Origin of the sequence: Acetobacter sp. DmW_043 (assembly GCF_002153485.1) — a bacterium.
GTDB classification, from domain to species: domain Bacteria; phylum Pseudomonadota; class Alphaproteobacteria; order Acetobacterales; family Acetobacteraceae; genus Acetobacter; species Acetobacter thailandicus.
On record NZ_JOMN01000008.1, the window covers coordinates 1 to 57120 of the forward strand.

A 57120-nucleotide genomic window follows, 5' to 3' on the forward strand; every position below is an offset into this window, starting at 1 on the left:
ACCCCGCCATAGGATTTTTTTCCTGTGGCGGGTTTATTATTGTAAAGTGGCTAGCCCAGCGTTGGCATCACAAATTCAGCCCCTGACCTTACCCCCGCAGGCCAGCGCTGCGTCACAGCTTTAAGCCGCGTAAAGAAACGCACACCCTCCGGACCGTGCATGTGGTGATCACCAAACAGAGAATCTTTCCAGCCGCCAAAAGAATGAAACGCCATAGGAACCGGAAGCGGAACATTCACACCCACCATTCCTACATTGACCCTCTGTGTAAATGTACGTGCGGCATCACCATCGCGGGTAAAAATAGCGGTGCCGTTACCAAACGGACTGTCATTTGTCAGCTTTAGTGCAGCCTCAAAATCTGGCACACGCACAACGCACAACACAGGCCCGAAGATTTCTTCTTTATAAATATCCATCTCAGGTGTCACGTGATCAAACAGCGTGCCACCGGTAAAGAAACCTTTTTCAAACCCTTTGACACTCACATTACGCCCGTCAACGACCAGCGTTGCCCCCTGATCAACACCTGAATTAATGAGCGTTTCGACCCGAGCCTTATGCTGCGCGGTAATAAGAGGCCCCATCTCAGTTCTGGTATTAGTACCCTCACCTATGACAATCGTTTTGACTTTTTTACTCAGCTCTTCAACAAGGCGATCTGCCACAGGCTCAACCGCCACAGCAACAGACACAGCCATACACCGCTCACCTGCCGAGCCATAAGCAGCACCAATCAAAGCATCGACTGTTTTCTCAAGGTCGCAGTCAGGCATAACAACAGCATGATTTTTTGCTCCGCCCAGAGCCTGCACCCGTTTGCCATGAGCGGTACCAGTTGCATAAATATATTTAGCCACCGGGGTCGAACCAACAAAGCTGACAGCGGCAATGCCAGGGTGTTTCAGAATAGCGTTCACCATATCCTTATCACCATGCACAACCTGAAACACACCATCAGGCAAGCCAGCCTCTTTAAAAAGATCAGCCAGAAAAACGGAAGCTGACGGGTCACGCTCTGAAGGTTTAAGAATAAAGCAGTTGCCCGTCGCAAGTGCGAGCGGGGCCATCCACAACGGCACCATAACCGGAAAATTGAAGGGAGTGATCCCTGCGGCAATCCCCAGAGGCTGACGCATGGTCCAGGCGTCAATGCCACGGCTGACCTGCCCGGTATACTCCCCTTTTAATAGCTCAGGCACGCCGGTTGCAAACTCTACAACCTCAAGCCCGCGCATGATCTCGCCTTTGGCATCTGAGAGCGTTTTGCCATGCTCAGCAGTGATAACAGCTGCAAATTTCTCAATATGTTTTTCAAGCAGGTCACGGGCTCTGAACAGAATACGCGCTCTTGTGAGCGGCGGTGTATCTGCCCAGGCCGGAAAAGCCGCCTGTGCAGCAGCTACAGCGACATCCAGATCATCGGCGGTGCCAAGCACAACTTTATTCAAACGCTCACCCGTTGCAGGGTTGATAATATCACTATGGTTTTTATTCTGTCCCGGCGTGTGCTGCCCGTTAATGACATGGGGTACAATATTCATTATTTTATGCCTTATTGTTGTTTTTATGAATTTCGAATGGATGCTCTTCAGCGCCATATGGCCTCATAAAGGCGCGATATCTCGCTGTGGTCCGGAACGCGCGGGTTATTAGCGGGAGAGCCTGAGGCCAGAGCCTGTTCAGCCATCTGAGGGATCAGAGCATACCAGCGTTCTTTATCAATGCCGCAGGCTGCTGGTGCAGGCACATCCAGCTCCTGGCTTATAGCTCGCAATGCGTTAACGAGCGCTGTGCAGGCCGCTGTCTCATCTGCAGAAGAAGATGCAATACCCATAATTTTCGCGCAGGCTGCATAACGCTCTGGTGCACCACTACATGACCAGGCTGTGATCTCTGGCAAAAGCATCGCATTGGAGAGACCATGCGCCACGTGAAAATGTGCACCTATGGGGCGGCTCATACCATGCACTAAAGCAACAGAGGCATTAGAAAACGCCATACCTGCCTCAAAAGCTCCCTGCATCATCTGCTCTCTGGCATGGTGATTGCCAGGATCAGAGCAGGCCACAGGCAGAGCGTGCCAGATACGTCTCATCGCCGAGAGAGCAAGACCATCTGTAAAGGCTGAGGCACGTTGTGAGACATAAGCCTCTATCGCATGTGTCAGAGCATCAAGCCCTGTATCTGCTGTCAGGCGGCGCGGCATTGTCAGCGTAAGTTCATAGTCAACGATGGCAATGCGCGGCAGATAGGCATAACCGGAGCAGAGCATTTTCTCGTCGGTTTTTTCGTCTGTTATCACCGTGACTTTTGTAGCCTCTGACCCTGTCCCTGCTGTAGTCGGAATGGCAATAACCGGTAAACCGGGTTCATTTTGAATATGTGGCACTTTGAGTGCCGCAGGTGAGCTACCGTGTCTGGCAAGTACAGCAACCATCTTGGCGGTATCAATCGGGCTGCCACCACCCAGGCCAATAACACAGTCATAATGACCTGATTTGAGTGCTTTAAGAGCATTATAAACCGAAGTGACTGTCGGGTCTGGCACAGCGTCACCAAATGAGCCGGCACAGATGCCCTGCTGCTCAAGGCAGGTCACCACACGCCCGAGCACCCCGGTTTTAACCATGAACTGGTCAGTAATAATAAAGGGGGCGTTCAGACCAGCCTGCTGCAGAGCGGCTGGCAACTCATTCAGAGCGCCTCCCCCGATACGCACGAGCGAAGGTAAAAAAAGAGCTGTCATACGTTTGCTCCTGGCGGAAAGGTTACACCCGGGGGTGTTCCTTTCTCTTTTTTGTTTTCTTATGCTGACTATCAGGGTGCAAAATAACTACGAAGAAAACCTGGTATTTTTCTGCATCCCCTGTGTGTTTTTGCACAGAGGCCATAAAACCAAAGGAGCAAAACGCTATGAAACGCGGCCTGGACTGGAGAAATCTGCAGTTTTTTCTTGCTGTCGCCCGCTCCGGGTCACTGTCAGAAGCAGGCCGTTTAATGGGCGTTGATCACGTAACTGTGGCCAGGCACATTACCTCACTTGAAGAATCTGTCGGGAAAATACTGTTCGAACGGCACCAGCGCGGTTACGCCCTGACACGATATGGCGAAGACCTGCTTGCTGTAGCAGAAGAAATTGACCAGAAAGCACTTCAGATTCCACAGGCTAACAGCCCTGCCAGCGGGCTTGCCGGTATAGTACGCATCAGCTCACTTGAGGGGTTCTCAAACTTCTTTCTTGCCCGGCGTATCGCAAGCCTGTTGAGCAGCCACCCGACATTAACTGTCGAACTTCTGACTATTCAACAGATTATTGCGCTCTCCCGCCGGCAGGCTGACATTGCTGTTACGGTCACTCCATCCTCTGACAACCGTTTTATCTGCGAGAAACTCACAGCCTATATCCTCGGCATTTATGCAACCAGAGATTATCTCTCACGTGAAAAACCTATCAGAAAGCCATCTGATATCTCTGACCATCTTTTTGCAGGCTATGTTGATGAGATGATTTTTATGCGTGAGCTTGACTACCTGGAGGAGCTGGGTGTTTCACGTCGCATGGTACGTATTCAGAACTCAAGCGTGCAGGCACAGATGGCCGCTGTACGCTCGGGCGTTTGCCTGTCTGCCCTGCCCGCCTTTGTGGCAGCAGGCTGCCCGGATCTGATAAGAGTTTTACCAGATGAGCTTAAAATACAGCGACATTACTGGCTTAATCTGCGGGCAGACGAACAAAGCGTGCCTCGTATAAAATATCTTTGTGATTTTATACGTCAGGAAGTTGAAAAAGAAAAAGAGTGCTTTCTTTCCTGATGAAAGAGAGAAACCACTTTATTTTCCTGATATGGTGGGCGCACAAGGGCTCGAACCTTGGACCCGCTGATTAAGAGTCAGCTGCTCTACCAACTGAGCTATGCGCCCTCACAGTATTTAACTGTAAGTGGAGAATTTTTTATCATTCTCCCCTGCCAAATACAAGACAGAAATTCAGGCCTTGAGCAACGCCAGAACAGCATCCAGCTGATCAAGACTTTTATAATGGATCTCCAGTGAGCCTTTTTTCTGACCGTCAAAATTGACCGTCACATTAAGGCCAAGACGATGAGCAAGATCGCGCTCAAGAGCTACAATCTCCGGATTTTTTTCTTTTTTTTCCGGCTTTTTCGCAGATGGCTTATCCCCCTGCTCAAGAACAGCCTGAACATAAGCCTCGGTCTGTCTTACTGAGAGCGCTTTTTCAAGCACATATTCCGCCCCGGCAGCTGGGTCAGGGTGTGTCAGCAAGGCCCTGGCATGACCAGCTGAAAGAACACCACCGCCAACCTTTTTTCTGACCAGTTCAGGTAAGCGCAGCAGGCGTAGTGTATTAGCAATATGAGGGCGAGATTTGCCAATAGCCAGCGCAAGTTCATCCTGCGTCAGACTATAATCCTCTATAAGGCGGCTAAAACCCTCAGCTTCTTCAATCGGGTTCAGATCTGCACGCTGCAGGTTTTCGACCAGAGCTGCAGCCATTGCGCTGACAGCATCAAGGTCGCGCACATGAACCGGTACGGTATGACATTGCGCCAGTTGTGCTGCACGCCAGCGACGCTCACCCGCGACAATCTGATAATAACCCTCTTTATCAGGGTTAGGCCTGACCAGAATGGGCTGAAGAATACCACGCAGACGAATAGATTCAGCAAGCTCCTGCAGGGCATCTGGATCGATATGCTGGCGTGGCTGAAAAGGGCCAGGCTCAAGCATTTCTACCGGCAACACACTTGCCGGGGCAGACACGACAGGAGCTGCGTTTTGTTGTGCCACTGCCTCGCCTTCAGAACGCGTCATAACCGGAGGGGCTGTATCACCTAAAAGAGCTGCAAGGCCACGCCCAAGTTTAGGACGCATCTGAGGTTTACGAGACATTATTATGCCGTCCTTTTACTAACTTCCGCAGCCAGAGCACGATAAGATGCTGCACCACTCGCTTTTGGGTCATAAATCATCACAGGCTGACCATAACTCTGCGCTTCTGAAATGCGAATGTTACGCGGAATTACAGTTTCAAGAACATCATCACCAAAGAAGCTACGGGCGTCAGCACCGACCAGCTCAGAGAGATTATTACGACGGTCATACATTGTCAGCACAATGCCGGTTATACGCAGGTCAGGATTCAGTTTTTTCTGAACACGATCAATCGTTTTAACCAGGTGCCCCAGCCCTTCGAGTGCGAAAAATTCACACTGCAATGGCGCCAGAACACCATTAGCGGCAACCAGAGCATTAAGTGTCAGCAGGCTGAGGCTCGGTGGGCAGTCAATAATAATATAGTCCATCTGCCCGGTCAGGGGCTGCACAGCAGACATCAGACGATTTTCACGCTCGTCCGCATCAACCAGTTCAATTTCAGCACCGACCAGCTCAGTGTTAGCTGCAATCACTGACAGACCTTCAATCTCTGTAGACTGTAGCAATTCTTCAGCGGGCTTTTCATGCATCAGCAGTGTGTAAGCTCCCCCCTGCCGGGCGTCATATCCAACACCCAGCCCCGTTGAAGCGTTACCCTGTGGGTCCATATCAATCAGAACGACTTTTTTGCCCGCCTCAGCCAGAGCTGCAGCCAGGTTAATGGCGGTTGTGGTTTTACCAACACCACCCTTCTGATTTGCAACGGCCAGAATGAAGCATTTGCCGTTTTTTTTGTTCATATCAGACACGTTTAAGATTGCTCACTTCCAAAATCAATCCGTCATGCCCTGTCATACCAGGGTGACAGCGAATAGTCATCTGCCAGAACGTCTCAGCATCTTTAATTTCATTGATAGCGTTCTGACCTTTAAGAAAAACTGCCCGGCCTTCTTTTTTTAAAAGTGGCGCTGTCCACTCAAGCAACTTTGGCAGTGCAGCAAGGGCGCGGGCTGTCACCACATCTGCCGGGGCAATATCCACTTTCTCAATACGTTCAGCCAGCACCGTAACCGGAGCTTCGGTCAGGCGGGCAGCTTCACGCAGGAAAACTGCTTTGCGCTGATCAGACTCAACAAGCGTTGCCGGAATACCGGTTGCAATCGCGGCAACGATACCCGGAAAGCCACCCCCTGAGCCCAGATCTGTAAAACTTTGCGCTCCGGCAAGCAGAGGCACAATCTGCAGACTATCCTGCACATGCCGCTCCCACACCTGATGGATATCTTTGGGTGAGACCAGGTTAATACGCGGGTTCCACTTCAGCAAAAGCTCGACAAAACACTTCAGGCGTTCTTCTGTTTCACGTGAAACAGAGATGCTGTTACCAGACTTCATGATGCTGCCACGCGCTGACGAACGTGAACAAGCAACGCCACAAGAGCGGAGGGTGTCATACCCGGGATTCTCTGAGCAGCACTAAAGCTCTCCGGGCGAGCCTGTTCAAGACGCTCTTTCATTTCTGCACTCAGGCCACCAATAGCACCAAAATCCATCTGTGCAGGAAAGCGTATTTCACCATCAGCTTCAAGCTGCTTAATTTCCCGCTTCTGCCTGACCAGATAACCTTTATAACGGGCTTCGGTACGAACATGCTGAAATGCTCTTGGCGGCACCGTCGCCAGCCAGGGCGCTAACTTTTCAACCACATCCTCATCCGTGCCGTAACCAAGAACATCCAGCAATGTTCTGCGCCGTCCATCCTGCGCCACTCTGACGCCTGACTGTGCAAGAATGTGAGCAGGCCAGCTTTCCTGCTCTGCACGCAGGGTCAGTTCATTAATGGCCTTACAGTCACTTTCAAACACAGCCTGACGTTCAGCACCAACACACCCCCACTCCACACCGGTGCGGGTCAGGCGCATGTCAGCATTATCTGCACGTAAGGTCAGACGATACTCAGCACGCGATGTAAACATACGATATGGCTCACTGACACCCTGTGTCGTCAGGTCATCAATCATCACACCAATATATGCTTTACCACGATCAAGCGTAACCGCAGCCTGCCCGCCAGCTTTGCGCGCCGCGTTTACTCCAGCCAGCAGACCCTGAGCACCGGCTTCTTCATAGCCTGTTGTTCCGTTGATCTGCCCGGCAAGGAACAGATTAGGGCATTTTCTCAACTCAAGAGAGGTCGTCAGCTCACGCGGGTCTACATAATCATACTCAACCGCATAACCAGGCTGTACGATCACCGCACGCTCAAGACCAGGAATTGTGTGAATCATCTCCTCCTGCACATCGGCAGGAAGACTGGTTGAAATACCATTAGGGTAAACAAGATGCCCGCCTTCATGATCGGGCAAGGCTTCCGGTTCAAGAAAAATCTGATGGCTGTTTTTTTCAGAAAATCTGACAACCTTATCCTCAATTGACGGACAGTAACGCGGCCCCTTACCTGAAATAGCACCACCATAAACGGCTGAAAGATGCAGATGTTTATTAATAATCGCGTGTGTTTTTTCAGTCGTAGCCGTGATCGCACAAACCATCTGAGGGTTTGTAATGGACTGCGTCAGACGACTGAAGCATTCTGGTGTTTCATCACCTTTATCTTCAGCCAGAGCCGCCCAGTCGATTGAACTCCGCAACAGGCGGGCCGGGGTACCTGTCTTGAGCCGGCTGATTGCCAACCCAAGGTTCCTCAGCCGTTCAGACAGAGCCACTGAAGGTTTTTCACCTGTACGGCCAGCAGGCTCTGAGTGATGACCAATATGAATAACACCACCAAGAAACGTGCCTGTAGTCAGCACGACAGCACCCGCATCATAACGTGTACCATCTTCACAGATCACACCTGTCACTTCACCCCGTTCATTGGTCAGGAGGTCGCCGGCGGCACCTTCTCTGCACTCAAGACCCGAAGTTTCAGCCAGAAGCTCCTGGATAGCCTGACGATATAAAAAACGATCAGCCTGAGCCCGCGGCCCCTGCACAGCAGGCCCCTTGGAGCGGTTAAGCAATTTGAAATGAATGCCCGCACGGTCAGCAGCACGTGCCATAATACCATCAAGCGCATCAATCTCACGCACCAGATGCCCTTTACCGATACCTCCGATAGCGGGGTTGCACGACATGGCACCAACCGTGCTTTTTTTATGGGTCAGCAACAGTGTATGCGCACCACACCGTGCAGCAGCCGCGGCAGCTTCACAGCCAGCATGCCCACCACCAACAACAATCACATCATAACGCTGAGTCACCACATCAGGCCTTTTTCACCGCAGTTATTTTCCAATACAAAACTGCCCAAATATCGCATCAAGCACATCTTCAACTCCAACCAGACCTGTAATACGGCCCAGAGCACGCATAGCAAGCCGAATTTCTTCACCCCGCAGCTCCGGCCACTGCTGCTCAAGCGCTGCAGCCAGACTCTGCTGTGCCTCCTGCACACCAGCACGATGCCGGGCACGCGTCAGCAACGGGGCACTCCCTGGCAGGCGGGCTGTCAGGCTTTCAACCTTACGCTCCAGAACATGCCGCAGGGCCTTCAACCCCTCTCCTGTTTTCAGACTGACGGGGATCACTTCATGCTCATGAACCTCTGAGGGAACCGGGCTCAGATCAGCTTTATTCCCTATCAGTATGGCATCAGGAAAAACCTCTTCCGGTATAGTCGCTCCGGGGAACATCTGCAAAACACAATCTGCATGTTTCACGTGAAACAGTGCCCGCCTGACCCCTTCAGCCTCAATAATATCCTCAGTTTCACGCAAACCAGCTGTATCGATAAAAGTCACGCGCACACCTGCCAGTGTGCCCCCGACCTCAATCGCGTCACGCGTTGTGCCCTCTACTGAAGAAACAATCGCTGCATCGCGTTCAGCCAGCCAGTTAAGCAGGCTGGATTTGCCTGCATTAGGTGGCCCGGCAATAGCAAACACGACACCCCGACGAATACGCTCCCCTTTTTCACCATCCTGCAAATGGCTTTGCATTTCTGCAATCAGGTTACTGATCTCATCTGTTAATTTCTGCTCTGTTTCCTGTGGCAGATTCTCATCAGGAAAATCAATAAGCGCTTCCTGATAAGCCAGGATGTATTTCAGACGTTCGCGCCAGTTCTGATACAATTTGCTCAAAGCGCCATCTGACTGCGCCAGAGCCAGTTTACGCTGACTTTCTGTTTCAGCGGCTATAAGGTCAGCAATCCCCTCCGCCTCGACCAGATCCATCCGTCCGTTAGTAAACGCTCTGCGTGTAAATTCACCCGGCTCGGCAGGTCTTGCACCACTCTGCACAAGGGCTTCAGCTACCGCACTGATAATAGCAGGCCCGGCATGAAGATGAAGCTCAAACCCATCCTCCCCGGTATAACTCTCCGGGCCAGGAAACCAGAGTACAACAGCTTCATCTAGCAGGTTATCCTTCACAGCGCTGTCACGCCAGACACGCCGCAACACAGCGCGCCTGGGTGCCGGCAACGTGCCGCATAACTGCTGAAGCAAAACAGCACTCCCTGCCCCGCTGACACGCATAACCGCTATAGCTGCACGCTCAAGCCCTGTAGACAGAGCAAAAATGGTTTCGTTATGCTGATAAGCCATATTTTGCTTCATCCTCTTCTACAGGCCCGTCACTGCACCGTTCATCTATTCCGGAAGCCAAAAAAGCAACATAAAATCTGACCAGACGGTATAAGATACCCAATAAATACTCTGCCTTACAGGCCTCGCTCCGTCTTACACAGGATATCTCTGATGCCTCAGCTCTCTCTTCACTCCCCCCTTGGGCCACTCACCCTCACTGAGGAGGATGGTAAGCTTATCTCTCTCGACTGGGGGTGGGGTCGTGACCAGACTGAAAACCCACAGCTCTGCGAAGCACGTGACTGGCTTGATCAGTGGTTTGATGACCCGAAAACAGCAAAGCCCTTCCCGTTGCCTCTGGAACCTTTTGGCACCGTATATCAGAAGAAAATATGGGCTGCGTTATGTGATATCCCGGTCGGAACAGTCATAACCTATAAAGAACTGGCAGAGCGTGCCGGTGGTAGCCCGCGCTCTGCCGGACAGGCTGTGGGGCGCAACCCCATTCCTATTCTTATTCCCTGCCATCGTATCGTTAGTTCAACGCATCCAGGAGGCTATTCAGGGGATGGTGGCATTGATGATAAACTCTGGCTCCTGGAACTTGAAGAGGCTACCCTCCCCTTTGCTAAAAAATAAAATCTCTCTTTAGCGTGGCACACAGCTCTCCGTCATTGAGTTGAAAACGCGCCCTGCACTGCACCTGACAACATCTGATGGGGCAGCATAAGCCGGAGGCGCATAGGTTGAGGCCGCGGGCGCAGGGCTGCCCGCATAATAATCCGGCGTCGCGTAGTAGCTCTGATCAGCATAATAAGAGCTGTCTGCCACCGGCATAGCAGATGCCGCGACCAGCCCTCCGGCAACCAGCCCTACAGCGGAACCGACAAGAAACGGCGTTTGCCAGCCCCAGCCCCAACCCCAGCCGGGGCCACCCCAGCCCCAGCCAGGACCAACCCAGCTCCAGCCATAACCACCACCCCAGCCAGGGCCTCCCCAGCCGGGACCACCCCATCGAGGACCACCCCAGCCAGGGCCGGGGCCTCCCCACCGGGGACCACCGCCGTGAAAACCTCCGCCTGGACCACCACCGTGAAAACCTCCACCAGGACCACCACCGTGAAAACCTCCACCAGGGCCACCACCATGAAAACCTCCGCCAGGGCCACCACCGTGAAAACCTCCACCAGGGCCACCACCGTGAAAACCTCCGCCAGGGCCACCACCGTGAAAGCCTCCGCCAGGGCCACCACCTGGATGTGCAGAAGCACAAACCAGCGGCATAGCAGACGATGTCAGCAACACCAGAGAGGCCATTATATTTTTAAAAATGACTTTTTTACCCATGTCCTGCTCCTGTTCGTCTGCCATGGAAAACCATATTTTTCAGAAATAAGAAGGCAATCTCATGGCGCTGATAAGGCGGGTTACCTTCACCCCGTTCCCCCGCAAAAACTCTAAAACGCATTGACAACATCATTTATTGCGTACTAGCCAGGAGGAGATGGACTCTGCGGGTCTTCTCCTGTGCAGACCATATTTCTGAGTGTCTGCTCTGCTCAGAAAAACGTCAATCCAAAGGCAACTGCTTCATGACGCACACCGCACCAGAGAAGATGCTGGCAGCCTGTTTTTCACGTAACGTCACAACAGCTGGCCGGCAGACTATTGTGCAGGGAGACTGCCTGAAACAGATTAAACGCCTGCCCGATGCCTGTGCTGATATCATCATTACCTCACCGCCTTATAATATTGGCCTGAGCTACAACTCATATGATGACACAATGCCCCGCCTTCAATACCTTAAATGGCTGGCACGACTGAGCGAGCAGCTTGATCGTATTTTAAAAGAAGATGGATCGTTTTTTCTCAATGTCGGCGGCACCGGTGCAGATCCGTGGCTTACCCACGAAATTGCCTCAGCTTTCAGGCATGAGTTTATTCTGCAAAATAACATTATATGGGTAAAGTCGATCAGCATTGATGAAGAAAGTTTTGGCCATTTTAAACCAATTAACAGCCCACGCTTTCTCAACAATAATTATGAGCATATTTTTCATTTTACAAAAACCGGCACAAATACAATAGACCGCCTGGCAGTTGGCGTGCCTTTTAAAGATAAATCTAACATTTCCCGCTGGGGTCATACGCGCGATAAACGCTGCGCAGGGAATGTGTGGCACATCCCTTACAAAACAGTCCTCTCAAAAACACAGAAATTTAATCACCCGGCAAGTTTCCCTGAAGAATTACCCATACGCTGCATGAAACTGCACGGAGGGGACAATCTTACCGTTATTGATCCCTTCCTGGGATCTGGCACGACACTTGCCGCAGCTGAACAGCTGGGCCACTACGGCACAGGTTTTGAGATTGATGCCGATTATATTGAAACCTGCGTTGCGCGCATAAACACAATAGCAGAGAGCCGGAGGGCTGGTATGCCGGTCAGAAAACTCAGCCGGCGCCAGCAAATCATACAAAAAAATAGCAGGGGATAATTTTACCCCCTGCTCTGCTGGCCACACACCTTTAATCAGGCAACTCTTACCTGAATATGATGCTTTTTGCCTGACGAGAGGCGAATTGCGCCATCAACTGTATCCTGATGCGTAATCAGCTGATTTTCATCTTTCACAGCAACCATGTTAACCCGTGCACCACCACCGCGAATTAAACGGCGGGCTTCACCGTTGGTTTTAACAAGACCAGATTCAGCAAGCAGGCGGAAAACAGGAATACCCTCTGTCAGATCAGCTTCAGAGACCGTGTAGACGGGCAGATCATCTGCAACAAGCTGACCCTCCTCAAAAGTCTTACGTGCAGCCTCAGCCGCAGCCTCGGCAGCCTCACGGCCATGACACAGTGCCGTTGCCTCTGTTGCCAGAATTTTCTTGGCTTCGTTAATGTCTGCGCCCTCAAACGCAGCCAGACGCTCACACTCATCCAGAGGCAGTTCGGTAAAGAGGCGCAGAAAGCGACCTGTGTCAGCATCTTCCACATTACGCCAGAACTGCCAGTAATCGAACACCGGTAAACGCGCCTCTGACAGCCAGACGGCACCGTTCGCTGTTTTACCCATTTTAGCACCGGAGGACGTGGTCAGCAGCGGTGTTGTCAGCCCCATGACCTGCGTCTGGTCTGTACGGCGCACCAGATCAACACCTGAGACAATATTACCCCACTGGTCTGATCCGCCAAGCTGCAGGGTCACACCATGACGACGGTTGAGTTCACGGAAATCATATGACTGAAGGATCGAGTAATTAAACTCAAGGAAAGTCAGCCCCTGATCGCGGTCGAGACGATTTTTAACTGAGTCAAATGCGAGCATACGATTAATCGAGAAATGCACTCCGACATCACGTAGCAGGTCGATATAAGCCAGCTTATCAAGCCAGTCTGCATTATTGACCAGCCTGACATCAGACGTATTTTCACCAAAGCGAAGAAACTGCCGCAGACACCCCTCAATACCGGCAAGATTGGACTGAATGATGTCCTCTGTCATCAGTCTGCGTGCTTCTTCACGGAAAGACGGATCACCAATACGGGCTGTACCACCACCCACCAGCGCCACAGGCCTGTGGCCATGTTTTTGCAGCAAACGCAGCATCATAATCTGAATAAGGCTGCCCACATGCAGGCTGTCAGCTGTGGGGTCAAACCCTATATACGCAGCCACAGGCCCCTTTGCCATGGCTTCATCAAGTGCCTGCGGGTCTGTGCACTGGAAAATAAAACCCCGAGCCGAAGCTTCCTGCATAAAAGAGCTGCTATAGCCGTTCTCAACCATTGTCTTACCTTATTCTGTCGCGCTGCATCATGCTGATATTAACAAACCATGCCCTGGCCAGGCCTATGGCTGTGTCAGTTATCAGGCTGTACCACCTACTGTAAGCCCCGTCATTTTCAGGGTTGGCTGCCCTACACCTACAGGAACCCCCTGCCCGGCTTTTCCACAGACACCAATGCCAGGATCAAGCGCCATATCACTGCCGATCATAGAAACCTGTCTCATAGCCTCAGCACCGCTGCCAATCAGTGTTGCCCCCTTAACGGGTGCAGTTACTTTACCATCTTCGATCAGATATGCCTCAGATGCTGAGAAAACAAATTTTCCTGACGTTATATCAACCTGCCCGCCACCAAAATGAACGGCATACAGACCACGCTTCACCGAACGGATCATGTCATCAACTGAAGCCTGGCCTGGCATCATAATCGTATTGGTCATACGTGGCAGAGGCACGTGTGCATAAGACTGACGACGACCATTACCCGTCGGAGCCATATTCATGAGACGAGCATTCTGACGGTCCTGGAGGTAGCCTGTGAGAATCCCATCCTCGATAAGCACCGTGCGGCCGGCTGGTGTGCCCTCATCGTCGATAGTCAGGCTGCCGCGCCGGTCAGGAAGTGAACCATCATCAATAACTGTAACACCGGGAGCTGCGATCTGCTTACCCATCATGCCGGCGAAAGCGGATGTACCTTTACGGTTAAAATCACCTTCAAGACCATGGCCCACAGCTTCATGCAGCAAAATGCCAGGCCAGCCAGCACCAAGAACAACCTCCATCTCTCCGGCCGGAGCCGGACGCGCATCAAGAGCGACCAGCGCCTGCCTCAGAGCTTCGTCAGCAGCAGACTGCCATGTTTCAGACTCCAGCAGGCGATTGATCTCATAACGCCCTCCCAGACCATGGCTACCACTTTCACGTTTGCCATTCTGCTCTGCGACAACAGAAACATTCAGCCGCACCAGCGGGCGTAAATCAGCCACACGTGAACCATCAGCACGTATAATCTGCACGGCCTGCCATTCACCTGACAATGAGGCCATAACCTGCACTACGCGGCTATCCTTACCACGGGCATAGGCATCAATCTGTGACAAAAGCCCTGAGCGGGCTGCAAAATCGCTCTCACCTAGCGGATTAGCGTCGGTATAGAGGCGTGTATTGGTTGAACGTGGAGGCAGGGCCATAACCCCTGACCGCCCTGCCCTGACCGCAGATACCGTTTCAGCTGCCCGTTTCAGTGCTGTCTTACTCAGGTCATCTGAGTGAGCAAAACCGGTTTCCTCCCCCAGAACAGAGCGCAAACCAAAGCCACAACTGGTATTAAAAGACGCTGAGCGGATCACTCCGTCATCAAGCGAAATGCTTTCACTTTCACGATACTCAAGAAACAATTCACCATCATCCATACCATCCAAGGCAGAATGAGTCAGACTTTCGGCCTCATTCTGTGCCAGAAGGGCCTCCGGACGCCTGAAAAACAGATCATCTGTAACAGCAAGAGCTCCGGGGCTTGAAGAATGAGACGACATGATTAACACTCCTGAATAAGGATCGTAACGACACACTGTAAAGCATCACTGATTACGAAAAAATATAGCGCGTGCAGGGGGAACATTAAACCCTTCCAAACTCTGCCCGTTTTACTCCAGGATGTGCATACTCTCTTCACCATAACTCTGATGCCGCGAAGAGACACTTTATTGCCGGGAAGACAACAGACTATGAGCATATCGCACCATAAAAAAAACCTTATAAGTTATTCCGCTCTGTCAGCCACAGGCTCTGTGTGCATCACCCTTCTTGCAATATTAAATTCTCCCGTTATGGCAGCACCGGCAGAGACGCCCTCTGCCCCGGCTACGGCGATAGAACATGTAGCCCTTCCTTCTGAACCTCCGGCAGCAGCACCTGCAACAGTTGAACAGGCTACAGGGGCTGAGGCTCCCGCTCCGGAGACGGCAATTCAGCATGCTGCATTATCTGCGCCTGCCGGGCTTTCAGCCATACCTGACGAAGTTAAAGAAAGCACAACTGAGACACAGACAGCTGCGGCAGATACAACAACAGCACAGCCGTCACTGCCCTTACCTTCGCCCCAGGCGACTGCAACACCTATTATTTCTCCGATGGTTGTACCGCAGGATTTAAGACCGCCTTCGGTCTCACTCGGAGATCTTTTTGTTGCGATACATCGTGCCAAAATCTATACAGATCCAAAATCTGCCTCTGATGCGACACCAGACCAGTCTCCTGACTCTCTGGTTGCTTTGTGGAAACAGGAAAAAGATAAACCCGGTTTTGACCTGAAAACATTCGTAACAAAACATTTTACTATGCCCGTGTTACGAACAGCATCCTATTCTCGAAAACCTGATGAAAATGTAAGAGATTATATAAGTGGGATGTGGGATGTTTTAACCCGCAAAGCAGATCAGCCTGTTGCCTGGTCATCCTTACTCTCTTTGCCAAATGATTATATTGTTCCCGGAGGGCGTTTTTCGGAATGTTATTACTGGGACACATATTTTACAATGATCGGTCTTTATGAAGATCAGCATATCGACCTGATGCGTAACATGGTAAAAAATATAGCCTCTCTCATTGATCGTTATGGCTTTATGCCTAACGGTAATCGTACATATTATATGGGCCGGTCACAGCCTCCGTTTTTCTCGGTTATGCTTGATCTTCTGGCAAGTCATGACGGACAAATAACATACACCACTTTCCTTCCGGCATTGCGACGTGAATATGACTACTGGACGAAAGGAATGGCTGACCTGAAACCCGGCAGCGCATCTCATCATGTTGTAAAACTTGATGATGGAAGCATTATGTTTCGCCCATGGGACGATATGGATACCCCCCGGGATGAAAGCTATATTCAGGATATTGAAACAGCCGAAAAAACAAAGCGTGATAAAGCTGACCTGTGGCGAAATCTGAGAGCCGGTGCTGAAACCGGCTGGGATTATTCATCCCGCTGGCTGGCAGATGGCAAAACACTTTCAACAATTCAGGCAACATCACTGGTCATTATAGAATATAACTGCCTTATGGTACATCTTGAGCAAACTCTTGCTCATGCCTATGCCCTCAAAAACAATAAGGAGGAAGAAGCATTTTTCACAAGACAGGCTGTTGAGCTTACCAATGCTATTAACACGTATTTATGGAATGCTCAGAAAGGTGCTTATTTTGATTATAACTGGAAGACAAAAAAACAAAGCGATATTTTATCTGTTGCAACAACCGTGCCTCTCTTTTTTCATCTGGCGTCACAAAAGCAAGCTGATGCCGTTGCAGAAACAATTGAAAAACACCTTCTGAAAAAAGGAGGTTTAACACAAACAGATCGTGAAACAGGACAACAGTGGGACTATCCTAATGGCTGGGCTCCTAATGAGTGGATGAGTATTAAGGGGCTTGAACAATATGGTCATAGTAAACTGGCAGAAGAAATTGCACGGCGCTGGATGGAACGTGTTATTGGAACATATGAGAAAAGTGGTGTTCTGCTCGAAAAATATGATGTTGTATCTGAACAAATAAACCCTAAAGGTGGTGCCGGAGGCGGAGAATACCCGATGCAGATTGGGTTTGGCTGGACAAATGGTACACTTCTGGGACTTATGAACCGCTACCCGCAAAAAATGCGTAATATTCTTGATAAAAATCCATTAGCAGACCAGCCGGATCAGCAGCCTTTGCCGCCGGTAGATGCCTGGAACGCTAAAGGGCCGGAAATTTCTATCACCGAAAAATCACCTGTTAAAGGTATGCCTCTGTCTGCTCTGCATACTGAACCATCCCCCCAGGTCGTAAATCCACCACCACCGCAGGAAAGAGTGAACTCTAAAGACCCTTCTCCTTAATGGAGAAGGTCTTAAAAACAATATTATATACCGGGAAGTTCATTAACTGTTACAACACGCCAGCCTTCATCAAGACGTTCGAGAATAGTCACAGACAAATTCTGAATTGAAAAATGTAAGGCTGTTTCTATATGAACAGACAATGCATGTGACAGAGCGGCACGAATAGCTCCGCCATGACTGACCGCAATAATGTTTTGTCCCGCATACTGGTGCGAAAGGCGATCAAGGGCGCGACCTGCACGGGCAGTCACCTCGACCATACTCTCACCACCAGGGGGGCACTCAGTCGCTGAAACAGGCCAGAACGGATGTGGCGGCATATGCAGATAAGCAGTGACATCACTGTGAGGCATTCCCTGCCACTCTCCAAGATTTTGTTCAATAAAGCCTTGTTCAACGTCTGCATGCGCCGGACCATAGCCTGCATCCCATATCGCTTCAGCTGTTTTTCTGGTGCGTGAAAGAGGCGTAACCAGCCAGTGTGCCTCCCTCGGCAGGCGTGCTGCGAGAGCTTCATACATCGGACGCTGCGCAATGAGTGTGTCCGGGCATAATGGCACATCAAGGGTGCCATAAAGGTTCATACGCGCATTCTGTTCAACCAGTGCATGCCTGACAAACCAGAAGCGCGTAATCCCCGAAGCCAGCTGTGGGGTATCAAGGAAATTTCCCTGATTAAACTGAGCGGGAGCTGATACATTTTTTTTCAAGGTTATACCACCATCGTGCTATTAGCCCTGATTATGTAGCAAGCCCCCTCTCAGCAGGCAAAGTAATAAAACGATTAAATACCATCAACGGCCTGACGACCAATAGCCGGGTCATCAGTAAAGAAACCATCAAGCCCCATATCGAGATAACGGCGCATTTCAGCAACTGAACCAGGAATATTGCGCGCTGTATCCCCGTCATTGTTACGGAGCTGAAGGGGCAGACAAATATTCTCTGGGCGGCAGGTGTAGGCATGCACCAGTAAACCTGCTGCATGTGCATCATCAATCAGGGTTGTTGGCTTTTGCCATGCACCGTGAGCATCACGCGGGATCAGATCAGTGAGAGACGGACCAATTACGTCAGCATACGTTCTGACATGCTTAAGGCCTTCTGGTGTCATCAGCTGCCCAAAAGTGGTTTTATCGCCTTTAGCCAGCAAATCAGGTGGTATCTGATTACGTTCACCCATCAGAAACATTACTCTGGCCTGAGGGTTAATCTCTTTTACAGCCTTATTGAGTTTATGCAGGTTACCTGTTTCAAAAGACTGCACTTCAAGTGGTGCCTGACGTGTATAATCATGTGCCGCAATCACTTCAAGAAATCTGGTTTCAGGATCAAGCCCCAGAGCATGAAAATGCGTTGAATTTTTTACTTCAGGAATAATACCAATAATCCGTCCGCGCGCTGCAGATTCAGCCGCAACAAAATCAATCATTTCCTCAAAAGTAGGAATATCAAAGCGCCCGTTATAACGAGTATTATGAGGGCGTAATTGCGGCAAACGCTCACGTGCACGAAGAGTTTTTAATTCAGCCAGAGTAAAGTCGGTCGTAAACCATCCGTTTTCCTCTCTGCCATCAATCACCATTGTCCGGCGTCGGTTTGCAAACTCTGGCCGGCTCGCAACATCACTGGTTTCTACAATATTACTTTCATGACGGCAAACCAGAACACCATCTTTTGTTGGCACAAGATCAGGCTCAACAAAATCAGCTCCATCTGCAATCGCTTTTGCATATGAACCCAGCGTATGCTCAGGCCTTTGTGCTGAACAGCCACGATGCGCAAAAACCAGAGGCTTTGGTGCTAAAGACGGAGTGGCCTGAGCTGAACTGGCTTTAAAACCTCTGGCAATGACAGGCATTGCCAGAGTAGCGCACAGTAAGGAACGACGTGAAAAAGAAACCATAGCCACGCCCTCTCAGAATGTGCTGCTAATTGTAAGGAAATACATGCGTGGTGCAATCGGGAAAGCCGTATACTGGCCAGACGCATTGTTTGCGTTGATTGTTGACCACCCTTTTTCATTCGTCAGGTTCGTAACATTTCCCTGAATGCGCAGATTACGCACATGAGGAATACCTGTAATATTATAACCCGCGTTCAGGCTAAACAATGCATAAGCTGATGCATGAAGATCGTTTGTAAACGTTGTATAACGCTTACCGACAACATCCCCCACAAACTGCGCATCGAAATTACCCCAGTGGGTCGAAGCCACAAATTTTTCAGTCCAGTTAGGCACGTCAGCAACATTTCTGCCAGCCGTATGCACCACGGTCGAACCGGTTATATAATTATCGTTATAAACAGACTTATTATAAGAAAGAGCGTTATAGAATGAGAAATGGTTACCAAACTGGGCGGTGAACGAGAAATCCATACCGTCGGTGGTTACTGACCCCACGTTTGTCAGGGTTGTAGCACTTCCTACGATAGAAGACAGAGTTTGTGTTGATGCTACTGCCAGCAAACGGTTTGAGAAATGAACATGATAATATTCAAGCTGACCACTGATGTTTGTCAGAGGACCAAAATGCACACGTCGGTTAGTACGCAGGCCTGTTTCATACGTCCATGATGATTCAGCTTTACCATGACGTTTGAAGTCTTCAAATGCCTCCTGGCTGGTTACACCCCAGGGGGTTGCATTACCATAACCAGCAGCCTGGAATGATCTTACGTTTTCCTGAATATTAGCAAACCACTGCTCATGTTTTGTAATATTCCACAATGCACCAAATGAGGGCAGGAAAGGTTTAACTGTTGAAATTGTACCGCCAGGAACTGTTATCGCTGTTTTAGGTGACAATGAACCCGGGATAGCAGAAACAGGCAGCGTACCATTGGTATAAACCAGCTCAGATTTAAATCCGGCATTTAACAGGAAATTTTTAGTAACCTGCCAGTTATCCTGCAAATGTGTGGTCCAGGTATTTGTATAAAAATTGTTGGTATATTGTTTAATTAACGGATTATGCTGACGGTCATAAGGTGTCGTGGGGTCAGATGCGCTAAATGGATACCAGCGACGGGCCTGCGTGTTGTTATTGCGCTCATACCAGCCACCCAGTTCGATATGATGATGACCAAGCTTATAACTCAGATTGCTGATAACGCCACCACGATTGTCCCAGTACTCTGTTGTTCTGGTCGCAATACCAGAACCACCAAATACTGTTTTCAGATCCTGTCCCGGAAAATATGAAGAAAACATTGCAGGCAGACCAGCAGCACTGATTGGCCCTGCGACCACACCTTCACCAAGATCATGATGATAGTAAAAACTCGTGTCCCATTTTAAATTTTCACTGAAATCATGGTGCCATTTTGTATACATCAGGAAGTCTTCACGCTGTGCCGCAGAATAATAGTTGCGGTAGTTCAGACCTGCCTGTTTATACTCTGATGAGTTATAGTACTGTAACGCCTGGTTAAGATTAGGATACATAAAGGGGCGCACATAAAGTGAGCCACCATTAGGCATCACAATGCCGTCTTCATTAGGCTCAACTTTATTAGACCAGTCGAAAAACACAGTTACTTTGTTTTTCTTATCTTCATGCACAAACTTGGCGTTAACCTGGTTACCACCCTGATGACCGGCAAAGTCCCACGCACGGGCGTCCTGACGGGCCCAGGATACATATGCTGAGTTACCATTGCCAAAATCACCGGTATCAATACGGGCAAATGTACGAAATGTAGACCAGCTGCCAAAAGTCTGATTCAGCTGACCACCTGCACGGTGCAGAGGGTCCTGTGTGGTAAACTCAAGTGTTCCGCCCAGATTACTGGTTGAAGCCGTACCAAGCGCACCAGCCCCTGTCGCCACAGAAGCGGAGCCTATATTTTCACTAATCGCTGCACGCTGAGGTGAAAGGCCGTTATAGTTACCATAAGACTGATCACCCAGCGGAATACCATCAAGTGTAAAACCCAGCTGGCTCTGATTAAACCCATGTACGAACAGAGACATATTCTGTTCGTTATTACCCCATGGATCGGCATTGTTAAAAACCACACCAGGAAGAATCTGCAACGCCTTCAGCGGGTTAATCCCTGGTAAAATACGCTGCATTTCTGTGTGCCCGACCGTCTGCTCAGAGCGTGTATGGCGACCTGTCGCAATAATCTGTTCAGATCCACCTGAAGCCACCTGTGTAGCACGACGCCTGGCCTGGCGATGAGGCACCCCGGCCGCCAGAGGCATGGCAGCTGCTGGTTTTACCTGAGCCTGCGAACGGTTATGTGTCGTATGCGTTGCATGTACATGACGAGTATTACCCGCAGCGTGTGCGACTGATAGTGCCAGTGGCGAGCAAAACAGCCATAGCGCAGCACGATGGAGAGACGGCGATGAAGATAAACGCATTGAAAAAGCTAAGCCTTGCAGGAAATGAAACCTGCCTCATTCATAAAAATGAAAAGCTACAAATAAGAGTTATAGTTTTATGACAACGCCTCAGAACAGGCACTTTGTGTTAAAATAAACACAATTAAGGAGAAAAATGTTTTTTCTATTGTTTCAGTTTTATGACAATAAAAAACATTACTATTAAACAATGAATGCAATATATAACAGATCACAATAAAATTAGTTTATTATTTTATGTGATATTATTATTTTTAAAGGATTGAAAAACTGGTGGAGCCAATCGGGATCGAACCGACGACCTCTTGAATGCCATTCAAGCGCTCTCCCAACTGAGCTATGGCCCCGTGCAGTCATAAAGCTCTCACATTTGGGAATGGAGAGTTGATGACTGTCAGTTACAGGGAGTTGTAGTCGTTTGCAAGCCCCTTTTTTCAGGAAAAGATGACTTCTCTTTCACGTAGCGCCTGTAACAGCGGTAAGAGAGGCAGCCCAAGTATAGAAAAAAAATCGCCATCTATCTTTTCAAACAATTGCAGACCTGGCCCCTCCAGCCGATAAGCCCCAACCGAATGCAGGCAATGCTCCCCTTCTGTCTCCAGGTAAGCATCGAGAAATGCATCAGAAAAAAAACGCATCCTCAGATGAGACTGAGTAACATGCTGCCAGGTCACAGCGCCATCCATATATAAAGCTACAGCAGTATGCAGCGTATGCGTTCTGCCTCTCAGGGCTTTAAGCTGGTCACGCGCCTCAGCCAGCCCTGCAGGTTTATCATAACAGTCTCCCTCACATGACAGCATCTGGTCCGCACCAATTATACATCCTTCATGCAAGGCCGCGACCGCTGTGGCTTTTGCTTCAGCCAGAGACAACGCAACAGCCGAGGGGGAAAGGCCCTGCTTCATCCCCTCAAGCTTGAGAATATCCTCATCGACCTGCGCTGTATGTACACAAAAGGAGAGCCCAGCCTGCGTCAGAAGTTGTTTTCGGGCTGAAGACCCGCTGCCTAAAATCAGCCTGGCAGGTTCGTTATGCTCAGGAGTCGATGCTGAATGTGAAAATATCATAGAAACGAGTCCCTTATCGGTATGACGTGAAATCTGAGCTGTGTATAAAAAGTTGATAGCTGGGGTACGTGTGGATTGTACGGTCTTCCTTTCTTCATTGTACCGAGTACCGTGAATAACAACCAGGAGTCATAAACCGGTGAATTGTACACAGCCCTTCTGTGGAGAATTCTGGATAACTTCAAAAAATGGCTATTTCCCAGTTACATAAAACTTGTACACACTGTGGGAAAGATGGGGTACATTTTTGGAATAGTGGGTACCCCATCATCCACAGTACCCTATAAACTCCACAAAAATTTCTTTTCTTTTTTATATTAAGGGAGGCCATGGACAGAGATGAAAAAGATGTGCAGGACTGCTGGACATGAATAACGAACCTCAAATCCCTTCGACGAAACGTTTGCTCAGAACCTTAAATGGTGAAGCACTCTGGCCCCCTCCTGTCTGGCTTATGCGGCAGGCTGGCAGGTTTTTACCTGAATTTCGTGCAGAACGTGCTAAGGCCGATTTTCTGACACGGTGTATGACACCTGATATAGCAACAGAATTAACGCTTCAGCCTATCCGTCGATTTGGAATGGATGGTGCTATTCTGTTCTCTGACATTCTGATTCTGCCATGGGCTATGGGGCAGTCACTTGAATTTGTAGAAAGCAAAGGTCCTCTTCTTTCTCCCATACGCTCAGAAGCAGATTTTAAGCGTCTTGATCGTCAGCGTATCGCAGATGTAACAGCTCCTGTTCTTGAAACACTTGGTCGTCTGAATAAAATTTTTAACGGCACAGACACAGTTGGTGTTGCAAAACCAGGTTCAACAACTCTGCTGGGCTTTACGGGCGCTCCTTTCACAGTTGCATGTTATATGGTTGAAGGAAAAGGCTCGCGGGATTTTGCAACTGTGCGAAAAATGGCTTTTTCTGAAACAGCTCTTTTTGATCGCTTAATTGCATTACTCACTGAAACAACCACAGAGTATCTCAGTGCGCAGATTACAGCCGGAGCTGAGGCTGTCATGTTGTTTGATTCATGGGCCGGTCTTTTACCACCTTCAGAATTCAGGCGATATGTCATTGAGCCAACCTGTCAGATTGTAGCATCGCTCAAAGCCCGTCACCCTGGGGTTCGTATAGTTGGTTTTCCGCGCCTTGGCGGCATTATGGTGCCTGAATATGCTGAAAAAACAGGAGTGGATGTTGTCGCTCTTGATACGGGGACTGATCTGAAAAAAATCCTGCCACTTCTGCCTCCTTCCGTCGGTGTGCAGGGTAATCTTGACCCGATTGCTGTTCTCGCTGGTGGTGAGGCGATGAAGCGTGAAGCTTTATACGTCAGGGAAGCCGGTAAAGGGCGGGCTCATGTTTTCAATCTTGGGCATGGTGTTTTACCTCAGACACCAGTTGAGCATGTGCAGGAACTGATCAGAACAATCAGAGAAGAGCCATAATAATGCAAACATCTTCAGTGCTGTCTTCTGAAGGCAAACTTAAACTTATTATTTTCGACTGTGATGGTGTTCTGGTCGACAGTGAGACAATTTGCTGTCAGGTCAGTGCTGAAGAGGCCCGTCTGGCTGGTATGGAGGCACCTGAAGAAAAAGCTGTTGAGCAGTTTTCAGGTATGGCATTGTCTCTTATTCAGAAAAAAATAGAGAAACAGACAGGAAAAAACCTTGGCCATGACTGGATCAGTAAAATGCAGAAGCGTTTTATTGAGGCTATGGCAGATCACCTTGAACCAGTTGATGGTGTTTATGACATGCTTAAGAGAGTTGAAAAACTCTCTGTTCCTGTAAGGGTCGGTTCAAATTCATCAGCTCTTGAGATGGATCTGAAATTTAAAAAAATGAATATGACACCTTATTTTCAGGATCGTATTCATTCTGCACAGGATATGGGAAAACCAAAGCCTGCACCAGATGTTTACATTAAAGCTGCATCAGATGAAGGCGTAAAACCTGAAAATTGTATCGTGCTTGAAGATAGTGATACAGGCGCCCGTGCCGCAGTGAATGCAGGTATGATGTGTGTTTTGCTTCGCGCGCCAGGTCTGCCTGCTCCTGACTGGCCAGGCCTTAAAGTTATCCATCATCTTTCAGAATTTTCTGATCTTATAGAAAATACTATAAATATTCAGAAAGAATGAAAAATATGTTTATGTTTCTTTTGCCGTGGGTTTCCTGGCTTCTTGCTTTTCATGTGATGTCTGTCATCGCATGGATGGCAGGTTTATTTTATCTGCCTCGTCTTTTTGTCTATCATTGTCAGGTTAAAATCGGGTCAGAGGAAAGCGCTCGTTTTAAACTGATGGAGAGACGTCTGCTGCGGGCAATTATGAACCCTGCCATGATATCAAGCCTTTTATTTGGTGCTCTTCTGACTTTAACACCCGGTCTTATAGACTGGTCATCCGGGTGGTGGTACTGCAAACTTGTTTCTCTTGTCGGTATGTTTGCTTTTCATGGGTGTTGTGCCCGCTGGAGAAAAGAATTTGACAGTGACAGCAACATACACTCTGAACGATATTATCGTATCGCTAACGAAGTGCCGACAATTTTTATGATTATTATTGTGATTATGGTAATCGTAAAACCATTCTGAATTTATTTTCTGCACACTTATTTTTAATAAAATGTGCAGAAAATTTATGTTTAAATAAGTTTTTTTGCTTTGATTAATCCGAAAGCTGCCAGTGTAACCATGCATATGATTTCATTGTTTGATATCATATCTTCAAATTTTTCGAGTGGTAATGTTGTACATAGCATATCCTGCTCTGTTTGCTCTCTTTCAGCTACATCCTGTGTCAGTTCTGTTGCAAGGTAGATATGTCCTTTTTGAGTTGAATATCCCGCTCCCTGATAGACCGGGCCAACATAAAGCATCCTGCCTGCGATAAGACCGGTTTCTTCTTTCAGCTCCCCTGCCGCAAGGTCTTCTGGTTTTGCATCCGGCCGTGTCTCCCACATCCCCATAGGAAATTCCCACAGACGTTCCCCTACAGGATAGCGATACTGGTTAACTAATGTGAGGGTGGGTTTCCCGTCTTTTGTTCTGCCTAAAGGGCAGATAACAGCAAATTGACCGCGTTCAACAACACCATACAGACCATCTTTGCCATCAGGGCGGCGTATGATGTCCTCCCGCACGCGTGTCCACGGGTTTTCATAAGCAATGCGTGAGGAGAGAACAGAATATTCTCCCGGATCTGGCAGAGGGGCAGTCATAGTTGTAGTCTCCTCAGGTTTTTTCGTTGTCCGTTTATGTTACCATGTTTCTGAAGAAGAAAAGAAAATTAAAGGTTTCTGTAATGTCGTCCGCTCAGGTAAAATCTTCTTCTGCTTTAAAGAGTATTCTGCCAGTCGTTTTGTTTACGCTGTTTTGTTATATCGTCATTGGTCTGCAAATGGCCGTTACACCGCTGTTTGTGCATGAAAAGCTTGGTTTCAGCTCTGCTATGGCTGGTTTTGCAGTGTCAGTTCAATATCTGGCAACATTTGCAACCCGGGCAGATGCCGGCCGCCGCATTGATAGTGTTGGCCCCAAAAAAGTTGTTTTAACTGGTTTGCTGACAGGGGTGTTATGTGGGCTGCTTATTGCATTGTCCGGCATGCTTGCTACCTGGCCTTATATGTCTCTGACCGCTCTTCTTGCAGGGCGTATTACGCTTGGTTTTGCAGAGAGCTGGGTAGCAACATCTGTCATAGTCTGGAACATCAGGCGCGCCGGTGCTGAAAATACGGCGCAGGTTATTTCCTGGAATGGTGTGTGTTCTTATGGTGGCATTGCCCTGGGTGCTCCTGTAGCGATTTTTTTATATTATCAGCATGCTCTGGGCCTTCTGACCGGTTTTGGAATGGTGGGTATTTTATGTGCGGTGCTGATGGGGACTGGTTTCCCTCTGGCTTTTATGAAGCCTGCAGTCCCTCCGATGACGACACAAAAAAAACAGTCATTTTTCAAAACGCTCTCACAGGTCTGGCCCTACGGGGCTACTCTGGCATCAGGCTCGGTTGGGTTCGGAGCTATTTCAGCACTGCTTACGCTTTATTTTGCCCATCGTAACTGGAGCGGTGCCGCAGTCGGGCTTTCTTTGTTTGGTACTCTTTTTGTTCTCACCCGTTTCGCATTTACCAGGCAAATTGCAAAACATGGCGGCGTAACGGTTGCTCTGGTTTCTCTTTTTGTCGAGGCTCTGGGGTTATCATTTCTGGCCTGGGCACCATCAGCTTTCTGGGCCTGTACTGGTGCAGGCCTCTCAGGCGTTGGCTTTTCTCTGTTGTTCCCGTCACTTGGGGTGGGGGTTGTTAACCGGGTTTCAGAAGAGAGCCGCGGTGCGGCTATCGGTGCTTTTTCGGTATTTCTTGATATTGCTATTGCTGTTTCAGGCCCGCTCCTTGGGTTTATTATTCCGCTTTGGGGATATGGAGTTTTGTTTTATCTGACGGCCGTTTGCTGTCTTGCAGGTGTTGGTATGTGTGTTGCTTTAAATGCACAGGCAAAACGATCATAATGCTGGCCTTTTATTGGTGAGCATGAGAGCATAGGCAGGAATAAAGTAAAGAACAAACCGAGAGGAATATTGTATCATGGCTGGTTCTGTTAAATCTGTTGCTGTATTTTGCGGGTCTCGTATGGGCAATAGCCCATTGTACCGCACTGTTGCAGAGCAGGCAGGTCAGATACTTGCAAAAAATGGTGTGAAGCTGGTTTATGGCGGAGGGTCTAATGGCCTCATGGGGGTCGTAGCAGATTCCACCCTTAAAGCCGGAGGGACTGTAACGGGCATTATTCCGCATTTTCTGCACTCGCGTGAAAATATGCATGAAGGTGTGACGGATCTGATCGTTGTTGATTCAATGCATGAACGCAAACAGATTATGTTTGATACAGCAGATGCATACTGGATACTGCCTGGTGGTTTTGGTACTTTTGATGAGACTATGGAAATTCTGACATGGAAACAGCTTCAGAGGCACGCAAAGCCTATTTTACTGGTTAATGCTGACGGCTGGGGTGATGCTCTGATTGCTATGCTTGATGCATCCGTTAAGCAGGGTTTTGCTGAGTCTACGGCCCGGGCAAAAATTGAGGTCGTACCAGACGTAGAGGCCGCTTTTGCCCGTAGCATCTCGGAAACCCGGCAGTATGCCATATCAGTCGAACAGTTCTGACAGGAGATTTTATTACCTTTTCAGCTTTAGGCTATACGGCACTTGCTAAAATAATTCTGACGTTTTATAGGCGCAGGTGTAAGTGTCGGAGTATAGCTCAGCCTGGTAGAGCACTGTGTTCGGGACGCAGGGGCCGGAGGTTCGAATCCTCTTACTCCGACCAATAAATTTCTGGTTAGTGATAAAAAAGATGCGGTCATTTTATTGTTCTGACAAAGAATGACAGATAAAGCAGCATAGCACGGCAGGGAAACAGCCTTGTCGCTCTTTTGCCTGAGTTTACGATATGACATCTTCGCACCCCACAACCTCTTTGTCTTCTGGCAACAGCCTGACACTCTGGCGTATCGTCCTTCTGGGGTTGATTACAGGGATTGGCCCGCTGGCAACTGATATGTATCTGCCTGCCTTTCCGCAGGTTGAGCATGATCTGGTGGGGAGTGGTCCTGGTTCTGCTCAGTTTACGCTGGCTGCCTGGTTCATGGGGCTTGCTCTGGGGCAGTTTTCTCAGGGGCCTTTATCAGACAGGTTTGGGCGTCGCGCACCGTTGATTACAGGCCTGGCTGTGTTTTCTGTTGCATCAGCTGGTTGTGCCGTGGTGCAAAATTATCATCTTTTTTGCCTGCTTCGGTTTATTGGCGCCATAGGCGGCTCTGCTTCGGCTGTTATTCCCCGTGCTATTGTCAGAGATGTCGCAACCGGTAAAGCCGGCGCCAGACTGATGTCTCAGCTGACGCTGGTTTTTGGTGTGATGCCTGTTCTGGCTCCCAGTCTGGGAAGTATCATTCTCAAATTCGGCGACTGGCGGTGGATTTTCTGGGCAGGCTGTCTTTATGGTCTTGTTGGCATTGCAGGCATTGTAAGCAGTCTTCCCGACACCCTTGATGAGAGTAAAAGAACTTCTCTCTCTCCGCTGCGTATTGCCGGTCGTTATCTTACTATTCTGCAGGAGCCGGTGTTTCGTTATAATGCCCTCATAGCGACCTTCTCTACCTTTGTTATGTTCTCTTATCTGAGCAGCGCGCCGGTGTTGTTCGAGCAGGTTCTGCATTTTTCTGCCTCACAGTTTGGTCTTTTTTTTGGGGTGAATGCCGCCGCGTTTATCCTCGGTACGCAGATCAATGGTCGTCTTGTGCATAAGTTCACTATGTCTTTTCTGCTCCAGACTGCTCTTGCCTGGGCGGTGGTCTCGGGGGCTGTATTTACCGTGCTGGCTTTAACAGGGTTTGCTGGTGAGCATCATGCTCTGCTGACCTGTGCTTTAATTACGAGCATTACCGGTGCTCTGGGCTTTATTGGCCCTAATGCAACAGTGATGTCATTTTACCATCATGGGCAGCATGCAGGCAGTGCCTCTGCCATGCTAGGCACCTTGCAGTTTGGTATTGGCTCGATGAGCAGCGTTCTGGTTGCAATGGTGCCCGGAGGGGGGGCTATTCCTACTGCCATCGGGATGATGACGGGTATTGTGGCTATGGGGCTGGCAGATCTGATGCGGCGCAGATTTGCCCGTGCGGGTCATATTTCAGAGTAATAGTTTTTTAACAGGACTTGTCCAGTTCGCATTGTGGCACCAACTGAGGTAAGATCTTATCATACCGACAAAGAACATCAGGATCACAAACCATGTTTATTGAAACCGCTGACACGCCGAACCCATCCACACTGAAATTTTTGCCCGGCCGCTCTGTTATGGGAGATGCCGGTACTATCGATTTCATTGATGCCGATGGTGTTGCCGGTCGCTCTCCTCTGGCGGATGTTCTGTTTGCTATTCCTGGTGTGTCGCGTGTTTTTCTGGGGCACGACTTTGTTTCTGTGACAAAAGCTGATGATGCTGACTGGTCAGAGGTACGCCCTGTTATACTGACTACTCTGGCAGATCATCTGGTGGCAGGTCTGCCGGTTGTAACCGAAGGTGCAGGCGTTACCGAAGATAAGATCGCCCCGGAAGACGAGGAAATTGTGAAGCAGATTAAAGAGCTGCTCGACACACGTGTACGTCCTGCCGTTGCGGGTGATGGCGGCGATATCGTTTTTCGTGGCTACCATGAAGGTGTTGTAAGGCTGACAATGCAGGGTGCATGTTCAGGCTGTCCTTCTTCACGGGCAACGCTTAAACATGGGGTTGAGAACATGCTGCGCCACTATGTGCCAGAGGTTGTTTCTGTTGAACAGGTTGAAGACTAACCTGTTCAACCGTTTAAAAACGGGCACAGCACGGTATGTGCGCGGCAGCGGGTAAGGTGATATATTATGCTGGATAGCAGTGCACAGGATCTACTTTTTCAGAACGCACGGACACCGCGTCGCTGGACAACCCGCCCTGTGGAGGCTGAAACCCTGCGCCGCCTTTATGATATGGTGTGCCTTGGTCCTACTTCGGGGAACTGTTGCCCTGCCCGTTTTATTTTTATTACCGGCTCAGAAGGGCGTGAAAAGCTCCGCCCGGCTTTATCTGCCGGTAATATTAACCGTGTCATGGGGGCCCCTGTTATTGCCATTGTCGCGCATGACCCTCTGTTTTTTGAACAACTCCCTTACCTCGCCCCGGGTGAGGAGCTTCGGTCCTGGTTTGCCACCGACGTAGGCCTTTCTGAAGAGACGGCCTTTCGTAACGGCACGCTTCAGGGGGGATATATGATTATGGCGGCTCGTGCACTGGGGCTTGATGTTTTGCCAGTATCTGGTTTTGACGAAACAACAGTGGAAGAGGCTTTTCTGGCCGAAACAGGCTGGCGTGCGAATTTTTTGCTGTGTCTGGGCTATGGTGACACAGATGGCTTAGCTGCACGGGCCCCGCGTTTATCTTTTGAAGAGGCCTGTCGTTTACTATGACCGATATGCGCCGCATCCTTGTTCTTGATGGCAGTGCTGCGGGAGAGTCAGCATATGGTCTGGCCGCGTGTGTTGAGCATAAAGCAGGGCGATACACTCTTCTTTCCTGCAGCAAAGTAGCTGGTAAGCAGGCTGCTGAGGGTATTGCCGGCCTTGCACACCATGCTCTTGATGATGCCGGATGGAGCAAAGAGGCTGAAACGGCTCCTCATTGTGTTGCCGTTGTCGTGGGCCCGGGTTCTTTCACAGGCTTACGGGCATCCTGCGCGGTGGCTGCTGGTTATGCTCTGGGGCTGGGTGTACCTGTTACGGGTGTTACGCGTGGAGAAGCTCTTCGTCCTGCTCTGGAGCAGACTATTCGTGAACATAGTGAGCAACCATTGCAGGGGTGGCTGCTGGTTACAGCAGCCCGTAAAGGTCGTGTTTTTATTGAAACTACGGAGGGTGTTCAGGCCGTATCCCTCGCTGACTGGATCCCTCCGTCGGGAGTGTGGCTGGTCGCCGGTGATGCGGTGAGCCTTTTACCTGCCATGCCGGAGGGAGAAGTCAGCACACTGGCTATGCCCGATGCTGAGCAGATTGCTCAGGTGGCTCTGGCGAGACTGAACGGTTATCTGCCCCCGCGGGATGCACTGCCTGTCTATGTTGATCCGCCAGAAGCAAAACGTCCTGCCGGTGGACTAAGATCGGCTCCGGTCTGAGTATAAAATAATATGACTTCTGATATTATGCAGGCTGAACCATGCCATGCCGGGGTTCTTGCAGCTCTTCATGCACATAGTTTTTCAGAAGCAGACCGCTGGGATGAAGCGGCTTTCTCTGAACTTTTTACCTTGTCTGGTGTGCTAACAGGGATTGCGTTGCACCAGGATCAGCCTGCTGGTTTTATTATGGTGCGCAGTGTTGCGGGAGAAGCTGAAATTCTTACCGTGTGTGTTGACCCGGCGTACAGGCGGCAGGGTATTGCCCGTAAGCTTTTACAATGGGCAGAGCAGACTGTGTATGACAATGGTGCTGAACGCTTCTTTCTGGAAGTGTCAAAAGCGAACGAAAGCGCACAGGCTTTATATTTCTCAGAGGGGTTTGCTGAGGTCGGGGTCAGAAAACGCTATTATCCCGATGGCTCTGACGCGCTTCTGCTGTGCCGTCAGTGGGCGTGTTAACTACATACACAGGGTTATGAGAATTAATCTGCTGTGTTTAAAAATTACTGCGCCTGTGGAGCAGATGGCGTGGCAGAGGTTTTTTGCTTAGGAGCATTGCCATAAACTGGCTCTTCCTGAGGAATAACCATATGGCCATCGCCCGTTGTAAGCGGACCAGAGGACGCATTCCCCGGCGCAATAGCTTCATAAGGCTGACTGGATGAAGTTTTGTATTTTTCAGGATGAAGGGCTTCAGCCTGTTCCTGGCGTGCAACATCTTCTCTCGCCCGGCGCGCTTCAGCCTCTGAGGCTTCAGGGAGAAAGCGACCTGGCCGCTCAGGCGGAATATCGATATTCTCTCCCTCAATTTCCTGATGGCAGCCTGTTAGCCATGGCGAGACCAGGAGAATCCCCAAAAGAAGGCTGACAGAAGGTTTTCTGACACAAAAATTCACCGGGCGTGCGTGACCTTGCTGCTGCGACATCAGAGAGAGAAAAGGCACAACGTATAATCCGTTGTCAGAGGGAATTAGTCTTTAAGCCGGCGGGCCTCATCTGGCAGCATAACAGGGATACCATCGCGCACAGGGAAGGCCAGACCAGCTTTTTCGCTGATGAGCTCATTTGTAAGCGAATCATAGATCAGAGGAGACTTTGTCACCGGGCAGACCAGGAGAGAGAGCAGACGCTGGTCAGGGGTGACGTGGTTATGAGGCTCAGACATCAGGAGAGGCTCCTTTAAAGAAACATCAGAAAAGTGGACTCTTATTGTCAGAGTCCGGTCAGGTCGAGCAGCCTGTGTAGCAGATTAATACGCTCACTCAGAGTAGCTGCGTCAAGCAATGCCTGTTTTTCTGCCGGAGGGAAAGGACAGATCATAGGTAAGGTAATGAGAAGAATGTCATCTTCCATCTGTTCAATGGCTGACCAGCGGACATTAATATTTTTTTTTGATAAATAGTAACGCAGCGCAGTGAGCAGTTTTTTACGATCAAACGGGGCTGAGGACACCTCACTCAGGTCTCCGGCAAAGCCGGAGGCATCGATACGGGCACACCGGTAGTTCCGGTGCGGTTGTGTTTCCCGCAGGGTTCTGAAGCGTATAATACCGCGCAGTGTGATGACAAAGGTATTATCAGGCTTTTCAGCAAATGAGATAATCCGCCCGACGCAACCGGTCTTATAAAGTGGTATCGTGGCCTGCCCGGTCAGTTGTTCAGAAGTGTGTATGTCGGGCTGAATAATGCCAATCAGCCGATGTGATGCCAGGGCATCTTCAACCAGGGCGATATAGCGTGGTTCGAAAACATTCAGCGGTAGTTTTCCATGCGGCAGCAGCACGATACCAGACAGAGGAAAAAGGCCGATTTCAGCAGGGATATCAGCCAGTGTCATGTCTGAAATCTGCGGCACCCGCCGCAGAAGGTCAGTATTAGCAGGAAGAGAGGGGGGCACTTGTCAAAATACTTATGAAAAAAGGAAGGATGAAAGTTTACGACGCGATGTTAGTGTTACCGGGTCAGTATGCCCCCAGGCTTCAAAAAAGCGCAAAAGCTGTTGTTTAGCAGCACCATCGTTCCAGGTATTATCGGTTTTGATAATGTAAAGCAGCTGCTCTGCAGCTTCTTCGCGTTTACCTGCGACGTTTAAAGCGGTTGCCAGTTCGCAGCGTGCTTCAAAATCATCAGGGTTAGCTGCCAGGCGAGCGTGAATCTCCTCGCTTTGTTCTGCGGCTTTACGTCCTTCTTTTTTCAGTTCGAGAGCGGCTCTGGCACCTTCAATATCCGGGTGTTTTGCAATGGCTTCGGGCACATCTTCCAGTGCGGCAAGGGCAGACTCTTCATCATCCAGTGCGAGCAGTGCACGAATAAGGCCGCTCCAGGCTTTCGCATTTTCCAGCTCTTCGCCGATTACAGTCGAATACAGGCCGGCTGCTTCCTCGGGCTTGCCAGCTTCAAGAGCGGTATCAGCTTCGCTCATCAGCTCTGTCGTGGGAAGAGGGCCACCGCCAGTGTTTTTAACGACATTCTCGATGAATTTTTTGATCTCGCTTTCAGAGGGCGCACCCTGGAACATATCAAGAATCTGACCTTTCCAGAAGACGGCCACCATTGGGATAGACTGCAAAGGCAGGCCAGCCTGTGCGAGCTGTGCGGCAAGAGACTGGTTTGCTTCAACGTCAATTTTAACCAGTCTGACGCGTCCTTTGGCCGATGTTACAACGCGCTCGAGAACCGGTGCCAGCTTTTTACAGATATTGCACCACTCAGCCCAGAAATCGACCAGGACAGGAACCGTTTTACTGGCCTCAATCACATCTTTCATGAAGGTGGCCTGTGAGCCTTCAGAAATAACAGGGGTATTGTCTGAAGATGGGGCCCCTGCTGGTTTACCTTGGAGTGACTGGCCGATAATCTGATTCATAAGGTCGTTATCCTTGTTTTATCGCAGGGAGCCTCTCAGGTTTTCCCTGTAGTCTGGTTGGTGTGTGCCATTTCCTGTTGCTTTAGATGGTCTATCATGTGTCTGGGTGCAATGGGATATTCAAAGAGTTATTGTGTGTGTAGCGTAGCAGATCACCTTGCCGTCATGGTGCCGTGGTTGCGGGTCAGTGAAAAAGCGGGAGCCGTTGTGAAAAAGCCGACAAAAAAAACTCTTACATCTGAAAAGCCGGTTATTCGTGTACGGGGTGCACGGGTGCATAACCTCAAAAACGTGGATATAGACATTCCCCGTGATTGTCTGACCGTAATGACGGGCGTGTCTGGCTCGGGTAAGTCATCCCTGGCATTTGATACGATCTATGCCGAGGGGCAGCGTCGTTATGTTGAAAGCCTCTCAGCTTATGCCCGTCAGTTTCTGGAGCTGATGGGTAAGCCGGATGTGGACTCGATTGAAGGCCTCTCCCCTGCTATTTCGATCGAACAAAAAACAACGTCTAAAAACCCGCGTTCTACCGTTGGTACGGTGACAGAGGTTTATGACTATATGCGTCTGTTATGGGCGCGTGCAGGTGTACCTTATTCTCCGGCTACCGGGCTGCCGATTGAAGCGCAGACAGTCAGCCAGATGGTTGATCGCATAATGGCCCAGCCTGAAGGTACACGTTATCTCCTGCTGGCCCCGGTTATTCGTGACCGTAAGGGGGAATATCGTAAAGAGCTGCTTGAGTTGCAGCGTAAGGGCTTCACCCGCGTTAAAGTGGATGGTGCGCTGTATGACATTGCTGATGTACCAGCTCTGAACCGCAAGCTGCGTCATACTGTTGAGGTGGTTGTTGATCGTATTGTCGTGCGTGAAGGGCTGGAAACGCGTCTGGCTGACAGTCTTGAAACGGCTCTGGGTTTGTCAGACGGTATTGTTTATGCGGAAGAGGCATTAAAAGACAGTGACGTAACACCTGAGCGTCTGGTTTTTTCTTCGCGGTTTTCGTGCCCGGAGAGTGGTTTTACACTCGAAGAAATTGAGCCGCGTCTGTTTTCGTTTAATGCTCCCCAGGGGGCATGCCCTGCCTGTGATGGTTTGGGAACAGAGACATTTTTTAACCCGGTTCTGGTTGTGCCTAATACGGCTCTTTCTTTACAAAAAGGAGCTGTTGCACCATGGCGTGATTCGAAAACGCCTTTGTTTGATCAGACGCTCGAAAGCCTTGCCCGGCATTTTGATATTAAAATGGATACGCCCTGGAAAGATCTGCCTGAAACAGCACAGGATGGTATTCTTAACGGGGTAAGTGAAGATGTAACCTTCACATATCATGATGAGAAAAAAAGCTATACTGTTACAAAACCTTTTGAAGGTGTTTTGCATAGTCTGGCACGCAGGCTTATGAATACAGACAGCGCCTGGGTTCGTGAGGAACTTTCACGTTATCAGTCTGAAAAAGCCTGTCATGTTTGTGATGGTGCACGTCTTAAACCTGAAGCCTTATGTGTCAGGGTTGCAGAAAAAACCATTGCAGAAGCATGTCTTTTGCCAATTAATAAAGCTCTTTCCTGGTTTGATACAGTTTTGCCTGCACTTACGCCGCAGCGTGCAGAAATTGCCCGGCGTATTTTACGTGAAATTTTTGATCGTCTGAAATTTCTTGATGATGTTGGCCTGGATTATCTTACACTGGCCCGCAGCTCCGCTACTTTATCAGGGGGAGAAAGTCAGCGTATCAGGCTGGCTAGCCAGATTGGTTCAGGGCTGACAGGTGTGCTGTATGTACTTGATGAGCCATCGATCGGGTTACATCAGCGCGATAATGAGCGTCTTCTTGGTACGCTTGAGCGTCTGAAAAAACTTGGCAATACACTGATTGTTGTTGAGCATGATGAAGATGCTATTCGTAGTGCTGACTGGCTGGTTGATATGGGGCCAGGAGCGGGTGTGCATGGTGGTACAGTAATAGCAGCAGGTACGCCTGAGCAGGTTGCAAAAGTGCCGGAAAGCATTACCGGTGCATATCTTTCGGGTCGTAAAAAAATTCCTGTACCACAGAAGAGACGTAAGGCTGACAAAAAAAGAATTTTAAAAATTGAAGGTGCTACAGGTAATAACCTTAAAAATGTGACAGCACGTTTTCCACTGGGGACGTTTGTTTGTGTTACTGGTGTTTCAGGCAGTGGTAAATCAACACTGGTGATTGATACGCTTTATAAAACATTATCCCGTGAGCTTATGGGGTCATCAACATCTCCCGAGCCCTGTAAAGCGATTACAGGCACTGATAAAATTGATAAAATCATTGATATTGATCAGTCTCCTATCGGGCGTACACCACGTTCAAACCCGGCAACTTATACAGACTTGTTTGCTCCAATACGTGACTGGTTTGCCGAACTGCCTGAAAGTAAAGCCCGGGGCTATAAGCCCGGACGCTTTTCTTTTAATGTGAAAGGCGGACGGTGTGAGGCCTGTCAGGGTGACGGTGTACTTAAAATTGAAATGCACTTTCTGCCTGATGTGTTTGTAACATGCGATACCTGTAAAGGTGCACGCTATAACCGTGAAACACTTGATATTAAGTTTCGTGGTAAATCTATTGCTGATGTACTGGCTATGAGTGTTGATGAGGCACTGGAGTATTTTTCTGCTCAGCCTCGTATAAAAGACAGACTGGTGATTTTACAAAAAGTTGGCCTTGGCTATATGACGTTAGGGCAGCAGGCTACAACTCTTTCAGGTGGTGAGGCGCAACGCGTAAAACTATCAAAAGAGCTGTCTCGTCGTGCAACAGGTCGTACATTATATATTCTTGATGAGCCAACGACAGGCTTACATACTGAAGATGTTGGTAAGTTACTTGAGGTTTTGCATGCTCTGGTTGATCAGGGCAATACAGTTGTTGTTATTGAACATAATCTTGAAGTGATAAAAACTGCTGACTGGATCGTTGATGTTGGTCCAGAGGGAGGAGATGGTGGTGGTCAGATTATTGCCGAAGGTACCCCTGAGGAAATCGTCGCCTTTAAGAACAGCTATACAGGAAAATTCCTGAAACCACTTCTTGATAATAAGTGAAAAATAATGAAAATATTAAAAGTTGTTACATTATTTTCAGTTGTTCTTAGTGGATTTATTTCTGATGCCAGTTTTGGGCAAACCAGTCAGAGTGATAGTGTACAGTTTGAAAAACTGACATGGACAGAGATAGATAATAAAATTCACTCCGGAACAACGACTATTATTATCCCTGTTGGAGCAACTGAGCAGAGTGGTCCTTATCTGGCTGTTGGCAAACATAATACACGGGTTAAATTGCTGGTAGATGAGATTGCTCAAAAGCTTGGTCATACGCTTGTTGCACCAGTCGTTTCTTATGTCCCTGAAGGTAGCACGACGCCGCGGTCTTCACATATGCGCTTTCCAGGAACGATAACAGTACCTAATGATGTTTTCGAAAAAATGATGATATCTGCGGCTGAAAGTTTTCGGGTGCAGGGGTTTAAACTGGTTGTGTTTCTGGGAGATCACGGTGGTTATAATTCTGTCCTTGAAAAAACGGTAAAAACATTAAATAAATCATGGCATGATAAAAATGCCAGAGCATTTTTTGATGTGGGATATTATACCGCCGTCACACATGATTATGCACACTGGCTTGCGCAGCATGGCTATGCGAAAGAAGTTGGTATGCATGCTGACATCAGCGATACATCTCTTCTTATGGCAGCAGATCCGTCAATGGTGCGGCAGCAGGCTTTGCGGCAGTCAGGTCAGCCTCTGACCAGTCAGGGGATTTATGGTGGTGACCCCAGGCGTGCTTCTGCTGCACTGGGCAAAGTTGGCCTTGAAATGCAGGTTAATGCTGCAGTGCATGATATCAGGTCGTTGCAGCAGGAGTAATATGCTGCTTATCGTGGCAATGGACGATATCAGGCCATTATGGTAAAAATGGAGAAATGCCTGTTTTTTGTATTGTGACAGGCATCATTCAAATAATAGGCATATAAAACTATGGTATTTAAACGACATCTGACAGCGGCAACTGCTGTTTTTGTCATGCTTGGTACAGGTTATGACCTTGTGTCTGCGCAGACGGTCTCATCAGCTTCACAACAGGGTGGAGTGCCTGCGGTTCAGACTATTCCTGGCATGCCGGCTGTTACCGATGCTTCTAATTTATATAGTGAAACAGGTGTGGGGCATATTGCACCGCAGATCGCAGCTGATCCTGAACGGGTTTATGTGCCCAATCTGCGTTCAAACAGTGTTTCTGTTATTGACCAGCATACGAACAAAGTTGTTGAGACGATTAAGGTCGGTAAAAGTCCACAGCATGTTGTACCTTCGTGGGACCTTAAGACCCTGTGGGTGACGAATAATGCTGAGGGCACATTTGACGGCAGTCTGACCCCGATTGATGCGCAGACTGGTAAAGCTGGTGCGGCTGTTGCTGTTGATGACCCTTATAATATGTATTTCACACCAGATGGTAAGTCTGCCATTGTTGTTGCCGAGGCACGTAAACGCCTTGATTTTCGTGACCCGCATACAATGGAACTGCAGCAGTCTGTGCAGACCCCTGACTGTAAGGGGGTGAACCATGCTGATTTTTCAATTGATGGTCGCTATGCCATTTTCACCTGTGAGTTTGGCGGACATCTGGTAAAAGTTGATACAGTTAATAAAAAAGTATTAGGATATCTGAAGCTTTCAGGTGGTGGTATGCCACAGGATATTCTGATTTCACCTGACGGCAAGACATTTTATATTGCTGATATGATGGCCGATGGTGTGTTCCTCGTTGACGGGGATACATTCCGCGAGATCGGATTTATTCATACTGGTGTTGGCACACACGGGCTTTACCCTAGCCGTGATGGAACAAAAATGTATGTTGCCAATCGTGGTTCGCATAAAATTCATGGTAACCCTCATAGTAAAGCAGGGGGTGTGACGGTTATTGATTTTGCGACGAATAAAATTGTTAATAACTGGCCTGTTCCTGGTGGCGGCAGCCCTGATATGGGTAATGTCAGCGCAGATGGTAAATATCTCTGGCTCTCTGGTCGTTTTGATGATGTCGTATATAAAATTGATACAGAAACCGGAGATATGCAGAAAATTCCTGTTGGCAAAGAGCCTCATGGTCTGACGGTATGGCCTCAGCCTGGTCGTTATTCAATCGGGCATACAGGTTTGCTCCGGTAGTTTTAAAGTTCAGAGCAATACAGGCGCTGTTATGCTTAAAGCTAAGGTCAGCTATTAAATTTTTGTATTGCTCTGGAATTATCTGATATTTTTGTCTTTATAGAGACAAATCTAATAGGAAATATCAGATGAAACTATACCATCGGGCAGCCTTGCTCTGCTCTGTTTTTTTAGGACTGGATTTGTGTGCAGTAGCTGCACAGGCACAAACAGCTGCGCCACAGCAGGTGCCCGTCCCCTCCCCTCTCCCTCAGCCTCAAGATATCCCCTACCCAGGCAAAATGCAGATCAGCGTTGACGCGACTGATTTAAGCCGTCGTATCATGAGTATAAAAGAAGTTGTTACTCTCCCGCCTGAACTGTCTCAAAAAGGTGGTGATTTTATTCTGCTTTACCCTATGTGGCTGCCAGGTGATCACTCTCCTTCCGGCACGATTGACCAGGTGGGTGGATTAGAAGTGCGCTCTGGTAAAGAGGTTCTGCCGTGGCATCGTGATACAGTTGAAGTAAGTGCTTTTCATATTACAGTTCCTGCCGGTACGCGTGAACTGAATGTGTCATATCAGCTTCTTTCACCGGTCTCTCCTGATGAGGGACGCGTTGTGATGACGGATGTGATGGAAAATATACAATGGTCAGCTGTTTCCCTTTATCCTGCTGGTTATTATACACGGCAAATACCGGTTGTATCCCAGGTTATTCTTCCTGAAGGCTGGCAATATGGTACGGCTTTGCGTGCTGATGGCCCGCAAAAAGGTAATACAGTTACCTTTAAATCAGTTATGTTTAACACGCTGGTGGACTCCCCCATTTTTGCAGGGAAATACTTCCGTAAGTTTGACCTGACACAAGGTGACCAGGTGCCTGTCACACTTAATGTGATGGCTGATAAACCGCAATATCTGAACGCCACTCATGACCAGATTGCTCGTCATAAAGAGCTGGTCAGACAGGCAACGCTGCTGTTCCGTTCTCATCATTATAAGCATTATGACTTTTTGCTTGCTCTGACCGAGCATCTGGGGCGCATTGGTCTGGAACATCATGAATCCAGTGAGAATAGTGGTCCGCTGGGTTATTTTACAAAATGGGATGAAACTGCTGCAGCACGTGATCTTCTGGCGCATGAATTTACTCATTCATGGAATGGTAAATATCGTCGTCCGGCTGACTTGTGGGCTGCAAACTTTAACACGCCACAGCGTGGAAGCGGGTTGTGGGTTTATGAAGGGCAGACTCAATACTGGGGTTATGTTCTGGCTGCCCGTTCAGGTCTTATGACTGTGCCACAGACAGAAGAAGCTATAGCTGATGTTGCGGCAACCTACAGTGCTCAGGCAGGTCGTAAATGGCGCCCGCTTATTGATACGACGAATGACCCGATTATTGCGCAGCGTGCACCTCTGTCATGGAGGAACTGGCAACGTAGTGAGGATTATTATTCAGAAGGGCAGCTGATATGGCTTGATGTCGATACACTGATCCGCAAGCTGTCTCATGGTGAAAAATCGCTCAATAATTTTGCCGGAGATTTCTTTGGTACGAATAACGGGCGGGTTATGCCCAGCACATACTGGATCAGTGAAGTTGCCAGCACGCTGAATAGTGTACAGCCTTATGACTGGACAGCTTTTCTGCATCAGCGGGTTGATCAGATTAATCCAATGGCGCCTCTTGATGGTTTAACACGTACAGGTGCTAAATTAGCTTTTTCAGATAAGCCAACTGATTTTATTAAATCTGATTCTTTATTACGACATACAACAGATTTCAGGTTTTCTCTTGGTTTTCAGGTTAATAAAAAAGGTATCCTGACGAATGTGCTGTGGGATGGCCCGGCCTGGAATGCAGGTATAACCCGTGATCAGCAGATTATCGCTGTTAATAACGAAGCCTATAGTGAAGATGTGCTTAAAGAAGCCATTACAGAAGCTAAAGGTAAAAATAGTCAGCCAGTTGTACTGCTGCTGCGTGACAGCGATAATTTTCATACAGTTTCATTACCGTATCATGAGGGGCTGCGTTACCCTTATCTTTCCGGAAACCTCACTGAAATTAAAGAAATTCTCTCACCTCTTGAACCTGAAAAATCAGATATAAAACAGTAAGAGTGTCGTATGTGTTATCCGCCCTGCATAAGCAGGGCGGATGGTGTGGGGTATATTAGTGTAAAGACTCATTTGCTGCTGGTGCATCAGGTGCCATTTTTCCAGGTGATGTTGAGTGTTCGACATCATAAGCTGTAGCTTTTTGTGCATAAGTTCCTTTTGCACCAGGGTGCTCTTTGTCATAAGCAGCAGCTTTTTCTTTTTCTTCTTTACGAAATTCATGTCGCTTGTACATTCCGGTTACACATCCGCCGGTAGCACCAAGAACACCGTGACCAACCATGTGGCCACCAACGGCACCAGCAGTACCATATTTCAGGCAACCGCCAGGCTCTGCATAAGAGACAGAGCTGGTTGCCAGAGCAAGAGTTGCTGTCGCAGCCAGAAATTTCATATGACGTTTCATCATTTCCAATCCTTATCTCAATGACCAATAAATCATGAATATCATGACTTTATGGTCGTATTATGCCGTTTCTTTTAAAAAAGAAAATGACTGGAAATATGAAAAAACCGGAGAGATATGATCTCTCCGGCTGTAGTTTTTACTTGCTGGTAAATTTGTTTTTGATGCGCTGACCAATATCTTTATCGATATTTGACCAGTATTCAAAAACTCTTGAGAGAACAGGTTCCTCAACGCCATTTGACAGATGTCCGACCACATTGCTGACCAGACGGTCTCTCGCGGCATCGTCCATGACTTTTGTTACAAGCGCACGTGCCTGAGAGTAATCATCATCATCCGGGCGCAGGGTATAAGCTGAGCGCACAAATTCGCCATCTGCACTCCATACAGCATTTTCAGGGAACCTTACCCCGTCTGCCACCGGCCCGCCTTTCGAGTTAGGGGTGTAAACCGGGTCATGAGCATTATTGATGCGCATAGCCCCCCCTTTGTTGTAGCCATGAACAGGGCATTTCGGTGCATTGACGGGGATTTGTTTATAGTTGCCCCCCAGTCGCGCACGGTGAGCATCAGCATAAGCAAATGATCGGCCCAGCAACATCTTATCAGGTGAAAGACCTGTACCAGGTACAAAGTTATTTGGCTCAAAAGCAGCCTGTTCGATTTCAGCAAAGAAATCAGTCGGGTTACGATCAAGCACAAGCTTGCCAACTTCAATCAGGGGGTATTCGCCCTGAGGCCATACTTTTGTAAGATCAAACGGATTGATATGATATTTTTTTGCATCATCATAGGGCATGATTTGCATTTTGAGCGTCCAGCCTGGATACTCTTTACGTTTGATGGCCTGGTACAGGTCACGACGGTGATAATCTGCATCTGAGCCAGCAAGGCTGTCTGCCTGCTCCTGTGTCAGGCATTTAATACCCTGATCCGTTTTGAAGTGATATTTGACCCAGAAGCGCTCTCCCTTTGCATTGACCCACATATAAGTATGGCTGGAGAAACCATCCATGTGGCGCCACGATGCGGGAATACCCCTGTCACCCATGAGCCAGGCAACCTGATGAGCTGTTTCGGGATTCAGTGTCCAGAAATCCCACTGCATGTCGTTGTCTCTCAGACCATTATCGACACGTCTTTTTTGTGAATGAATAAAGTGCTGAAATTTGATCGGGTCACGAATGAAAAATATGGGGGTATTGTTACCCACCATATCGAAATTGCCTTCTTCTGTATAAAATCTGACAGAAAAACCCCGTGGGTCACGCCAGGTGTCCGGGCTGCCACCCTCACCCGCAACTGTTGAAAAGCGGGCTACAACTTCTGTTTTTGTGCCCTTTTGTAAAAATTTTGCTGATGTATAGCGGCTGACATCGTGAGTGACGGTAAAGTGACCAAATGCCCCGCCTCCTTTTGCATGTGGCTGGCGGTCAGGGATCATCTCGCGGTTAAATGCAGCCATTTGCTCGATCAGAACATGATCCTGCAACAGAATAGGACCATCATTTCCGACAGAAAGAGAAAACTGGTCGTTGGAAACGGGAATGCCTGAATCAGTAGTATGAATTTTATCTGAGTGTTTACTCATGAAAAATACCTTATTTAATATGTGTTGTTTCAGAACATATGAAGCGTAGGTTTGTTTTTTTTTGAGATCAAGAAAAACATAAAAAGTAAATTTTATTTGTTATTATTTCGTGAAAATATTTTTTGATATATGTCATTTTTTAAATATCCAGAGACATAATGTGTGATTACTTACATGGCCCGGCTGAAAGTGCGGGCATGGGTTTAGTTGGCAAGAAAATACAACCACATGTATAGGTAAGAAAATGACATAGAACGAAAGTCAGGCATCACACTGATGCTGACTATGATTGCCTTAAGGTAAGTTAGATGAGAGTTATGATGCGGACAGGCGGAATTTTCCTGTCCGGTGTTGTGTTCCTGTGGGGTATGTCGACACAGGCTTTTGCAACTGAGGGTTGCTATGCATTGTTTTATAAAGGGCTTGTTCCGGCTGTTAGTGGTGCACTTAGTCATGGGCAGCTCCTGTGTAATAAAGCTTATGCAACACTGAATTCACCCATGACACGAGGTCCTGTCTGGTCAGCGGAGTGGCTGGTGGAAGAAAACCTTGAGCAGGCTTCCAGAACAAAGCGTGAAGGCTCTTTTTATCCTGATACCCGGGTGCCATATGGCCAGAGGGGAGAATTATCTGACTGGGAGAAAAGTGGCTGGGACAGAGGGCACCTTGCACCATCCGGTGACTTTGCAGGTATTGCAGCCCAGCAGGAATCTTTTGCCCTTTCTAACATCGTGCCACAGGCGCCGGCTTTAAACAGAGGCGCCTGGGCAGGTATAGAAAGTGTTGTCAGAGGGCTGACATATCAGGATGGTGAACTTTATGTTGTGACAGGTGTTCTGTTTCCGCAAACAGGACAGAAACGAACCGGGCGTGATGGCGTGATGGTTCCTTCTGCATTATGGAAAGCTGTGTTTGACCCGGTGGCGGATGGAGCGGCTGTATATTTATGCTTAAACAGCAATACACCGCAGTGCCGGCTCATCTCTTTGTCTCAGTTACAACAAAGAGCCGGGATTGATGTTTTCCCCTCTCTGCCAGAGTCTGTTAAAACTCATGTTATGGCTATGCCTGCAACAGGTACTAATGCTTATGCCCGGCGGGTACGTAACAAACAATCTGAAAAACCAGGATTCAACTGGAACAGCCGTGAAACACGCTGGGTTTTGCGTCAGCTAAGGCGGGCGTTAAAACAGTCCCTGCAATCTTATGGACGTGGGTGATATAAACTTTAAAAATTAAATATGGATTGTCAGTCTGGAATAAGAAGGCTGGCAGATTTTTACCGGGTTAAGCTCAGGCCATAGTCACATTATAACCCGGTAAAATTTAGATATTTATTTTCACTTACGTATATTTTTTATTTTCTGCATGACGATCCATCAGCAGGGATGTAACGGCTCTTTTAAAAGGAGGGAAAGAGTCCGCAAGCTTAATGCCGGTTTCACGAATTTTTTTGAATGGCGCTCCATCGTGGGTGTAGAGAGAGGCGAGGCCATTTGTACCAGCAAACAGAAAAGCCGTTGCCAGTCTGTGATTTTTTTCAAAACGTCTTAAACCCGCAGCGGCTCCGGCATCAGCTGAGAGTGACAGGTTCCATGCGACGGCATCCGCAAGTGTCTCCTGCCCCTTCAGGCCGAGGTTAAAACCATGAGCAGTGATAGGGTGCATACCTACTGAAGCATCGCCCACCAGTGCCAGGCGGCGTGAGGCAAAACGATGGGCATAAACCCCTTTAAGCGGGTAGACATGCTGTGTGCTGACCAGGCGCATCGTACCAAGTCTGTTTCCAAGTCGTTGCATAACAGCAGCATTAAAGTCATCACGTGGCAGAGCCAGAAGCTGGCGCATTTGCTCTTCAGGTAATGTCAGAACAAGTGATGATGCACTTCCGTTAACAGGCAGGAGTGCTACGGTCTGGCCCTCATCAAACCATTGTGTTGCAATGTTATGGTGCGGTGAGGTGTGAAACATACGACACACCATCATCACACGCTTAAAATCGTGCACAATGGCACCTATGCCGCAGCGTTCGCGTGTTTCAGAAAAACGACCATCTGCTCCGACAACAAGCTGAGCTTTTATCTCTCCGCCGGTGTGCGAAATAGTAGCGTGGTCAGCACCCTGATTAATGGCCGTTACGGCCGCGCCAGGCATCAGTGTAATCTCTGGTCGCCGGGCAGCTACAGTATAGAGGGCGCGTTTGATCTCATGGTTAGAAACAAGCCAGCCCAGAGCATCGACACCCCGTCCGTTGGTCGTGAAGGTAAGCGGGTGACGAAATTTACCGGTTTCAACCCGTGCCTCACGAAGCGGGCAGATAGCTGTTTCAGGAATAAGGTTCCAGGCATTTAGTTTTTTAAGAATATTGACGGAGTGGTGTGTCAGAGCAATCTCCCGGCCGTCAAAAGCCGGATCTTCCCATGCGCTGAGAGGTGCCCGTTCGAGCACAACACTTTTCAGGCCAATATCAGCTAATGATAAAGCTGTTGCCAGCCCGACAGGTCCACCACCTGTTATGACAACATCAGTTTGTATGCTGTCTGACATAATGATTACTCCTTACTGTCAGCAGTAAAAGTCACAGGGCTGCCAAGCCAGCGTGCGGTGAACTGCTCAGGGTCAGGGCGACGGGGTGAGGGGGTGTTCTGCCCGGCTGGTGTGCCGACAAAAAGAAAACCTGCCAGTTTATGGGGGGCTTCAAAACCGATCTCGGCTGCGAGAACGGGATCCTCCGTGATATCACCAGAGACCCATACGCCGCCAAAGCCTGTTGCTGAAAGTGCATTGAGGATGTTCATAGCCCCCGCAGCGACAGTCATTTCCTGTTCCCATAAAGGAATTTTATTATCAGGCCGTAAATGCATACCCAGAGCAATGATCATGGGCATATTTGAAAAACGATCGCGACGTTTGTCTATTTTTGCCTGAGGAGCATGAGCATCAAGACGGAGCATGCTGGCTACTATACGCTCTGCAGCAAGCGGGCGGGCTTCGCCTTCAATGATAACATAACGCCACGGTCTGAGCTTACCATGGTCTGGTGCGCGCATAGCTGTCGCCAGAATGTCTGAAAGTTCTGACGCAGATGGTGCAGGTGCAGTAAGGGAGTCCTGAGATGCACGGTTAAGGAGCATTTCCATTGGCGTCATGTTATTATGGTCCTTCTGATCAATAAGGCGAAAACTTTATGCCGATTAGCCAGGGAAAGCAGGGAGAGCTTTGCCGCCCATCAGATGCAGATGAAAATGCGGGACTTCCTGTCCGGCATTATGGCCTGCGTTGGTTATGACCCTGTAGCCACCCTCTTCAAGATCAAGGCTGGCTGCAATGTGCCCTGTTGCCTGCATTATGGCAGCGATTTCTTCAGCGGATGCTGTTTTGCTGAAATCAATAAAAGAGACATAAGGTTTTTTAGGAATTATCAGCACGTGCACCGGCGCTTTCGGGCTGATGTCATGAAAGGCGAGCACATAGTCATTTTCAAAGACTTTATTGCAGGGAATTTCGCCTCGTAAAATTCTGGCAAAAATATTGCCAGGCTCATAAGTTCCGGTGCCGCTGACAGACATTATTTATCCTTTTTTAGAAAGGTTTTTTTTAGGACGTGATGCTTTTTCTGCAATGCCGCTGATTCCTTCCCGGCGATGCAGTTCTGCCCAAATGTCGTTAAGCTGCACGCCGCTGTCTACCAGCATGACGATAAGATGGTAGAGTACGTCAGCACTCTCACTAATCAGTTCATCTTTACGACCGGCTACTGCTTCGATCAGGCACTCAACAGCTTCCTCGCCAAATTTCTGCGCGATTTTGCTGGTCCCGCGAGACAGCAGGCGGGCAGAGTGACTAAGGGAAGGGTCTGTCCCTTTCCGGCTTTTGACTAGTGTAAACAGACGTTCAAGAATATGCACGTCTGCCAGCTGTTCAGCCGTGACCGTGGGCACAGCTTTTGGCTTCGCAGTCACCTTTTTCTTCGCAGGTGATGTCGCTGCTGCTTTTTTGTCCTGTTGTGTGACAGGAGGCGTTTTTGTGCTGACTTTCTTAATCATATCGATTGGCTTGCCTGAAATGGAGCGGGAGAAGGTCTGACCGGCAGACCGGCTGCAGCCAGTGCCGTTTTAACCTGAGAAATGCTGAACTGCCCAAAATGAAATACGCTGGCAGCGAGCAGACCTGTTGCCCCGGCGTGTGCGCCTTCGGCAAAATGTTCAAGCTCGCCAACGCCACCTGAGGCAATAACCGGCAGACGAACTGCCTGAGTAACAGAGCGCAGTAAGGACAGGTCGAAACCTGAACGGGTGCCGTCTCTGTCCATTGATGTGAGCAGAATTTCGCCTGCACCACGTTCTTCAACTTCGCGTACCCAGTCGGTTACATCGCGTCCTGTCGGCGTGCGCCCTCCATGGGTATACACCTCCCACTTCCCCGGTGCAGACTGCCTGGCATCAACAGCAACAACTGTGCACTGACTACCGAACTTATTGGCGGCTTCGTTAATCAGTTCAGGGCGTGAGACCGCCGCTGAGTTCATAGCGCATTTATCAGCACCGGCCAGCAGAAGGCGACGCATATCATCTGTTGTGCGGACCCCTCCGCCCACAGTCAGAGGTAAAAAAATGCGTTTTGCTGTGCGGGTCACGACATCAAGGATAGTATCACGGTTTTCATTGCTGGCCGTAATATCGAGGAAGGTCAGCTCATCGGCACCGGCGGCATCGTAAACAACAGCCTGCTCAACCGGGTCCCCTGCATCACGCAGAGAGACAAAGTTAACCCCCTTAACAACCCGGCCATTTTTAACATCAAGGCAGGGAATAACGCGCAGCTTCAGCATGACCCAAGTACCCTAAGTGCTTCCTGCGGTGACACTCTGCCGTCATACAGGGCCCGGCCAACAATCACCCCTTCTATACCAGGAGCCTGTGCTGCGGCTTCGCGTAAGGCGGCAAGATGCCCGACTGACCCAACACCACCGCTGGCAATAACCGGAATGCTCACAGTGTTTGCCAGCTCGACGGTTTGTTCCAGATCAAGGCCTTCGAGCATACCATCACGGCTGATTTCCGTAAAGATAATGGCACTTGTACCGGCATCCTGCATTCGCAGGGCCAGATCACGGGCCTGCATTTCTGATACTTCAGCCCAGCCCTCGGTTGCAACAAAGCCTGAGCGTGCATCAATGCCGGCTACAATCTGACCAGGAAAGAGACGACAGGCTTCGCGTACCAGTTCAGGGTTTTTGACTGCGACTGAGCCCAGAATGACGCGGGTAATGCCGGCTTCAAGCCATGAGGCTATAGCCTGAATGTCACGCAGGCCTCCTCCCAGCTGCATCGGTACTGTCGTATTTTCAAGAATGGCGCGCACGGCAGGGATGTTAACTGATTTGCCGCTGAAGGCACCGTTCAGGTCAACAGCATGCAGCCATTTAAATCCGGCATCACACCATGCACGGGCCTGCGCAGCCGGGTCATCAGAATAAACGGTTGCATCATCCATCTCACCCCGACGTAGCCGAACGCAGGCACCGTCTTTCAGGTCAATGGCCGGATACAGAGTGAGAGGACGAAGAGCGGTATCAGTCTGAGGCATTGGTGTTATTTCTGCTGCTGGAGAGGGAGGGAGGTCAGGTCGAGTCTTTTTGAAAAGAATAACCCGCGAACCGGGCACTCATCGACCTGCGCATAATGAGGGTGTGTGCCCCAGTGCTCAAAACCTGCACGGATAAAGAGCTGTATGGCGGCTCGCTGCGTTTCGGGTACATCAGCATTGATGACGCGATAACCCATGCTGCGTGCTGCCTGCTCAACGGCACTTAGCAACTGCAGGCCAAGTCCCTGCCTTCGGGCATAAGGGGCAACAAACAGACTTTTCAGAGCAACACACATGGCCTGTGCTTCGTTATTGCGAGGCTCGCGAACAAGCTGGGCAGAGCCTACAATAACCTCTTCATGGCGTACGCCAAAAAGCATGCGTTCAGGTACGAGCAGAAGCCCCTGAAAATAGCGCTCGAGCACCTGTGCGCCCTGAGGGCGTACCCAGCCAAGCCCTCCGCCATCAATTGTTGTGGCGTTAACTGCTTCGCATAGTGCCTGCAGGTCGTCGTCTTCAAACTCCAGGATCCGACTGACTGTTTTCTTTTTTGACATCAGGCCCACCGGGGTGACTCAGGCTGCCAGGACAGAAAATTTGCTATAATACGCAGGCCGACAGTCTGACTTTTTTCAACATGAAACTGAGTGCCTGCCATATTTTTGTGACAGACTATAGCCGGCACAGCACCACCATACTCAGTTGTAGCCAGAAGTGTATCGGCAGATGTGTTGCGCAGGGCGTAGGAGTGCACAAAATATCCGTGCGGGTCATTGCCCAGATGTTCAGTTAACGGGTGTGGGCGAGTGAAGGAGAGAGAGTTCCACCCCATCTGGGGAAGACGCAGGCCTGGTGCATCAAGAGGAGCGACTTCACCTTTGATCCATCCAAAGCCGGGGGTTATGCCATGCTCAAGTCCCTGCTCGGCCATGAGCTGCATGCCAACACAGATGCCCAGAAACGGTGTTCCTTCACTTACAGCTTTAAGCAGGGCCTGTTTCAGGCCTGGTTGTGCAGCAAGCCCCCGGGCGCAGTCGGCAAAGGCCCCCTGACCTGGCAGAATAATACGATCAGCTTTGAGAACCGCGTCGGGGTTGCTGGTAATCTCAACAGAAGCAGTAAGACCTGAAAGCTCTGCTGCCCGCTCTGCTGCGCGGGCAGCAGAAGCCAGATTGCCGCCGTCATAATCAATTACGGCAACGGAGAGAGAGTTGGGCATATGACCTCGTACGTTCTCGGCCTGCAGAGGGCCAGCGGAGAAAAAGCTCCGGGATGGAGGGAGCCTGGGGGAATTGCAGACGCTTTACAGCTTTCCCTTGGTTGAGGGGATTGCATCCTGAGCGCGCGGGTCTGCTTCTACCGCCATGCGGAGTGCCCTTGCCAGTGCTTTAAAGCCGGCTTCAGCAATATGGTGGCAGTTTTTTCCGGCTTTTTGTGTGAGATGCAATGTTAGCAGGCCAGACATTGCGAATGCACGAAAAAATTCTTCGACCAGTTCTGTATCCATTTCGCCAATGCGGTCACGGTCAAAGGTTGCATCAAAAGCGAGGAAGGGGCGACCGGACAGATCAACAACCGCTTCACACAGAGCTTCATCAAGCGGTACAAGAGCGTGACCAAACCGGCGAACACCGCGTTTGTCACCCAGGGCCTGTCTGAGGGTCTGCCCTATGGCAATGCCGGTGTCTTCAACGGTATGGTGCCCGTCAATATGCAGGTCTCCCTGCACTTTAACTGACAGATCAATCAGGCTGTGTTTTGAAAGAGCTGTCAGCATATGGTCAAAAAAACCAATGCCTGTGTCAATATTCGCTTTACCTGATCCGTCGAGATCCAGGGTCACCGTAATATCTGTCTCGCTGGTTGCGCGATGGGTTGTGGCCTGACGTTCTGTCTTCATAATGGTGTCCTGTATAACCTAAGCTGCAGCATCACGCTATGATGCGTTACCATGCCTGCTGCTCAGAATTTGGTAAATCTATCTTAAGTCTTTTTCAGGCTTAAGTCTTTTTCAGGTTTTTTCAGGGCACGTTGCGTTCAAGCTCATCGAGCCAGAGTCTCGCGTTGCCATCAGAGGGAGCGCGCCAGTCGCCACGTGGTGAGAGACTGCCGCCGGCCATAATTTTGGGGCCGTTGGGCATGGCTGAGCGTTTAAACTGACTGGTGGTGAAAAAACGGTAAAGAAATTTACCAAGCCAGTGTCTGATCGTTACAAGGTCATAGGCCTTACGCTCTGCATCAGGAAAGCCGGGTGGCCAGCTGTCTTCCTCTGCATTTTGCCAGGCCTGCAGGGCCATAAAGGCGATACGTGATGGTGGCAGGCCATAGCGCAGTATATAAAATAAGGTGAAGTCATGCAGAGCATAGGGGCCTATTGTATCTTCTGTGCTTTGTATTTTTCCATTCGTTGCGGGAATGAGTTCGGGAGAGATTTCTGTATTAAGAATTGTGGTCAGAACCGGGGAAACTGTTTGTGAAAAATACCCTGAGGTAATTGCCCAGCGGATGAGGTGCTGAATAAGCGTTTTGGGCAGGCCGGCATTCACATTATAGTGCGACATCTGATCGCCGACACCATAAGTACACCAGCCAAGAGCCAGTTCAGAGAGGTCTCCTGTGCCGATCACAAGCCCGTTATGTTTGTTAGCCAGCCTGAATAAAAAGTCTGTGCGCAGGCCGGCCTGAACATTTTCAAAAGTGACATCATGCACAGCCTCGCCTTTTGCAAAGGGGTGATCAATGTCACGCAGCATCAGAGAGGCTGCTGGCCGGATATCGAGAACTTCGTGTGTGGTACCCAGGGTCTCCATTAAAATATTGGCGCTGGCCAGGGTTTTATCAGTCGTACCAAAGCCCGGCATGGTGTAGGCCAGCACTGATGTGCGGGGCCAGCCCATTTCATCGGCAGCGCGCACAGCGGTCAGCAGTGCCTGGGTCGAGTCCAGCCCTCCCGATATGCCAATGACCATGGTTTTTACGCCGCTGTTGCGCAAGCGTTGTTTGAGTGCCGAAACCTGAATGGTAAAAGCTTCAAAGCAGTCCTGTTCAAGGCGGTGTGGGTCGGAGGGCACGAAAGGAAAACGGTTAAGGGGGCGGCGCAGGCCCAGATTGGTCAGCGGCGGTGTGAAGGTGCTTGTAATACGCTGCCAGGCGGATGTATCGCCAGCAACAGCACGGGCATTTGCGGTGAATGACCCCATGCGCATACGCTCCTGAGCCAGTAGCATGAGGTCGATATCAGCAGTGATAACGCGACTGCCAGAGGGAAAACGTTCGCTTTCTGCCAGTAGCTGCCCATTTTCAAAAATAGAGATTTGCCCATCCCAGGCTACATCTGTCGTGGATTCCCCCTCTCCGGCGGCGGCGTAAATATAAGCAGAGAGGCACCGGGCTGATTGTGAGCGGCATAAAAGATTGCGGGTTTCAGCTTTGCCAACGGTGATGTCACTGGCAGAGGGGTTGGCGAGAATGGTGGCTCCGGCCAGTGCAGCGACTGAACCAGGTGAGACGGGGACCCACATATCCTCGCAGATTTCGATAGCGACGCAGAAATGTGCGATGTCGGCAGCTTCAAATAAAAGGTTTGTGCCAAAAGGCACCGCATATTTCCCTATGCGGATCGTTTCGTTGCGGAGCTGTGCACAGGCTGTGAACTGCCGGGCCTCATAAAACTCTCTGTAGTTTGGCAGGTAGCTTTTGGGTACTACTCCGAGAATTTTTCCGCGATGCAGCACCACGGCACAGTTACATAAGGCTGAACCGTGGCGCAGAGCGGCTCCGACAATGAGCATGGGGAGCAGATCAATGGTAGCTGCAGCGAGCTCAGTCAGTGCGGTTTCTGTCTCGGTGAGAAGTACTTCCTGCTGGCGCAGGTCATCAAGAGAATAGCCTGTCAGGCTGAGTTCAGGAAAAACGCAGAGCGAGCATCCCTGCTCATCGCTGTTTTTTGCAGCCTCAAGGATACGTTCTTTGTTGGTGGCAGGGTCAGCCAGAGCGACAGGAAGGGTGCAGGCGGCAACGCGGGCGTATCCATGGTGGTATAGTGCGTAAAAAACAGAATCTGGCATGATGGTTTTGCGCCCTTCCTCTTATTTTGAGCCGTCAGGAGTGAGCCTGAGCTATGGCAGAATAGTCGTTCTGCCTGGCAGGAAAAAATTTTCAAAAAAAATTATAAAAAAGCAAAATACCCTATTGTGTAATTTTCATCATCAGAATATATAGTCCTCAGTCTGATGCGGGCGTAGCTCAGGGGTAGAGCACAACCTTGCCAAGGTTGGGGTCGTGGGTTCGAATCCCATCGCCCGCTCCAGACTTTTCTCCGAAAAATATAATTAAACCTTGAGGGTTTTGATTGTAATTTTCGTCGAGTTTTTTCCCCTCATCACAGATTGCTGTGTTTTCAGACTCCTCTCCTGAGTTTGGATATGATTTTTTTTATGCTGCGGCGTAATTGGTCCATCCTGTTCAAAACACATTAAATTTTTGCACAGATAACAGAACGAATTCGAAATATTCTGAAGTTAGAATAATTTTAATTGCATGAAGCGGGCCTTTGTGGTCACTATCAGTAATACGGTTTTGTAAATTCGTATTACTGGAGCTCTCATGCGTCTGCCATCACTTCTTCGCAAAAGCGTGTTCGCTGGTATCTGTGCGGCACTTTCCTGCACGTCAGTTTCTGCGGCTTCCCTCAAGGTTGGTTATAGTGACTGGCCAGGCTGGGTCGCCTGGCAGATTGCTATTGATAAAGGCTGGCTGAAAGAGGCGAAGGTTGACGCTGATTTTCAGTGGTTTGATTATGGTGCCTCGCTTGATGCTTTTGCTGCACATAAGCTTGATGCTGTTATGGCGACAAATGGTGACGCCCTGATGATGGGGGCTAATGGCCATAAGGGTGAGATGATTCTCGCGACCGATTATTCCGATGGCAACGATATGGTTGTTGCACAGCCTGGCATTACCAGCATGCAGGAGCTTAAAGGCAAGTCGATTGCGGTTGAGGAGGGTCTGGTCGATCATCTTTTGCTGCTTAAAGCGCTGGAACAGTCAGGCATGTCTGAAAAAGATGTGAAGCTGGTTAATACCAAAACTAACGAAATGCCTCAGGTTCTGGCTTCTGGTGAAGTTGCTGCCGTTGTCGCCTGGCAGCCTAACTCAGGTCAGGCGCTGCGGGCTGTGCCTGGCTCTCGCCCGGTTTTTACATCACATCAGGTGCCTGGGCTGATTTACGATACCATCGTGGTTGATCCGCAATCGGTGCACGATAACCGTGAGCAGTGGCAGCGCCTTGTCGGCGTATGGGATCGTGTAGTGACGTATATTCAGGGCCCCAAAACGCAGCCCGATGCTTTGCGTATTATGTCACATCTCGCAGGGGTCACGCCTGTTGCCTACAAGCATTTTCTTAATGGTACGCACCTTCTGACACTCTCAGATAATAAAGCTGTTTTTGTAAAAAAAGAGGGGCTTTCCTCTCTCTACGGATCAACAGAAGTTGCGAATACATTTAACCTTCAGCAGGGGGTTTATAAAAAATCGCAGAATGTTGACAGTTATATAAATCCGTCTTTTACGGCATCCGTTAAATAAAAGTGCGGCAGGAGAGCATCATGCACAGCTTCAGGGCTTCATGGCGGCTATATGGCCGGACTGACCGGGTATCTCGCCAGATATTTGGTGTTCTGGCAGTTCTCCTGCCTTTGCTGATCTGGAGTTCAGTCAGCTATCTTCCTTTTGTCTGGCATCCGCAGATCATGATTACTGACCCGGGAGGGGAGGAGTATCTTGAAGCTGGTATGCGGATGAATAAAAGCGATTTTTCCCGTGCAGTAAAAGAAATGCAGGATCAGCATCAGGCTGTGCCAAAAGGTGTCGCATCTAATCCTGTTTATCTGCCTTCACCGGGGCAGGTGTTAAAAGCTTTTGTTAATGCCTTTACATCTACAGCTTCTGTCGGGGCAGAGCACTCTATTCTTCAGGCTTTCTGGCACAGTATTCGTATTATTTTCTGGGGATTTTTAATTTCGTCAGTGATCGGCGTGCCTCTGGGTGTATTTTGTGGTGCAATTCCCGCTCTTTCCAGATTACTTGAGCCATTTGTCGATTTCTTTCGTTATCTTCCGGCACCGGCTTTTGGCGCTCTCGCCGTTGCTATTCTGGGTATTTATGATGCTCCGAAAATTGCCATCATTGTAATCGGAACATTGTTCCAGCAGGTTCTGGTAATAGCCAATACAACACGCCAGCTCGATTTCTCACTGGTTGAGGCATCACGTACGCTGGGTGCAAAAGGTTTTCGTTTATTATTTCGTGTTGTTATTCCTGGTATTTTGCCAGATCTTTATAAAGATCAGCGCATTTTGCTGGGGTGGGCCTGGACGTATCTGATTGTCGCTGAGCTGATTGGTACATCATCCGGCATTACATGGTTCATTACACAGCAGGCGCGTTATCAGCATTTTGACAATGTTTTTGCTGCTATTGCCCTGATTGGTGTCGTTGGCCTTGGAACTGATATTGTTCTGGGTCTGCTCGGTCGTAAACTGTTTACATGGAAAAGGGAGAATGGCTGATGACTGATAAAGCAGAACATACCCTTCCTGATTATCGTGATCTTCCGCCTGATGTTGCAGAGCGTATGGCACAGATTAAAAAACGAGATTATGTTTTAAAAATTGACCATGTTACAAAAGAGTTTGTGCAAAAACGTTCCCGTGTCAAAGCTCTTGATGATATAGAATTTGGTGTGCATCGCCGCGAACTGGTCTGTGTTGTCGGGCCATCAGGATGTGGAAAATCAACCCTTATTCGTATCCTGGCAGGCCTGGAAGATCCGACAAGCGGTCATATTCTGATGGATGGCAAGTCGGTACACGGTCCAGGTGCAGACCGGGGTATGGTTTTTCAGAAATATACACTCTTTCCATGGCTGGATGTTTGTCAGAACGTCATGTTTGGTATCGAAATGGCTGGTGTCAGCCGTCTTGAGGCCCAACGCCAGGCACTGCAATGGTTACAGATGATTGGTCTGGAGCAGTTTGCAAAGGCTTATCCGCATCAGTTGTCAGGTGGTATGCAGCAAAGAGTTGCAATTGCGCGTGCTCTTGCGGCTTCACCTCGTGTGCTGCTGATGGATGAATCCTTTAGCGCTCTTGATGCCCAGACCCGCACAAAAATGCAGAATTATCTGATGGAGATCTGGCGTAAAATTGACATAACAATAGTCTTTATCACGCATGATCTTGATGAAGCTATTTATCTTGCTGATCGTATCCTTGTTCTTAAACCTAACCCTGGTCGGGTTGAAGAGGTTATAGAAGTACCTCTGTCACGGCCACGCAGGGCAGAGCAGATGACGTCAGATGAGTTTCTGGCAACTAAAGCTCATCTTGAGGAACTTATTCGTTCTTTCGGTGTGCCAGATGAGAATGCAGAGGACGAGGATGTAAAAATTGATCTCCCCCTCCTCACGCTTGTGACAGATAAAGTAGAGTAGGAGAGACCGGAATGAGCGGCAAAGAACCCAAAGAGCAAATCAGCCGTATCAGTGTATCGCTGTCGCCGGTTATTCTGCGTGAGCTGGATGCTATGGTTGAGGCAAAAGGTTATGCCAGCCGGTCTCAGGCTATTCAGAATATTGTGCATCAGGAGCTGATGTCATGTCGCCAGGAAAGCGGTGATGAGCTTTCGGCTGGTGTTATCATTCTTTTTTATAATAACACGGTTGCAAATCTTCCGCAGAGACTGGCTGATCTGCAATATGAAAATCTGGCTGAGGTTATTAGTTCCCTGCATGTTAACCTCATTCGTCGTCAGACACTCGAAGTTTTGCTCGTTCAGGGTAAAGTAAAAAAACTTCAGGAAATAGCTGATCAGTTTATCACATTGCCTGGTGTTATATCTGGTCGCCTTCACCTGATTGCTTCACTTATTCCTCCCGTTCACGAAACAGGTCGTGAGCTTGAACTTAATGTCGAAGAACCCTGATATTTTTTATCTTCCCTGAATAA

Annotated in this window: 52 protein-coding genes, 4 tRNA genes and 1 pseudogene; 25 read left to right on the forward strand and 32 right to left on the reverse strand. The window is 49.1% G+C overall.

The features are described from left to right. Window positions 1–50 precede the first annotated feature (50 nt). Together HK11_RS02230 and HK11_RS02235 are read right to left on the reverse strand one after the other, a co-directional pair. A complete protein-coding gene (locus HK11_RS02230; RefSeq protein WP_086553723.1) occupies window positions 51–1544 on the reverse strand; it encodes a CoA-acylating methylmalonate-semialdehyde dehydrogenase in 1494 nt (497 codons plus the stop codon). A gap of 47 nt (window positions 1545–1591) precedes the next feature. Next, window positions 1592–2749 (reverse strand): iron-containing alcohol dehydrogenase, encoded by a 1158-nt coding sequence (locus tag HK11_RS02235; RefSeq protein ID WP_086553724.1) that lies wholly within the window; start codon window positions 2747–2749, stop codon window positions 1592–1594. Between the two features lie 167 nt (window positions 2750–2916). Here HK11_RS02235 and HK11_RS02240 point away from each other — a divergent pair, with 167 nt between their 5' ends. Next, the gene (locus tag HK11_RS02240) at window positions 2917–3816 is read left to right on the forward strand and encodes a LysR family transcriptional regulator (RefSeq protein ID WP_086553725.1); all 900 of its coding nucleotides are present in this window, start codon (window positions 2917–2919) and stop codon (window positions 3814–3816) included. A gap of 32 nt (window positions 3817–3848) precedes the next feature. Here the strand turns inward: HK11_RS02240 and HK11_RS02245 are convergent. The 6 genes from HK11_RS02245 to mnmE form a co-directional block, all read right to left on the reverse strand. After that, window positions 3849–3924, reverse strand: a tRNA-Lys gene (locus HK11_RS02245). 66 nt (window positions 3925–3990) lie between these two features. After that, the gene (locus HK11_RS02250; RefSeq protein ID WP_086553726.1) at window positions 3991–4914 is read right to left on the reverse strand and encodes a ParB/RepB/Spo0J family partition protein; all 924 of its coding nucleotides are present in this window, start codon (window positions 4912–4914) and stop codon (window positions 3991–3993) included. Between the two features lie 2 nt (window positions 4915–4916). After that, the gene (locus HK11_RS02255) at window positions 4917–5699 is read right to left on the reverse strand and encodes a ParA family protein (RefSeq protein WP_086553859.1); all 783 of its coding nucleotides are present in this window, start codon (window positions 5697–5699) and stop codon (window positions 4917–4919) included. 1 nt (window position 5700) lies between these two features. Then, entirely contained in the window at window positions 5701–6297 is a 597-nt protein-coding gene (gene rsmG / locus HK11_RS02260; RefSeq protein WP_369822911.1) for a 16S rRNA (guanine(527)-N(7))-methyltransferase RsmG, read from the reverse strand. Next, the gene (gene mnmG / locus HK11_RS02265) at window positions 6291–8162 is read right to left on the reverse strand and encodes a tRNA uridine-5-carboxymethylaminomethyl(34) synthesis enzyme MnmG (protein ID WP_086553728.1); all 1872 of its coding nucleotides are present in this window, start codon (window positions 8160–8162) and stop codon (window positions 6291–6293) included. The genes rsmG and mnmG overlap by 7 nt, the downstream gene beginning before the upstream one ends. Before the next feature lie 24 nt (window positions 8163–8186). After that, on the reverse strand, window positions 8187–9509 hold the full coding sequence (gene mnmE, locus HK11_RS02270) for a tRNA uridine-5-carboxymethylaminomethyl(34) synthesis GTPase MnmE (protein ID WP_086553729.1): 1323 nt from the start codon (window positions 9507–9509) through the stop codon (window positions 8187–8189). 153 nt (window positions 9510–9662) lie between these two features. Here mnmE and HK11_RS02275 point away from each other — a divergent pair, with 153 nt between their 5' ends. Further along, entirely contained in the window at window positions 9663–10130 is a 468-nt protein-coding gene (locus HK11_RS02275) for a methylated-DNA--[protein]-cysteine S-methyltransferase (RefSeq protein WP_086553730.1), read from the forward strand. A gap of 9 nt (window positions 10131–10139) precedes the next feature. Here the strand turns inward: HK11_RS02275 and HK11_RS02280 are convergent, their stop codons facing one another. Next, window positions 10140–10838, reverse strand: coding sequence for a hypothetical protein (locus HK11_RS02280; protein ID WP_086553731.1), 699 nt, complete (start codon window positions 10836–10838; stop codon window positions 10140–10142). Between the two features lie 245 nt (window positions 10839–11083). On the opposite strand from HK11_RS02280, the gene HK11_RS02285 reads away from it, so the two are divergent. Next, window positions 11084–11992 (forward strand): site-specific DNA-methyltransferase, encoded by a 909-nt coding sequence (locus HK11_RS02285; RefSeq protein WP_233127719.1) that lies wholly within the window; start codon window positions 11084–11086, stop codon window positions 11990–11992. A gap of 35 nt (window positions 11993–12027) precedes the next feature. On the opposite strand, the gene tyrS is transcribed toward HK11_RS02285, so the two are convergent. Then, complete coding sequence (gene tyrS / locus HK11_RS02290; RefSeq protein WP_086553732.1) at window positions 12028–13287, reverse strand: tyrosine--tRNA ligase; 1260 nt, start codon at window positions 13285–13287, stop codon at window positions 12028–12030. A gap of 81 nt (window positions 13288–13368) precedes the next feature. Continuing rightward, the gene (gene tldD, locus HK11_RS02295) at window positions 13369–14826 is read right to left on the reverse strand and encodes a metalloprotease TldD (protein ID WP_086553733.1); all 1458 of its coding nucleotides are present in this window, start codon (window positions 14824–14826) and stop codon (window positions 13369–13371) included. 192 nt (window positions 14827–15018) lie between these two features. Here tldD and treF point away from each other — a divergent pair, with 192 nt between their 5' ends. Continuing rightward, entirely contained in the window at window positions 15019–17172 is a 2154-nt protein-coding gene (gene treF / locus HK11_RS02300; protein ID WP_233133270.1) for an alpha,alpha-trehalase TreF, read from the forward strand. A 23-nt stretch (window positions 17173–17195) separates the two neighbouring features. On the opposite strand, the gene HK11_RS02305 is transcribed toward treF, so the two are convergent. From HK11_RS02305 to HK11_RS02325, 5 genes are all read right to left on the reverse strand, one after another. Next, complete coding sequence (locus HK11_RS02305) at window positions 17196–17885, reverse strand: histidine phosphatase family protein (protein ID WP_086553734.1); 690 nt, start codon at window positions 17883–17885, stop codon at window positions 17196–17198. Window positions 17886–17959: 74 nt separating this feature from the next. Then, window positions 17960–19081 (reverse strand): glycerophosphodiester phosphodiesterase, encoded by a 1122-nt coding sequence (locus HK11_RS02310; RefSeq protein WP_086553735.1) that lies wholly within the window; start codon window positions 19079–19081, stop codon window positions 17960–17962. 12 nt (window positions 19082–19093) lie between these two features. Next, entirely contained in the window at window positions 19094–21547 is a 2454-nt protein-coding gene (locus tag HK11_RS02315) for a TonB-dependent receptor (RefSeq protein WP_086553736.1), read from the reverse strand. Window positions 21548–21818: 271 nt separating this feature from the next. Next, a tRNA-Ala gene (locus HK11_RS02320) sits at window positions 21819–21894 on the reverse strand. An 87-nt stretch (window positions 21895–21981) separates the two neighbouring features. Continuing rightward, window positions 21982–22617, reverse strand: a complete 636-nt coding sequence (locus HK11_RS02325) for a nucleoside triphosphate pyrophosphatase (protein ID WP_086553737.1) — start codon at window positions 22615–22617, stop codon at window positions 21982–21984. Window positions 22618–22984: 367 nt separating this feature from the next. On the opposite strand from HK11_RS02325, the gene hemE reads away from it, so the two are divergent. The 3 genes from hemE to hemJ are packed head-to-tail and all read left to right on the forward strand — an operon-like array spanning window position 22985 to window position 25217. Further along, window positions 22985–24064: a uroporphyrinogen decarboxylase gene (gene hemE / locus HK11_RS02330; RefSeq protein WP_086553738.1), complete on the forward strand. Its 1080-nt coding sequence runs from the start codon at window positions 22985–22987 to the stop codon at window positions 24062–24064. Further along, entirely contained in the window at window positions 24061–24762 is a 702-nt protein-coding gene (locus tag HK11_RS02335) for an HAD family phosphatase (RefSeq protein WP_369822912.1), read from the forward strand. The genes hemE and HK11_RS02335 overlap by 4 nt, the downstream gene beginning before the upstream one ends. A 5-nt stretch (window positions 24763–24767) precedes the next feature. Next, on the forward strand, window positions 24768–25217 hold the full coding sequence (gene hemJ, locus HK11_RS02340; protein WP_086553862.1) for a protoporphyrinogen oxidase HemJ: 450 nt from the start codon (window positions 24768–24770) through the stop codon (window positions 25215–25217). A 50-nt stretch (window positions 25218–25267) separates the two neighbouring features. Here the strand turns inward: hemJ and HK11_RS02345 are convergent, their stop codons facing one another. After that, complete coding sequence (locus HK11_RS02345) at window positions 25268–25843, reverse strand: NUDIX hydrolase (RefSeq protein WP_086553740.1); 576 nt, start codon at window positions 25841–25843, stop codon at window positions 25268–25270. Window positions 25844–25926: 83 nt separating this feature from the next. Here HK11_RS02345 and HK11_RS02350 point away from each other — a divergent pair, with 83 nt between their 5' ends. The 8 genes from HK11_RS02350 to rimI all read left to right on the forward strand — a co-directional run bounded on the left by HK11_RS02350 (window position 25927) and on the right by rimI (window position 31791). Next, on the forward strand, window positions 25927–27129 hold the full coding sequence (locus tag HK11_RS02350; protein ID WP_086553741.1) for an MFS transporter: 1203 nt from the start codon (window positions 25927–25929) through the stop codon (window positions 27127–27129). A 76-nt stretch (window positions 27130–27205) separates the two neighbouring features. Next, window positions 27206–27790 carry a TIGR00730 family Rossman fold protein gene (locus HK11_RS02355; protein ID WP_086553742.1) on the forward strand — a complete coding sequence of 195 codons (585 nt, stop codon included), beginning with the start codon at window positions 27206–27208 and terminating at the stop codon, window positions 27788–27790. 86 nt (window positions 27791–27876) lie between these two features. After that, a tRNA-Pro gene (locus tag HK11_RS02360) sits at window positions 27877–27953 on the forward strand. A gap of 123 nt (window positions 27954–28076) precedes the next feature. Then, on the forward strand, window positions 28077–29324 hold the full coding sequence (locus tag HK11_RS02365; protein WP_086553743.1) for a multidrug effflux MFS transporter: 1248 nt from the start codon (window positions 28077–28079) through the stop codon (window positions 29322–29324). A 92-nt stretch (window positions 29325–29416) separates the two neighbouring features. Then, window positions 29417–29980, forward strand: coding sequence for a NifU family protein (locus tag HK11_RS02370; protein ID WP_086553744.1), 564 nt, complete (start codon window positions 29417–29419; stop codon window positions 29978–29980). Between the two features lie 66 nt (window positions 29981–30046). After that, a complete protein-coding gene (locus tag HK11_RS02375) occupies window positions 30047–30628 on the forward strand; it encodes a malonic semialdehyde reductase (RefSeq protein WP_173559172.1) in 582 nt (193 codons plus the stop codon). Further along, window positions 30625–31329 carry a tRNA (adenosine(37)-N6)-threonylcarbamoyltransferase complex dimerization subunit type 1 TsaB gene (gene tsaB, locus HK11_RS02380; RefSeq protein ID WP_233127721.1) on the forward strand — a complete coding sequence of 235 codons (705 nt, stop codon included), beginning with the start codon at window positions 30625–30627 and terminating at the stop codon, window positions 31327–31329. The genes HK11_RS02375 and tsaB overlap by 4 nt, the downstream gene beginning before the upstream one ends. Before the next feature lie 12 nt (window positions 31330–31341). Next, window positions 31342–31791 carry a ribosomal protein S18-alanine N-acetyltransferase gene (gene rimI, locus HK11_RS02385; protein ID WP_086553746.1) on the forward strand — a complete coding sequence of 150 codons (450 nt, stop codon included), beginning with the start codon at window positions 31342–31344 and terminating at the stop codon, window positions 31789–31791. Between the two features lie 44 nt (window positions 31792–31835). Here the strand turns inward: rimI and HK11_RS02390 are convergent, their stop codons facing one another. The 4 genes from HK11_RS02390 to HK11_RS02405 form a co-directional block, all read right to left on the reverse strand. After that, window positions 31836–32276: a hypothetical protein gene (locus HK11_RS02390; RefSeq protein WP_086553747.1), complete on the reverse strand. Its 441-nt coding sequence runs from the start codon at window positions 32274–32276 to the stop codon at window positions 31836–31838. Window positions 32277–32302: 26 nt separating this feature from the next. Next, window positions 32303–32497, reverse strand: coding sequence for a Trm112 family protein (locus HK11_RS02395; RefSeq protein WP_086553748.1), 195 nt, complete (start codon window positions 32495–32497; stop codon window positions 32303–32305). A gap of 47 nt (window positions 32498–32544) precedes the next feature. Next, the gene (locus HK11_RS02400; RefSeq protein WP_086553749.1) at window positions 32545–33168 is read right to left on the reverse strand and encodes an LON peptidase substrate-binding domain-containing protein; all 624 of its coding nucleotides are present in this window, start codon (window positions 33166–33168) and stop codon (window positions 32545–32547) included. Window positions 33169–33240: 72 nt separating this feature from the next. Beyond that, entirely contained in the window at window positions 33241–34197 is a 957-nt protein-coding gene (locus HK11_RS02405; RefSeq protein ID WP_086553750.1) for a tetratricopeptide repeat protein, read from the reverse strand. Window positions 34198–34332: 135 nt separating this feature from the next. On the opposite strand from HK11_RS02405, the gene uvrA reads away from it, so the two are divergent. The 4 genes from uvrA to HK11_RS02425 all read left to right on the forward strand — a co-directional run bounded on the left by uvrA (window position 34333) and on the right by HK11_RS02425 (window position 41522). Further along, window positions 34333–37281: an excinuclease ABC subunit UvrA gene (uvrA, locus tag HK11_RS02410; RefSeq protein ID WP_369822910.1), complete on the forward strand. Its 2949-nt coding sequence runs from the start codon at window positions 34333–34335 to the stop codon at window positions 37279–37281. 6 nt (window positions 37282–37287) lie between these two features. Continuing rightward, a complete protein-coding gene (locus tag HK11_RS02415; RefSeq protein WP_086553752.1) occupies window positions 37288–38106 on the forward strand; it encodes a creatininase family protein in 819 nt (272 codons plus the stop codon). A 111-nt stretch (window positions 38107–38217) separates the two neighbouring features. Beyond that, entirely contained in the window at window positions 38218–39414 is a 1197-nt protein-coding gene (locus HK11_RS02420) for a YncE family protein (protein WP_086553753.1), read from the forward strand. A 128-nt stretch (window positions 39415–39542) separates the two neighbouring features. Next, entirely contained in the window at window positions 39543–41522 is a 1980-nt protein-coding gene (locus tag HK11_RS02425; protein ID WP_086553754.1) for a M61 family metallopeptidase, read from the forward strand. A 55-nt stretch (window positions 41523–41577) separates the two neighbouring features. Here HK11_RS02425 and HK11_RS02430 read toward each other — a convergent pair whose 3' ends face one another. Then, entirely contained in the window at window positions 41578–41916 is a 339-nt protein-coding gene (locus HK11_RS02430) for a hypothetical protein (protein ID WP_086553864.1), read from the reverse strand. A 151-nt stretch (window positions 41917–42067) separates the two neighbouring features. Further along, complete coding sequence (locus tag HK11_RS02435; protein ID WP_086553755.1) at window positions 42068–43522, reverse strand: catalase; 1455 nt, start codon at window positions 43520–43522, stop codon at window positions 42068–42070. A 308-nt stretch (window positions 43523–43830) separates the two neighbouring features. Between HK11_RS02435 and HK11_RS02440 the strand changes: the two genes are divergently transcribed. Beyond that, a complete protein-coding gene (locus tag HK11_RS02440; protein WP_086553756.1) occupies window positions 43831–44742 on the forward strand; it encodes a DNA/RNA non-specific endonuclease in 912 nt (303 codons plus the stop codon). 124 nt (window positions 44743–44866) lie between these two features. Here the strand turns inward: HK11_RS02440 and ubiM are convergent, their stop codons facing one another. The 9 genes and pseudogenes from ubiM to HK11_RS02485 form a co-directional block, all read right to left on the reverse strand. Further along, on the reverse strand, window positions 44867–46069 hold the full coding sequence (gene ubiM, locus HK11_RS02445; protein WP_086553757.1) for a 5-demethoxyubiquinol-8 5-hydroxylase UbiM: 1203 nt from the start codon (window positions 46067–46069) through the stop codon (window positions 44867–44869). A 5-nt stretch (window positions 46070–46074) separates the two neighbouring features. Continuing rightward, window positions 46075–46671, reverse strand: a complete 597-nt coding sequence (locus HK11_RS02450) for a nitroreductase (RefSeq protein ID WP_086553758.1) — start codon at window positions 46669–46671, stop codon at window positions 46075–46077. 45 nt (window positions 46672–46716) lie between these two features. After that, on the reverse strand, window positions 46717–47091 hold the full coding sequence (locus HK11_RS02455; RefSeq protein WP_086553759.1) for a histidine triad nucleotide-binding protein: 375 nt from the start codon (window positions 47089–47091) through the stop codon (window positions 46717–46719). Between the two features lie 3 nt (window positions 47092–47094). Then, window positions 47095–47568 (reverse strand): phosphoribosyl-ATP diphosphatase, encoded by a 474-nt coding sequence (locus tag HK11_RS02460; RefSeq protein WP_086553760.1) that lies wholly within the window; start codon window positions 47566–47568, stop codon window positions 47095–47097. Further along, window positions 47565–48353: an imidazole glycerol phosphate synthase subunit HisF gene (hisF, locus tag HK11_RS02465; RefSeq protein ID WP_086553761.1), complete on the reverse strand. Its 789-nt coding sequence runs from the start codon at window positions 48351–48353 to the stop codon at window positions 47565–47567. The genes HK11_RS02460 and hisF overlap by 4 nt, the downstream gene beginning before the upstream one ends. Then, window positions 48347–49668: pseudogene (hisA, locus tag HK11_RS02470) on the reverse strand (1-(5-phosphoribosyl)-5-[(5-phosphoribosylamino)methylideneamino]imidazole-4-carboxamide isomerase). The gene hisF and the pseudogene hisA overlap by 7 nt, the downstream one beginning before the upstream one ends. Beyond that, entirely contained in the window at window positions 49668–50330 is a 663-nt protein-coding gene (gene hisH / locus HK11_RS02475) for an imidazole glycerol phosphate synthase subunit HisH (RefSeq protein ID WP_086553762.1), read from the reverse strand. The pseudogene hisA and the gene hisH overlap by 1 nt, the downstream one beginning before the upstream one ends. Window positions 50331–50414: 84 nt before the next feature. After that, window positions 50415–51011 (reverse strand): imidazoleglycerol-phosphate dehydratase HisB, encoded by a 597-nt coding sequence (hisB, locus tag HK11_RS02480; RefSeq protein WP_086553763.1) that lies wholly within the window; start codon window positions 51009–51011, stop codon window positions 50415–50417. 121 nt (window positions 51012–51132) lie between these two features. After that, window positions 51133–53178, reverse strand: coding sequence for an NAD(+) synthase (locus tag HK11_RS02485; RefSeq protein ID WP_086553764.1), 2046 nt, complete (start codon window positions 53176–53178; stop codon window positions 51133–51135). Window positions 53179–53345: 167 nt separating this feature from the next. Between HK11_RS02485 and HK11_RS02490 the strand changes: the two genes are divergently transcribed. The 5 genes from HK11_RS02490 (at window position 53346) to nikR (ending at window position 57097) form a co-directional block, all read left to right on the forward strand. Then, window positions 53346–53420, forward strand: a tRNA-Gly gene (locus HK11_RS02490). 296 nt (window positions 53421–53716) lie between these two features. Further along, complete coding sequence (locus HK11_RS02495; protein WP_086553765.1) at window positions 53717–54700, forward strand: ABC transporter substrate-binding protein; 984 nt, start codon at window positions 53717–53719, stop codon at window positions 54698–54700. A 20-nt stretch (window positions 54701–54720) separates the two neighbouring features. Further along, entirely contained in the window at window positions 54721–55683 is a 963-nt protein-coding gene (locus HK11_RS02500) for an ABC transporter permease (RefSeq protein WP_086553766.1), read from the forward strand. Further along, window positions 55662–56606, forward strand: a complete 945-nt coding sequence (locus HK11_RS02505) for an ABC transporter ATP-binding protein (RefSeq protein ID WP_086553767.1) — start codon at window positions 55662–55664, stop codon at window positions 56604–56606. Before HK11_RS02500 ends, HK11_RS02505 begins: the two co-directional genes overlap by 22 nt. An 11-nt stretch (window positions 56607–56617) precedes the next feature. Further along, entirely contained in the window at window positions 56618–57097 is a 480-nt protein-coding gene (gene nikR, locus HK11_RS02510) for a nickel-responsive transcriptional regulator NikR (protein WP_086553768.1), read from the forward strand. Window positions 57098–57120 lie beyond the last annotated feature (23 nt).

What these genes read in the sequence shown, in the direction of transcription:
- HK11_RS02230 (WP_086553723.1), bottom strand. Translation starts at nt 1,544, where the DNA reads ATGAATATTGTACCCCATGTCATTAACGGGCAGCACACGCCGGGACAG.
- HK11_RS02235 (WP_086553724.1), bottom strand. Translation starts at nt 2,749, where the DNA reads ATGACAGCTCTTTTTTTACCTTCGCTCGTGCGTATCGGGGGAGGCGCT.
- HK11_RS02240 (WP_086553725.1), top strand. Translation starts at nt 2,917, where the DNA reads ATGAAACGCGGCCTGGACTGGAGAAATCTGCAGTTTTTTCTTGCTGTC.
- HK11_RS02250 (WP_086553726.1), bottom strand. Translation starts at nt 4,914, where the DNA reads ATGTCTCGTAAACCTCAGATGCGTCCTAAACTTGGGCGTGGCCTTGCA.
- HK11_RS02255 (WP_086553859.1), bottom strand. Translation starts at nt 5,699, where the DNA reads ATGAACAAAAAAAACGGCAAATGCTTCATTCTGGCCGTTGCAAATCAG.
- mnmE (WP_086553729.1), bottom strand. Translation starts at nt 9,509, where the DNA reads ATGGCTTATCAGCATAACGAAACCATTTTTGCTCTGTCTACAGGGCTT.
- HK11_RS02275 (WP_086553730.1), top strand. Translation starts at nt 9,663, where the DNA reads ATGCCTCAGCTCTCTCTTCACTCCCCCCTTGGGCCACTCACCCTCACT.
- HK11_RS02280 (WP_086553731.1), bottom strand. Translation starts at nt 10,838, where the DNA reads ATGGGTAAAAAAGTCATTTTTAAAAATATAATGGCCTCTCTGGTGTTG.
- HK11_RS02285 (WP_233127719.1), top strand. Translation starts at nt 11,084, where the DNA reads ATGACGCACACCGCACCAGAGAAGATGCTGGCAGCCTGTTTTTCACGT.
- tyrS (WP_086553732.1), bottom strand. Translation starts at nt 13,287, where the DNA reads ATGGTTGAGAACGGCTATAGCAGCTCTTTTATGCAGGAAGCTTCGGCT.
- tldD (WP_086553733.1), bottom strand. Translation starts at nt 14,826, where the DNA reads ATGTCGTCTCATTCTTCAAGCCCCGGAGCTCTTGCTGTTACAGATGAT.
- treF (WP_233133270.1), top strand. Translation starts at nt 15,019, where the DNA reads ATGAGCATATCGCACCATAAAAAAAACCTTATAAGTTATTCCGCTCTG.
- HK11_RS02310 (WP_086553735.1), bottom strand. Translation starts at nt 19,081, where the DNA reads ATGGTTTCTTTTTCACGTCGTTCCTTACTGTGCGCTACTCTGGCAATG.
- HK11_RS02315 (WP_086553736.1), bottom strand. Translation starts at nt 21,547, where the DNA reads ATGCGTTTATCTTCATCGCCGTCTCTCCATCGTGCTGCGCTATGGCTG.
- HK11_RS02325 (WP_086553737.1), bottom strand. Translation starts at nt 22,617, where the DNA reads ATGATATTTTCACATTCAGCATCGACTCCTGAGCATAACGAACCTGCC.
- hemE (WP_086553738.1), top strand. Translation starts at nt 22,985, where the DNA reads ATGAATAACGAACCTCAAATCCCTTCGACGAAACGTTTGCTCAGAACC.
- hemJ (WP_086553862.1), top strand. Translation starts at nt 24,768, where the DNA reads ATGTTTATGTTTCTTTTGCCGTGGGTTTCCTGGCTTCTTGCTTTTCAT.
- HK11_RS02345 (WP_086553740.1), bottom strand. Translation starts at nt 25,843, where the DNA reads ATGACTGCCCCTCTGCCAGATCCGGGAGAATATTCTGTTCTCTCCTCA.
- HK11_RS02350 (WP_086553741.1), top strand. Translation starts at nt 25,927, where the DNA reads ATGTCGTCCGCTCAGGTAAAATCTTCTTCTGCTTTAAAGAGTATTCTG.
- HK11_RS02355 (WP_086553742.1), top strand. Translation starts at nt 27,206, where the DNA reads ATGGCTGGTTCTGTTAAATCTGTTGCTGTATTTTGCGGGTCTCGTATG.
- HK11_RS02365 (WP_086553743.1), top strand. Translation starts at nt 28,077, where the DNA reads ATGACATCTTCGCACCCCACAACCTCTTTGTCTTCTGGCAACAGCCTG.
- HK11_RS02370 (WP_086553744.1), top strand. Translation starts at nt 29,417, where the DNA reads ATGTTTATTGAAACCGCTGACACGCCGAACCCATCCACACTGAAATTT.
- HK11_RS02375 (WP_173559172.1), top strand. Translation starts at nt 30,047, where the DNA reads ATGCTGGATAGCAGTGCACAGGATCTACTTTTTCAGAACGCACGGACA.
- tsaB (WP_233127721.1), top strand. Translation starts at nt 30,625, where the DNA reads ATGACCGATATGCGCCGCATCCTTGTTCTTGATGGCAGTGCTGCGGGA.
- rimI (WP_086553746.1), top strand. Translation starts at nt 31,342, where the DNA reads ATGACTTCTGATATTATGCAGGCTGAACCATGCCATGCCGGGGTTCTT.
- HK11_RS02395 (WP_086553748.1), bottom strand. Translation starts at nt 32,497, where the DNA reads ATGTCTGAGCCTCATAACCACGTCACCCCTGACCAGCGTCTGCTCTCT.
- HK11_RS02400 (WP_086553749.1), bottom strand. Translation starts at nt 33,168, where the DNA reads ATGACACTGGCTGATATCCCTGCTGAAATCGGCCTTTTTCCTCTGTCT.
- HK11_RS02405 (WP_086553750.1), bottom strand. Translation starts at nt 34,197, where the DNA reads ATGAATCAGATTATCGGCCAGTCACTCCAAGGTAAACCAGCAGGGGCC.
- HK11_RS02415 (WP_086553752.1), top strand. Translation starts at nt 37,288, where the DNA reads ATGAAAATATTAAAAGTTGTTACATTATTTTCAGTTGTTCTTAGTGGA.
- HK11_RS02420 (WP_086553753.1), top strand. Translation starts at nt 38,218, where the DNA reads ATGGTATTTAAACGACATCTGACAGCGGCAACTGCTGTTTTTGTCATG.
- HK11_RS02425 (WP_086553754.1), top strand. Translation starts at nt 39,543, where the DNA reads ATGAAACTATACCATCGGGCAGCCTTGCTCTGCTCTGTTTTTTTAGGA.
- HK11_RS02430 (WP_086553864.1), bottom strand. Translation starts at nt 41,916, where the DNA reads ATGAAATTTCTGGCTGCGACAGCAACTCTTGCTCTGGCAACCAGCTCT.
- HK11_RS02435 (WP_086553755.1), bottom strand. Translation starts at nt 43,522, where the DNA reads ATGAGTAAACACTCAGATAAAATTCATACTACTGATTCAGGCATTCCC.
- HK11_RS02440 (WP_086553756.1), top strand. Translation starts at nt 43,831, where the DNA reads ATGAGAGTTATGATGCGGACAGGCGGAATTTTCCTGTCCGGTGTTGTG.
- ubiM (WP_086553757.1), bottom strand. Translation starts at nt 46,069, where the DNA reads ATGTCAGACAGCATACAAACTGATGTTGTCATAACAGGTGGTGGACCT.
- HK11_RS02450 (WP_086553758.1), bottom strand. Translation starts at nt 46,671, where the DNA reads ATGACGCCAATGGAAATGCTCCTTAACCGTGCATCTCAGGACTCCCTT.
- HK11_RS02455 (WP_086553759.1), bottom strand. Translation starts at nt 47,091, where the DNA reads ATGTCTGTCAGCGGCACCGGAACTTATGAGCCTGGCAATATTTTTGCC.
- HK11_RS02460 (WP_086553760.1), bottom strand. Translation starts at nt 47,568, where the DNA reads ATGATTAAGAAAGTCAGCACAAAAACGCCTCCTGTCACACAACAGGAC.
- hisF (WP_086553761.1), bottom strand. Translation starts at nt 48,353, where the DNA reads ATGCTGAAGCTGCGCGTTATTCCCTGCCTTGATGTTAAAAATGGCCGG.
- hisH (WP_086553762.1), bottom strand. Translation starts at nt 50,330, where the DNA reads ATGCCCAACTCTCTCTCCGTTGCCGTAATTGATTATGACGGCGGCAAT.
- hisB (WP_086553763.1), bottom strand. Translation starts at nt 51,011, where the DNA reads ATGAAGACAGAACGTCAGGCCACAACCCATCGCGCAACCAGCGAGACA.
- HK11_RS02485 (WP_086553764.1), bottom strand. Translation starts at nt 53,178, where the DNA reads ATGCCAGATTCTGTTTTTTACGCACTATACCACCATGGATACGCCCGC.
- HK11_RS02495 (WP_086553765.1), top strand. Translation starts at nt 53,717, where the DNA reads ATGCGTCTGCCATCACTTCTTCGCAAAAGCGTGTTCGCTGGTATCTGT.
- HK11_RS02500 (WP_086553766.1), top strand. Translation starts at nt 54,721, where the DNA reads ATGCACAGCTTCAGGGCTTCATGGCGGCTATATGGCCGGACTGACCGG.
- HK11_RS02505 (WP_086553767.1), top strand. Translation starts at nt 55,662, where the DNA reads ATGGAAAAGGGAGAATGGCTGATGACTGATAAAGCAGAACATACCCTT.
- nikR (WP_086553768.1), top strand. Translation starts at nt 56,618, where the DNA reads ATGAGCGGCAAAGAACCCAAAGAGCAAATCAGCCGTATCAGTGTATCG.